Here is a 57,671-nt window from a genome sequence, read left to right as displayed (position 1 = left end):
GCCGTTCAACTACACGGGCGTGGGACAAAGCGAAGACTACGTGCTGCCGAAGATCGCCGGGCATCATGCGCGGCGAGAAGCGCGCATATCGCTCGGCAACCTTGCTGTGAGCCGCGACTTCTCCGATGTGCGCGATGTCGTCGCCGTCTATGCGCGCTTGCTGGAGGCCGCGCCGGTCGGCGAGACGTTCAACATCTGCTCGGGCCACGGTCATTCGCTTGGCGACGCGCTGCGCATGCTCGCGCACATCGCCGGATATGAGATCGATGTGTTCGTCGATCCGAAGTTCATGCGGCGCAATGAGATTGCGCGGCTGGTCGGGTCCAATGGCAAGCTGCGGCGTGTGATCGGCAATGTACCGCATACGCCGCTTGCCGATACGCTCGCGTGGATGCACGAAGCTATGCGCTCGCGTTGAGGTATTCGCGCGACGAACAACGCCGCGCGAATACCGCATCGACTCGTCTCAGTGCACCGGCCCGACCTGAATGGCTTCCTCATAAACCGCCGCGACGCGCTTCGCAATGACCGAGCGATCGAAGTTCTCCCACGCATAGCGTCTGCACGCGGCTTCATCCGGCAAGTCGAGCGTGCCATCGAATGCGGCGGTCAGGCCGTTCGCGATGGCATCCGCGCCCGTCGATTCAAGCACCAGATCTTCCGATAACCCGCGCACCGCTTCGGGTAATCCGCCGACCGGCGTCACGAGCACCGGCGTACCCGACGCGAGCGATTCCACGGTGATAAGGCCAAAGCCTTCGAGCGCCACGGTCGGCACGATGCTCACATCCGCCGCGCGATAAAGAGATGCAAGCTGTTCATCGGGAACGAAGCCGAGCAGACGCACGTTGTCGTCGAGACCGGCGGCGTCGATACGCGCCTGCAGCTCTTCGGCAATACGTCCCTTTCCCGCGATCAGCAACAACACATCCGGCACCTTCTGCTTGACGCGCTTGATCGCATCGATGAGCGACTCCAGCCCCATGCGCCGCACGAGCCTGCGAACCGCGAGCACGATCGGACGCCCGGCCGGCAATTGCAGACGCCGGCGCGCTTCGGTGCGCGTCATGTTGACATCGAACTGCGCGACATCGACGCAACCCGGCACCACGCGAATACGTTCTTCCGGCACGCCATAACGCGCATGCAGGATCTGCCCGAACGCCTCCGACAAGACGATCAGACGCGCCGAGCGCGCATACACGCGCCGCTCCAGCATGAACTTCGCGCGCTGGCCGAGCGAATCCGCGCCTTCCACATGACTCTCGTCGGCCCACGGCCCCTGAAAATGCGAGACCTGCGCGATGCCGCGCGTCACATCGAGACCGGGAAACGTATAGAGCGCGAAATGCGACGACACGACGTCGGGCCGTTCGGCACGCAGCGTGTCGCGCAATGCACTGCGCGCGTTCATCAGACGACGCGGCAGCGAATGCGCCGCAGGGCCGAAGCCGCGAATCGCGCCGCCGGTGTCCGCCGCCACTTGCGGCGAGCCCGCGACCACCCCGCGCACTTCCACGCCCGCATCCGGCAGCGCGCCGACCAGCGTGTAATACATGCGGTCGAGGCCGCCCGCGCGCTCGGGAAACCAGTGCATTCCGATTTGCAGCGACTTGATGGATGGCGTGCTCATAGGCGTGTGTCCTGATGGTAGTTTTGTTCAGCGCTTCATGCGCGGGATTGCGCCGCAGCCGTATTCAAAGGCGCAGCAGAGCCGTTACGCTCGCGCTTCGCGAAGCTGCGATAGAGGTCGAGATAGCGCCGCGCCATGCGCGCCCAATTGAAGTTCGAAGCAAGCTCGCGCGCCGCCTCGCCCATGCGCGCACGACGCGCAGGCGACGCCGCCAGTTCACCGATCGCATGCGCGAGCGCGCTTGCGTCGTCGGGATCTTCGAGCACGATGCCGCATTCCTCGCCGATGATCTCCGCGCCACCCGCCGTACGCGCCGTGATGACAGGCAAGCCAGCCGCGAGCGCTTCGAGCAGCGAGAGGCTCATCGCTTCATAGCGCGAAGGAAACACGAAGGCGTCGACGGAATGCATGAGTGTCGGCATGTCCTTCACGAGCCCCAGAAAATGCACGCGATCCGCGATGCCGAGCGCGCGCGCCTGATCCGGATAAGGACTGCCGGGCAGATAACCCGCCACGACGAGCTGAACGTTCGCAGGCAAGGACACGAGCGCTTTCAGCACGGTCTGCAGGTTCTTGCGCGGCGTGCGCAGGTCGCCGACGAAAAGCAGAAGACACGCATCGTCGCGCAGGCCGAATTGCGCCCGATTCGTAGTCGCCGTGCTGAAGGCTTTCGTATCGACGCCGTTATAGACGACTTCGACGCGCGCTCTTTCGATTCCGCCCGCGCGAATCTCCTCCGCCACTTTCTCCGACACCGCCGCCACCACGCGCGAACGACGATACGCCCAGCCTTCGAGCCACGCGTTGCTGCGGCTATAGATGACCTGATACGCGGACCACGCGCCGCCCGTCACGCGGAACGGGTAGTAGGGACTTTTCAGCCAGCCGCCATGCACGAAATGCGCGGTGTTCACATCGGCGCACGACCAGGTGATGAAGCCATTCACGTGCAGCACGTCATATTCATCGTGATGCGTGCGCAGCCAAAGCGCGCTCTTCATCGCGAAGACCTGCTGCTTGACGAGGCGCGTCGGCCACGCACGCGACGCGCTCACGCGCACCCAGCGCAGACGTTCATGCTCCAGCAACTCGGGCGCGACCTGCGACGCGACGAGAATCACCTCGTGCCCCTCGGCGAGCGCCGCGCGCGCGATCTCATGGTTGACGCGGCCTTGTCCGTCGTTATGTCGCACGACGTGCGTGACGATCGCGATTCTCATTGGTTTGCCCTTGAGTGAGAGAGAAGAATGCAGTGCGGCGACGAACAAGCTTCGCGTGATGGCGCGCGGCGATGATCGAGCACAGCCCCGTGAACAGCAGCGAACCGCCGGTGCCCACAAAAGTATTCGCGAACACGAGAATGCCGATCATCGAGAAGGAGAGGCTCACGGCGGCCTGCGCGAACTTGTCGTCGCGCAGCGAGAACGACGCGCGCAGCGCGCGCACCAGCAACAACGCGACGCCCGCCATGTACAGGAGGCCGCCCGGCCAGCCGAGCACGAACGGCACGTTCATCACGCCGCTGTCGAAGCTGCCGTATTTGCCGAGATCGCCGTTCGCGCTCGCGAGCTTGGTGGACGTGCCCGTCGCGCCGAAGCCCTCGCCGGTGACATCGGTGAAGGCCGTCACCATGAAGTTCGCGTAGAACTCGTTGCGCGCCGCGTAGCTGTTGTCGTCGCTCAGGTTGGTCATGGTTTGCAGGCGCGTGCCGAGACGATCCGCGATCGGACCGATGGTCATCAACGGCACCGACAGCGTGACCAGCACGATCGCGCCGAGCAGTATGCGCAGGCGCACACGATTGCTCGCCTTGATGAGCTGCAGCACCATCGAGATGATCCAGCCGCCCCATGCCGAGCGCACCAGCGACAGCCCGAACGACACGAAGCCCAGACCGCCCGCGAGCCACTTCGCGCGCTGCGTGCCGGCCATCACGAAGGTGAGTCCGGCCATCGCGACTAGCGCGAACGGGCCGGACGAATTCATCGTGCTGAATACTCGCACGCCGAGCGGCACCGGCTCGCCTTGCGAGGCCATCTGTGAGCCGATCATCCAGAGCGAATCCCACGGCGGCATGATGAAGAACTGCACGATGCCGTACGCGCCCATCACGAGCAGGCCGTAAATGAAGGTATCGAGCAGCACCTTGCGATACTTCGGATACTCATGGGCGTTCACCATGATGTGAAAGCCGATCAGCACCGGATACAGCCAGTTCGCGAGATCGTAGGTCGCGGCCATCGGTCCGCTCGACGCGACGCCGATCAGATATGCATAGGCGATGCCGAGCAGCATCAGAAGCACGGGCAGCCCGCGCCGTTGCGCGAGCACGCGATACTGACGCAACAGCGTGATGCCGCTGATCATCGTCACGACGAGCGGCGCGATCTGGATCAGGCTCGTCGGCGTGAACGAGCCCTTGCCCCAGTCCGCGAGACGGCGCACTTCCGGGCTCAGAAACCAGATCCACCACATGAAGCCGATGTAGCGCGCCGGGCTCTTGAAATACAGCCACAAGGCCGCGAGCGTCGACATGAGCGGGAACGCGAGCGTGAGCACCGTGCCCTGGCGCGCGAGCACGAGCAGCGCCGTCAGCCCCCAGACGACCGCCTGCGCGGTCCACTCGGGAGGGCCTTTGCGCGCAGCCTTCATCGTGCCGATGCGGGCAGCGAGATCGCGTGGCGCGCGCGGCAGGGACGATGCGTTCATTGCGTGAGCTCGTGCGATGCGAACACGGCGGGCTCGCTCGCGCTTTGATTGACGCCCTGCGCACGCCCGAGCGCCTCGCGCGTGAGGCGCACGTGTTGCAGCGCGAATTCGCGTGTCGTGTAATCGCGCGCGATGAAATGCCTGAGCGCGGCCTGCGCCCGTGCGAGCGCAAGCGATGGGTTCGCGCGCAATTCGTCTACCGCGCGTTTGAGCGCCGCGCGATCGTGCGCGGGCACATATGAAACGTGCCCCGTGCCGAAGTAGTCGCGCAAGCCGCCCACATCCGTGACGATCACGGGCTTGCCCAGCGCCACCGATTCCAGCAGCACCGTCAGGCCCGATGCGTGCGTGTTCGCGCGCAGTGGCACGACGATCACATCGGCCCAGTCGTAAAGTTTGCGCGCCGCGTTCAGGCCGATGGCCGGCGCGATCTCCACATTCGACGCACGCAACGAAGGACTCACGCACCGCCGCGTCGCGATCCGCACGTGGTAGCGCTCATCGTCGCGAAACGCGGAAGCGAGCGTCGTCCAGTCGCGATCGCGATCGTTGCCGATCGCACCGACGCGCAACGGCGCGTGCGGCGTCCACGCGCGCGGCTCCCTGAGCGCGAAGTCCCGCGTGTTGAGGCCATAGAAAACTTGTGTCGCATCGCGGCCGAAATACTCGCGCACCAGCGCCGCGTTGACGCTCGAATGCGTCGTGAGAATATCCGCGCGCGCGATCAGCTTGCGATACGCCCAGCGCCGCAACGCGCCATATTCAGGCCACTTGTCGAGCAGCCAGATCGATTGCGCGAGAAGGAGCGGCTTGTTTCGCGTGCGCCCCTTGAGCAGCAGAAGCAGCGCGGCGGAAAGATATTCCTGCTCGGTATGCGTCCACACCGCGTCGCAGGAAAGGAGCGCATCGCGATTGCGCCACGTATGAATGAAGTCGAAACCGAGCGCCGTTTTCAGCGCGCGCCGCATCAGGCGCATCGGGCGGCTTTCCGCTTTATCGCGCGAATACGAAAGCGCGAACTCCGACGACTCCGCATGATGATAGCCATACAGACAGCCGATGTCGTCGCCCTTGCGATAGCTCCGCGGGTCCGCGCCGTAAAAGAGATGGACATGCACGTGCGTCATAGCGTCCTCGCGGCGGGAAGCGTCTGCGTCGATGTTTCGTTCGCGCGGCGCGCCTGCCATGCGCCACGGCGCACCGCGCGCCAGCGTTCCCATGCGTGCGCCACGCCGCCGCGCATCGCGAGCAGCGCATGCAGCACGCCGGGATAGACACGCGTGCCGATCAACGCATGCCAGAGCCACGCGATCTCGCGATCGAACGATTCCAGCTCTTCGCTCAGAATCAGATGGAAGTTGTACGCGGCGTCCGTCAACGCGCCGAGCGTCTGCGCGTCGCGGCGATCATCGTCGAAACGCTCGGCGGGGAAATGATCGACCGCGATCAGCGGATCGTAGATCACGGTCCAGCCCGCGCGCCGCACGCTCATGCTGAACGCCATGTCGTTGTGGACCTGCGCGCCCGCGCCTCGCAGACGCGTATCGAAACGCAACGACGCGATCGCCGCGCGCCGGTAGCTCATGTTCGCGCCCTTCAGCATGCGCACGGCGCGCGCCGGACCCACGCCGAGATGATGATTGCCGACCACGCGCCCGCTCTTGCGAATCACGCCGATCTCATGGCGCGAGCCGTCGAGCACGCGGCCCTTCTCGTGCACCCAGTCACGTCCGCCGATCGCGCCCAGGCGATCGTTGGCTTCGAACGCATGCGCGATGCGCTCGATCCAGTCGGGGCGCGGCGCGGCGTCGTCGTCGGTGATCGCGATGATGTCGCCCGCCGCCGACTCCAGGCCGCGATTGAGCGCGGCGACCTGACCGCCCGCGCCCGTATCGATCACGCGCAGCACGAAGCCGTTCGCGCTCTTCAGTTCGATGGCAAGACGGCGCGCTGTCGCATCGTCCTCGGGACGCGCGATCACCAGCACTTCGTCGGGACAGCGCGTCTGCACGCGCAGCGCCGCAAGGCAGCGCTTCAGATCCGCCGGCCTTCGATACGTCGGCACCACCACGGAGACTTTCATCGTCATCGCTCGCTCTCTTTTATCGTGTGATCAGCTACCCACGTATTCCTCGACCGCCGCGTATTGCGCGCGCCCATAACCGCGCGCGCGTTGCGGCGTGCCGTTGAGGATCGCGCCCAGTACCGCAATGCCCGCCGTGCGCAGGCGGCGCGATGCCTCGGTGATTTCCGCCTCGTTGTGCGCGCCCGAGCGCAGCACGAGGAAGTTCGTGCCCGCGAGCTTGCCGACGATCAGCGCGTCGGTCACGGCGAGCACGGGCGGCGTGTCGATGAGAATCACGTCGTAGCTCCGGCCGAGCGCATCGAAATACTGCTGAAGGCGCGGTGACATCAACAGCTCCGACGGATTCTCGGGACGCTTGCCCGCCGCGATGAAATCGAGCGAGGGAACGCGCGTCGTGCGGATCGCTTCTTCGAGGCTCACGCTTCCCGCGAGCAGTTCCGCGAGACCCGGCGCCCGCTTGCCGTCGAACGAACGCTCGAGCTTGCCGCGGCGCATGTCGCCGTCGATCAGCAGAACCTTCTTGCCCGTCGCCGCGAGCAGCACGGCAAGGTTCAGGCTAAGAAAGCTCTTGCCCACGCCCGATGCCGGCCCCGTCATCATCACCACGCGGTTGCGCGCTTCCATCAGCGAGAACTGGATCGACGTGCGCAGGCTGCGCATGATCTCGACGCACATGTCGTTGGGGCGCATCGTCACGAGAATAGGGGCTTCGTGAACGGGCTCGCGGCGGCGCTTCGCGTCGGTATCGAACTTGGTCTGCTCGACGCTCTGTGGCACGAGACCGAAGATCGGCAAGGCCGAGACGCGCTCCAGACGCTCCGGATCGTCGATGCCCTTGAAGATCGCGCGGCGCGCGAACACGAAGCCGGTGCCGAGAATCAGGCCGAGAATCACCGCCGCCGACATGATGAGCACCTTCTTGGGCTTCACCGGATCGCCGGGGCGCAACGCGGCATCGACGATATGCACGTTCCCGCCCGTGCCCGCGCGCTGCACTGATAGCTCCTGCACGCGATTGAGCAGCAGCACGTAGATGTCTTCGGCCACCTTGGCGTCGCGCTGCAACGCGACCGCCTTCACTTCCGATTGCGGCAGATCGCGAAAGCGCGATGCATAGCGTTCGCGCTGCGCTTCGAGTTGCGCGAGTTGCTGACGCGCCGTGGCGAGCGACGGATGCAGATCGCCGTAGCGCTGCTCCAGCGTCGAAATCTGCAGGCGCAGCGAGGAAATCTGCGCCTCGTAGTTGATGCTGCCTTCGAGATAGACCTTCGCTTCGTCGCTCGCGTTGATCACGCCCGCCTCGCGCTGATACTCGGTGAGCGCGGCTTCCGCGTGTTGCAGATCGGCCTTGAGGCGCGGCTCCTCGGTCTTCAGGAATTCGAGCATCTTGCTGGCGTCGGCCTGCTTGGTCTCGACATGCTGACGCACATACGACTGAGCCAGCGCATTCGCGATTTCCGCCGCGTGCTCGGGATTCGGATTCTCCAGCGAGATTTGAATGACGCCCGTCTGCTTGCCCTGCTCCGTCACCGTGATGCGCGACTGGAAGCTCGCGATAGCCGAAAGGTCGTTCGCGCGCGTCACCTTGAAGCGCGTGCCGGGGCGCGCGACGAGTTTCGACACGAGCAGATTCACGCCATTGCCGCTCGCCGATTCGCCTGCCTTGCCCTGCAAGAGCACGCGCCCTTGCTTGTCCGCCAGCGTGTAGCGCGAGTCGCCGAGCGCCGTCAGTGTCAGGCCCTGGCCTTCCCATTGCGGCTCGACTTCCATGGAATCGACCTCCGCGATCTCGCCGCCCCACGCATACGAGCTCATGCCGAACCACGGCTTCGCGGGCACGCCCGGCGTCGCGAAACGCGCGGCGATGCTGCCGAGCAGCGGCATCGTCACCGGGGCAACGGAGAAGTTGAGCTTGCATTGCGCGACCACGGGCGCAACCACGCCGCGGCTCTTGATGATCTCGATCTCCGCGTCGGTCGGCAGCGCGCTCGAACCGGCGTTGATGGTCTGGCCGGTTTGCGTCTGCGTGAGCGCCTGCGACGTGTTGTCGTTGGTCTCGACGCGCACGTGCGCGTCGGCGGAATACACCGGCTTCGCGATCGCGCAATACACGGCGGCGGACAGAATCACGAACGCCGCGACGCCGATGAGCCACCAGATGTCGTCGAGCACCGCCTGGATGAGATTGCCGAGGACGACGTCCTCTTCGTCCGGCTTCGGCAAATAGGGATGATCTTGCATGTTCACGATACGGCTCCCCTCAGCGCGTCAGCTGCTTCATGTAGAAAAGCGTCTGCAAGGTCGGCAACACCTGATTGACCAGACGGTTGAACTGCACCGCGCCCGCCGTACCCACATAGACCACATCCTGCGGATGCAGCTGGAACTGCGTGGACAGCAGCAGCGAATCGGGTTGCGACATGTCGAGCCGATAGATGTCGGGCCGCGCCGGATTGCTGCGCGCGCCGCGCACGACATAGATCTGCCGCACGTTGGCATCGGTGTCGAGCACGCCGCCGGCGAGCGTCAGCGCGTCCGCGATAGAGGCGCGGCCGCGCACCATGTTCACCGGCATCGGCACCTTCACTTCGCCCATCACGAAGATGCGGCTGTCGTAACGGTCCGGAATGTTGATAATGTCGCCCGCCTGGAGCATCACGTTCTGCGTGTCGTCGCCGCGATCGAGCACGGCGTTCGCATCGAGCACGTAAAGCTTGCCGTTGCGCGTCAGGCGCACGCGCTGCAGATCGGCTTCGGGCGTCGTGCCGCCGGAACGCACGATGGCGTCGACGAGCGTGAGCGGCACGTCGCTCATCGCGAGCGGGCCGGGGAGCTTCACTTCGCCCGTCATCGCAATCTTCTGGCTGCGATACGCGAGCACGCGCACGTCGAGCTGCGGATTCTTTATGTACGGCGCGAGCGCGGCCGCCATTTCGTCGCGGACCTCGCCCGTGGTCTTGCCCGCCACGCGCACCTTGCCGATGAACGGAAAGTAGATCGTGCCGTTCGGGGCCACGGTCTGGCCGTAGGGGTCGGCCTGACCCGGCAACGCCTGCGTATAGGGCTGCTGCAACACGCCCGCGATGGTCTGCGTGGTGTTGCCGCCGGTCGAAAGCGTGCTGCCTTGCGGCGTCGTCAGCTCGGGGTGATCCCACAGCGTCACGCCGAGAATGTCCTGCGGCGCGATGCGATAGACGTACTGCGCCGGATCGGCGAAACGCGCGGGCGGCAGCGGCTGCGCGGCTTCGGGCGTCGCCTGTTCCTGCGCGATGACACCCGCCGTGATGAGATGGACCGGATAGGTCGCGGTCGGCGTCGGGTCCTTGTCTTCGAGTCGGGAGGTATCGAGGTAATTGCCCGGCGCCGTGCTGCACGCGGACAGAAGCGCCGACATAAAGATCGCCGGCAAAAGAACACGGGAAGTCAGCATATTTTGTCGAGCCATCCGAGCACCAGCCGTTCGATAAGTCCAAAGCTCTCGCGATACGCGGCTTCATGGCCGCCATACGGGTCCGTCACTTCCGCGTCTTCCCACTTGCCCAGCAGATGCACCTTGCCGTGCGTGGTCGGCGCGAGGCGGCGGATCGCGTCGATCTGCTTGCGCTCGGGCACGAGGATCAGATCGGCGTCGCGCGCCATGCGCCGGTCCAGCCGACGCGAACGATGCCCCGACGAATCCAGTCCCTGCTCGGCGAGCAGGGACTGCATCGTCGGGTCGATGTCGTCGCCGTCCTGCGCATAGAGACCCGCCGAGCGGAATTCCATCGGCGTGGCTCCACGTTTCGCGAGATGCGCGCGAAACAGCATTTCCGCCGCCGGACTGCGGCAGATGTTCGCGTGGCAAACGATGAGAACAGTTCCGAACATGGGATCGCTTCAGGAAACGCTCGCCGCGATGTCCGCATCGACATGCCGCACGCCGCGCCCGATCGCGTGATACTCGATGCCCATTTCGCTCATGGTTTCCGGCTCGTAGAGATTGCGGCCGTCGAAGATCACGGGCGTCTTGAGGCGGCGCCTGATCGTGTCGAAGTCCGGGCTCTTGAAGACCTTCCATTCGGTGACGATGACGAGCGCATCCGCGCCATCGAGCGCGTCCTTGTGATTGGCCGCATACGAAAGACGCGCGCGCGCTTCCGGCTCGCCTTGCAGATCGATCGCGAACACGCGGCGCGCTTCATCGACGGCGACCGGGTCGTAGGCAACGATCTTCGCGCCGCGCGAGAGCAGCGCGGCGGCGAGCACGCGACTCGGCGCATCGCGCATATCGTCCGTGTTGGGCTTGAACGCCAGGCCCCACAGCGCGAACGTGCGGCCCGAAAGGTCGTCGCCGAAGCGCTCGACGATCTTGTGCGTCAGCTTGTCCTTCTGCGTTTCGTTCACGTCCGAGACCGCCTTGAGAATGCTCATCTCGTGGCCGAATTCGGAAGCCGTCTGGATCAGCGAGCGCACGTCCTTCGGAAAGCACGAGCCGCCATAACCGCAGCCCGCGTAGAGAAAGTCATGGCCGATGCGCGGGTCCGAGCCGATGCCGCGCCGCACCGCTTCGATATCCGCGCCCACGCGATCCGCGAAATTCGCGAGTTCGTTCATGAACGAAATGCGCGTTGCGAGCATCGCGTTGGCCGCGTATTTCGTGAACTCGGCCGATTGCACGTCCATGTAAAGCGTGCGTTCGTGATTGCGGTTGAACGGCGCGTAGAGGCGCTTCATGCGTTCGCGCGCGCGCTCGCCGGGCACGTCGTCGTCGCAGCCGATCACGATGCGGTCAGGCCGCGTGAAGTCCTCGATCGCCGCGCCTTCCTTCAGGAACTCGGGGTTCGACACGACCGAGAACATGTGGCTCGCGCCGCGCGCGTCCAGTTCGCGCTGAATTGTGTCCTTCACGCGGCGCGCGGTGCCGACCGGCACGGTGGACTTGTCGACGATGGTCCTAAAGCCGTTCATATAGCGGCCGATATCGCGCGCGGCCGCGAGCACATATTGCAGATCCGCCGAGCCGTCTTCATCGGAAGGCGTGCCCACTGCGATGAACAGCATCTCGCCATGCTCGATCGCCTCCGCCACGTTCGACGTGAAACCGAGCCGTCCTGCATCGCGATTGCGGTCGATCACCTCCTGCAGGCCCGGCTCGTGAATCGGAATGCCGCCGCCGTTGAGAATGGCGATCTTGCGTTCGTCGACATCGAGGCACACGACGTCGTTGCCGATATCCGCGAGGCATGCGCCCGTCACGAGTCCAACGTAGCCGCTGCCGATGATCGTCAGTTTCATGATCCAACTCCCGGTGTTGTTTGCCTGATTCGTTTAGTAAGCGTTTGCGCCCGCGAAGCCCTTCCACAGCGTCATTGCGACGATCTTCATGTCGAGACCGAAGGTCCAGTGCTGCATGTAGTAGAGATCGAGCTTCACGCGGCCCGACATCTTTTCGATGCGATCCGTCTCGCCGCGATAGCCATTGACCTGCGCCCAGCCCGTGATGCCCGGCTTGATGCGATAGCGGTGCATGTAGCCCTTCACGAGGTCCTTGTAGATGTCGTCGTGTTCGAGCGCATGCGGACGCGGGCCGACCACGGACATCTCGCCCTTGAGCACGTTGATGAATTGCGGCAGCTCGTCGAGGCTCGTACGGCGCAGGAACGCACCGACCTTCGTCACGCGCTTGTCGCCGCGGCGCGCCTGGGTGATCTGTCCGGCGACTTCGTGATGCACTTTCATCGAACGGAACTTGTAGATTTCGAACTCGTGTCCGTCGATGCCCTTGCGCTTCTGCCTGAAGAACACCGGCCCCGGCGACGAGAGCTTCACGAGCACGGCGATCACTGCGAGCAGCGGCGACATGCCGAGCAGCACGCAGGCGGCGAACACGCGATCGAACACGAGCTTGGGCAGCACCTTGATGTCCGTGATCGGCGACGCGGCGAGATTGATCGCGGGAACGCCCAGCAGATCGACGACCGCATGGCCGAAGAACGACAGGCTGCGCACATCGGGAATGAAGCGCACGTTGACGAAGTCGTCGCGGAACTCGGTCACGATGCGGTGCATCGTTTGCTCTTGCGAGATGGGCAAGGCGAGCCACAGTTCGCGGATCGCGCGCTCGCGCACCTGATTCACGAGCTGATCGAATTCGCGTTCGATAGGCACGTTGCCGAGCATGTCGCCTTCGAGCGCGGAACTCTTCACTTGAAGCTCGTCACCGAGATCGAACACGCAGACGGGGCTGAAACCGGCATCGGGACGACCGCGCATCTGCTCGATAAGAAACTGCGCATAAGGCGCCGAGCCGATGATCGCGACCGTCTTCTGATTGAAGCCTTCGCGGCGCAGGAGCTTGAGCGTGGTATGGATCAGCGCCTTCGAAACGATCAGCAGGCCGACCGTGCACGCGGCCCAGTACATGAGCCACAGCCGCGACAGCGAGTCCGCGCGATGAATGCTGAAGGTGAGCAGCACGCCCGCGCTCTCGACCAGCATCCACGCGGCCGTTGCGCGCAACAGCAGATCGTAGACAGGCTTGCCGCGCCACGACTGGTAAATACCGAACGACGGGAACGTCATGATCATCAGCACGCAGGAGAAGCCGAGCATGGTGCGTTCTACATCGTCGAGCCATACGAAAGCATTCGCATCGAGCGATGCGCCGAGTAACGCGCCGAATACCGCCATGGCTATGTCGACGACTCTCGATATCACGCTCAGCATCGAATTCACCTCGGAAGAAGAATGCAGGAGCAGTTCCGTTTCGCTCTCTGCGTAGCGGTATGGAATAGGAATAAATATGTCGCTGCAACCGCGAAAATATCTCTCCGCGCTCGGTCCGATTTTTTTCTTTTTTTATCTGGAGCGAGCAATGTCCACCGCGATTGCGCATGGCGTCGAGAAATAATTCTTTAGGCTCCAGCGCCGGTTCTCGGGAAATTTCGCTAAAAAATGAGCGCAATTTTTTAGCGATTTTTCTTTTATCGTCGCTTTTGCTCCGTGCTAAAAATTGCCGCGTCCGCTTATGCGTTTCTTGTGCCAGGAGCCCTTCATGAATGCATCAGACACCGCGCTTTCGAGCGCATCCACGAGCGATGCCGCGAGCCGCGTGCGCCTCGGCATCCAGCCGGTCATACTCGCGGGCGGCTCGGGCACGCGACTGTGGCCCATGTCGCGCGAGCACTTTCCCAAGCAACTGATCGGACTGGTCGGCGAGCAATCTTTATTGCAGGCGACGGTCAACCGGCTCGACGGTCTGTCCGGTGCGTCGCAAGAACAACGGCGCATCGCCGATGCGATCGTCGTGTGCAATGAGGAACATCGCTTCACCACCGCCGAGCAACTGCGGCAACATGGCCGGCGCGCGCGTCTCGTGCTCGAGCCCGTGCCGCGCAACACCGCGCCCGCGCTGACCGCCGCCGCCATGCACGCGCTGCGCGAAGGCGAAGACAGCGTGCTCGTGGTGATGCCCGCGGATCATGTGGTCGCGGACAAGGACGCGTTTCATCGCGCGATCGCCGCGGGCGCGCAATGCGCGGAGGAAGGCGCGATCGTCACGCTGAGCGTCGTGCCCTCGCACGCGGAGACGGGTTATGGCTACATCAAGACCGGCGCGGCCATGTTAGGGAGCGGCGCGTTCAGGCTCGAACGTTTCGTCGAAAAGCCCCATCTCGAACTGGCGCAGCAATATCTCGGCTCGGGCGAATACGGCTGGAACGCGGGCATTTTCATCGTGCGCGCATCGACGTGGATGGCGGCGATCGAGCACTACCAGCCCGCCATTCACGCGTCGTGTCTGCTCGCGTTCGAGCGCGGCATGGACGACGGCGAGTTCTTCCGGCTCGACCGCGATGCGTTTGCCTCGTCGCCTTCCGATTCGATCGACTACGCGGTCATGGAACATCTCGCAAGCGAGCGCGGCGAGGACAGGTTCGCGGGCGCGGTCGTGCCGCTGGATGCCGGCTGGTCCGATGTCGGCTCGTGGGACGCGATCTGGAACATCATGCCGAAGGACGATGCGTCGAACGTCGCACGCGGCCGCGTGATGTTCGAAGGCGCGACCTCAACCTATGCGCATTCGGAAGGACGGCTGATCGCGTGCGTGGGCACGGAGAATCTCATCGTCGTCGAGACGGTGGACGCGATTCTCGTCGCGGATAAATCACGCGCGCAGGACGTGAAGGCGATCGTCGGGCGCATCAAGTCGGAGCGTGGCAGCGAGGCGGCCGATCATCGCAAGGTGCATCGGCCGTGGGGACATTACGATTCGGTCGATCAGGGCGACCGCTTTCAGGTCAAGCGAATCGTCGTGAAACCGGGCGCGCGACTGTCCTTGCAGATGCATCATCATCGCGCGGAACACTGGATCGTCGTGCGCGGCACGGCGCTCGTCACGCGCGGCGCCGACACGTTCATTCTCGCGGAGAACGAATCGACATACATCCCGATAGGCGTGCAGCATAGGCTCGAAAATCCGGGGAAGATGCCGCTCGAGATCATCGAGGTGCAATCGGGCACGTATCTCGGCGAGGACGACATCGTGCGTTTCGAAGATACCTACGGACGCAGTTGAAGTAACGCGCGAAACATCGCCCTCACGGAGGCGATGTTTCGCGCAGCAGGCTTTCAGCCCTGCACGGCCGCGCGCTCATCCGACATGACTTCGCGCGCTGCCATTACCACTTCGCCACGCGTCGCCTGAGCGGCGATCCAGCGTTTCGCCCATTCGAGCGCATATGTGCGCGCATCCTCCGCAGACATGAAGCGCGGACCAATGAGACCCGAGCGCTCCACGCGCAGTCCGTCCTTCACGATTTCCGCCCAGCCGCGAAACGTGCCGCCCGAAACCGGACGCGCGATCGGATAGACGCTGTAGCCGCGCGCATCGATGACGGGCGCGCACGCGGGTTCAAAGGGCATTGGCGTTTCGTACGGACGCACCGGACGCGCGATGCGTGCGTGAATCTGCTCCGGCATCGGCGCGTTGGCCTGCACGACATCGCGCGCATCGGGCAGGCGGCGCGGCGCGCTTGCGGCGCGATTGAACGGCTGCGCGTCCGGCGCCTGCCACGATTCGGGGTTCTGCCAGAACACGCCGCGCAGGCGATCGCAATCATAGACAGGCGCCTGCGGCCGCGGCGCCGCTTCGACCACCGGCTGACGCGGCACATAGGCGAAAGAACGCCCGGCGGCCGCGAGCACCTTCACGATTTCGATGAGCGTGCCGTTCGCCTGCCACTCGACGAAACGACGGCGGCAGGTCGGCACCGTCGGATAGTGACTCGGCAATCTGGACCAGGTTTCCCCGGTCGTGAGAATCCACAACACGGCATTGACGATGGTTCGCGGATGGGCTCGCGGACGCCCGCGACGGTGCTCCCGCACCTCGCTTTCGCCAATTAGCACCGAGACCATCACCCACTCTTCATTGCTGAGTTCGCTAAAAAACATCGCTTTGCTCCAAGCGGTCGACTTCGCTGCGGATATCGGACGGCGCGCTGAAAAACGCACGCCAAGCCTGAAAAGCCAGGCTTCTTGTACACCCCATCCAAGGCTCTCGAGGTACGCGCAAACGTTTGCTCAAACAACAAAATGGTGCATCGGGCTGGTTCGGCGTCGCCATTGGTGCAGCAATCGATCCAAATCAGCGCACGACGCGTTGGTCTCGTTCGTGTATGAAGATATGTGCACGAAGCATACCATTGCTATGGTTTGCCCGAATATGACAAGAAGCGACATTTAGCGCGACGCTTAGCAGTTTTTTTGCTAAGGCCGGCCGCTGGCGGGACGGCGCGACTGGCGGGACGCGGCGACTTCGCTTTTTCAGGCGAAGCGCCGGTAAGGGAGTGCTGAATTCAGCGGGGGATATCTATACCAGGAAGTCGTGTCGTGAACGTGTCAGATAACATCACGCCTGCGCTTCGTACAAGCAAAGCGCAGGCGCGGCTTCTTAATTCACGCCCTTGCCCCTGCCGGTCCAGTACGGCGCGCGCAACTCGCGTTTGAGTATCTTTCCGGCGCCCGACAGCGGCAACTGCGCGCGAAACTCCACGCTTTTCGGGCACTTGTAGCGGGCGATGAACGCGCGGCAATGCTCGCGTATCTCTTCTTCCGTCACGCGGGTGTCCGGCTTCGTCACGATGACCGCGTGCACCGTCTCGCCCCATTCGTCGCTCGGAACGCCGATCACCGCGCACATCGCGACGGCGGGATGACGCCCGATCGCGTTCTCAACTTCCGAAGAGTAGACGTTCTCGCCGCCGCTCACGATCATGTCCTTCATGCGGTCGACGATGAACACGTGTCCTTGCGCGTCCATCCACGCGCCGTCGCCGGTGTAGAGCCAGCCGTCGCGGATCGCCTGCGCCGTTTCCGCGGGCTTGTTCCAGTAGCCGCGCGTGATGCTCGGCCCGCGCAGCACGATTTCGCCGACGGCCCCACGCGGCACCTCGACGCCGCGCTCGTCGACGATCTTCAGCAGCGTGCCGAGTCCGGCGCGCCCGACGGACAGCGACAGCCCGCTCCTGCGCGCCTCGGCGCGATGATTCTCCGGCGGGTTCGTGGTGACGACCATCGCTTCGGTGAGCCCGTACGACTGGTAGAAGTCGACGCCCGGAAAGCGCTCCATCGTGCGCTCCAGCACCGACGAGACGATCGGCGACGCGCCGTACACGAGCCGCTTCACGCTCGACAAATCACGCGTCCCGAAATCGGGATGATCGATGAGCGCCTGGATCATGGTCGGCACAAGGCCCACTTCGGTCACGCGTTCACGCTCGATGGTCGCAAGCACTTCCTGCGCATTGAATGCGGGCACGATTACGTGCGTTTCGCCCGCGATGAACTGGTTGAGCGCGCGCGACAACGCCGCCGCATGAAAGAGCGGCGCGGCGTGCAGACTTCTTCCACCCTTGAGCGGCGGCGCTTCCGCCACACGCGACATGCAGCCCGCCCACACATTTCGATGGCTCTGCATCACGCCCTTCGGGAAGCCGGTCGTGCCGCCCGTGTACATGATGATCGCGAGGTCCTCGTAGCCACGCCAGGCGTCATCGACCGGCGCGTTCTGCTCGATCAGCATTTCATACGGCAGCATGCCGTCGGGCGTCACGCCCTCCCCGGCATGGATGAAAAGAGGCGTGCGCTTCGCCGACTGCGCGATGCCCGCAGCCATCGGCATGAACTGATCGTCGATGAAAAGCATGCCGGTGTCGCAGTCGTCGAGCGAATAGACGACTTCGGGCACGCTCCAGCGAATGTTCACCGGATTGAGCACGCCGCCGCCCCACCACACGGCCATGACGATTTCGAGGAAGCGGTCGGAGTTGAGCGCAAGCACGCCGACGCGATCGTTCTCCTTCATGCCCGCGGCCTTCAGTGCGCCGGCGAGACGTGCGACGCGGTCATGGAATTCGTCGTAACGACGCTGCCGGCCACGGAAGATCGTGGCGATCTTCTCCGGGCTTTGCTGCAGGCAGCGGTGCAGGCTGTTCGTGAGATACAACGTCGTCTCCTGATATTCGTTCTGTTATTTTGCGTTCGATGCGACACGCGCGCGGCGCTTCACTGGCTCAATTGCTCATGGCGGCGCAATACTGCTCCACATGGTAGTCCGTGTCGCCGAGCAGGACATCCACCATCGTCAGATGCTTGAAGTAGTCGCCCACGTTCAGCTCATCGGTCAAGCCCATTCCGCCGTGCAACTGCACCGCCTGCTGCCCGACGAAGCGCGCCGCGCGCGCCACCACCACTTTCGCGCCCGACAGCATGCGGCGGCGCGCGGCGGGATCGGGTTCGTCGAGCGCCCTCGCTGCGACATAAGCCATGGAGAGCGCGCACTCCTTCTGCACGAGCATGTCCGCCAGCCGATGCTGCAGAACCTGAAACGCCGCAAGCGGCTTGCCGAACTGCTTGCGCGTGTCGAGGTAATCGCGCGTGATCTCGATCAGCCGCTCCATCGCCCCGGACGCATACGCGCATTGCGCGGCGATGCCGTGGGCAAGCCCGTGCTCCAGCGCATCCAGCCCGTTTGAAGCGCTGCCGACGAGCGCGTCCGCTGGCAGCTTCACGTGAGCGAACCTAAGGTCGGCGCCGTGCTGGCCGTCCATGGCCGGATATCGCGTGATGGTGACGCCGGCCGTGTCGCGCGGCACGATAAAGAGCGCGACCGACGCGCCCACGCGCGCGCTCACGAGCCAGCCATCGGCGGCATGGCCGTGCCAGACGACGCACTTGCGGCCTTCGAGCACGTAGCCCTCGTGCTGGCGCGTAGCCGTGCACTGCGCCGTCTCGGGACGGTAACGCGAAGCCGGCTCCAGATACGCCAGAGCGAGCATGCGCTCGCCCGCCGCGAGCGCCGGCAGCCACGCATCCTTCTGCGCTTCGCTGGCATGGGCGGCCAGCACGGCGGCGCTCATCACCGCACCGGCGATGACCGGCTCGACCACCAGCCCGCGCCCCAGCTCACGCTGCACGACGAGCTGGCTCGCCGCGCTTTCGCCGAAGCCGCCGAACGCGGCCGGAATCGTGAGGCCGGGCACGCCCATCTCGGCGAGCGCGCGCCAGATGTCGCGATCGCAGCCCGCCTCTGCTCGCGAGATCCGGCGGCGATCGTCGAAGGTGTATTGCGTATCGATGAAACGGCGCAGGCTGTCCGCCAGCATCCGCTGCTCTTCGCTGAGTTCGAAATCCATATGTGTCTGCCCCCGCGATTCAAGACTGCATCATCATGCGAGCGATGATGTCTCGCTGCACTTCGTTGGCGCCGCCGTAGATAGAGATCTTGCGCATGTCGAGATAACTCGCGCACGCGGGCGCGGCCCAGGACGGCACGCCATCGGGAGGCGCCGTGCCCGCATCGAGCCAGTCGGTGTCGAACGGCCACGCGTGCGGCCCGGCCACTTCCATTTGCAGCATCGCGATGTCCTGCTGAATCTCGGCGCCGCGAATCTTGACGATCGACGCCTCCGGTCCCGGCTGGCCGCCGCTCTGCGCAGCCACGCGCAGCAGCAGCATTTCCAGCGCCATCAGGTCCATCTCGACGCGCGCGATCTTCTCGCGCATGCGCGCGTCATCGATCAGCACGCCGCCGCGCCCGTCCGCCGCCGCGCCCGCGAGACGCTTGAGCCGCGCGATCTCGCGATGACACTGCCCGATGCCCGCGATACCCGTGCGCTCGTGCCCGAGCAGGTATTTCGCATAGGTCCAGCCGCGGTTCTCCTCGCCGACGAGATTCGCCACCGGCACTTCCACTTCTTCGAGCCAGGTTTCGTTGATGTCGCGCCCGCCGTCGAGCGTCACGATCGGCCGCACGGTCACGCCCGGACTCTTCATGTCGATGAGCAGCATCGAGATGCCTTCCTGCGGCTTCACGTCCGGATTCGTGCGCACGAGGCAGAAGATCCAGTCGGCGTACTGCGCATAGGTCGTCCAGGTTTTTTGCCCGTTGACGATGTAGCGGTCGCCCCGGCGCACCGCGCGCGTTTTCAGCGACGAAAGATCGGAGCCCGCTCCCGGTTCGGAATAGCCCTGACACCAGAAGTCTTCCATGCCAGGAATGCGCGGCAGGAAACGCGCCTGCATCTCGGGGCTCGCGTATTTCATGAGTACCGGGCCGATCATCGAAAGGCCGAACGGGATCAGGCGCGGCGCGCCCGCGCCGATCGTCTCGATCTCGAAGATCACGCGCTGCAACGGACTCCAGCCCGTGCCGCCGTGCTCCTTGGGCCAGGCCGGCGCGCCCCAGCCCTGCGCATGCAGGATGCGGTGCCAGCGCACGTAGTCGTCCTTGCCCAGGCGGCGCTGTTGCCCGACTTTCTCGCGGATGTCATCCGGCAGATGAATTCGCAGGAAGGCGCGAACTTCCTCCCGGAAGCGCTCGTCGTCCGCGGTGAAGCGCAGATCCATCGGTGTCTCCTTGTGCTGCTGATCGTGGCAACGAGCGTAAATCGCGGCCATGCAGCGCTGCCCACCGGTTTTGGGGGGCGTGCGAAGGCCGTGGCGGTGCGCCCCCCCATCGGCGGTGGGCAGCGGCGCATCGCCACGCCGGACCATCGTTGCTGTAAGGCCACCAGCGATTGCGCCAACCAGGAACCCGACATGCAGATTCAACGAAGCGTCTACCGCGAAGACCACGAGATGTTCCGCACCACCGTGCGCCGCTTTTTCGAGCGCGAATGCCTGCCGCGTCAGGCGCAATGGAACGAGGCCGGCATGGTCGACCGCGAAACGTGGCGAAAGGCCGGCCGCGAAGGTCTGCTGTGCGTCACGCTGCCGACGGAGTACGGCGGCGGCGGCGGCGACTACGGCCACAGCGCGGTCATGGCCGAGGAAGTGGCGCGCTGCGGCCTGTCCGGCGTCACCTTCAACATGCACTCGGACATCATCGCGCCGTATATCGCGCGAGTCGGCAACGCCGCGCAGAAGGACAAGTGGCTGCCGGGCGCGTGCTCGGGAGAGATCGTGCTCGGCATCGCGATGACCGAGCCCGGCACCGGCAGCGACCTCAAGGCCGTGCGCACGACCGCCGTGCGCGACGGCGACGAATACGTGATCAACGGCAGCAAGACTTTCATCAGCAACGGCATTTCGGGCGATCTGTTCATCGTCGTGTGCAAGACCGATCCGGCGGCGGGTGCGAAGGGCATCAGCCTGATCGTCGTGGAGGCGGATCGCGAAGGCTTCAGGCGCGGCCGCAAGCTCGACAAGGTCGGGCTGCACGCGCAGGACACCGCCGAGCTCTTCTTCGACAACGTGCGCGTGCCGGTTTCGAACCTGCTCGGCGAAGAAGGCATGGGCTTCAAATATCTGATGGCCGAACTGCCGCAGGAGCGCTTCTCTATCGCGCTCGCCGCCGCCGCGAGGCTCGAAACGGCGCTCGAACAGACGATCGCCTACGTGAAGGACCGCAAGGCTTTCGGACAAACCGTGTGGGATTTCCAGAACACACGCTTCAAGCTCGCGGATATCCAGACGCAGACCATCGCGGTGCGCCTCATGATCGATCACTACCTGGGCGAGCACATGCGCCGGCGGCTCTCGCTCGAAGAGTCGGCCGTAGCCAAGCTGTTCGCCACGGAAACCCTCGGCCGCGCGCTCGACGAGATGGTCCAGTTGCACGGCGGCTACGGCTACATGCTCGAGTACCCGGTCGCGCGCGCGTTCGTCGATGCGCGCGTGAACCGCATCTACGGCGGCACGAGCGAAGTCATGCGCGAGCTCATCTCGCGCGCGCTCTGAAACGCATTCCACCATCAACAGGAGAGAGACATGACACGTAAGGTATTTGTCGCGGGCGTCGGCATGATTCCGTTCGCTAAACCCGGCGCGAGCGCGCATTACGACGAGATGGGCGCTTTTGCGATCCGCGACGCGCTCGGCGATTCGGGCGTCGCGTTCGAGCACATTCAGCAGGCATTCGCGGGCTACGTCTACGGCGATTCGACCTGCGGGCAGACCGCGCTCTATCGCGTCGGCATGACGGGCATTCCCGTCGTCAACGTGAACAACAACTGCGCGACGGGCTCGTCCGCGCTGTTTCTCGCGCATCAGGCGGTGAAGAGCGGCATGGTCGATTGCGCGCTCGCCTTCGGCTTCGAGGAAATGCAGCCGGGCGCGCTGAAAAGTCATTGGGACGACCGTCCGCGCGCCATGGCGAAATTCATCGACATCGCCGATCGCCTCGTGCCGGACTCCGATCAGCCCGGCGCGATCCGCATGTTCGCGGGCGCGGGCCAGACCCACATGAAGAAATACGGCACGAAGCTCGAAACCTTCGCGAAGATTCGCGCGAAGGCGAGCCAGCATGCCGCGCGCAATCCGCTCGCGATCTTCCGCAAGGTCGTGACGCCCGAGGAAGTGCTCGCCTCGCCCACCGTCTGGGAAGGTGTGCTCACGCGCCTGATGGCCTGCCCGCCGACCTGCGGCGCGGCGGCCGCGATCGTCGTTTCCGAAGCGTTCGCGCGCAAGCACGGCCTGCGCGCCGATGTCGAAATCGCCGGGCAGGCGCTCACCACCGACGGCCCCGCGCTCTTCGACAACCCCGACATGATCGACCTGGTCGGCTTCGGCATGACGCAATCGGCGTCGCGCTCGGTCTACGAGCAGGCGGGCATCGGTCCTGAAGACATCGACGTGATCGAACTGCACGATTGCTTCGCGCAGAACGAACTCATCACCTACGAAGGGCTCGGCCTGTGCGGGCGCGGCGAAGCCGAGCGGCTCGTCGAGAACGGCGACAACACCTATGGCGGACGCTGGGTCGTGAATCCGTCGGGCGGGCTGCTTTCGAAGGGGCATCCGCTCGGCGCGACCGGCCTCGCGCAGTGCTTCGAGCTCGTGCATCAGATTCGCGGCACGGCGGGCGACCGTCAGGTCAAGGGCGCGAAGGTCGCGTTGCAGCACAACCTCGGACTGGGCGGCGCGTGCGTCGTCACGGCCTTCAAGAAAGCGGCCTGAGGAGCGCGCCATGCTCGACAAGTCATTCATCGGCAAGTCCCTGCCCTCTTTCTACGCGACCGCCGAAGCGGGCCAGCTCGCCCTCTTCGCGAAGGCGACCGGCGAAACGCGGCCCGAGTACAGCGAGGAATCCGCCGCGCGCGATGCCGGTCATCCCGGCCTGCCGCTGCCGCCCACGTTTCTGTTCTCGCTGGAACTCACGTATCCGTCGGCCGGATGGCGCGAAGCGATGGGCATTCAGGGCTCGCGCATCCTGCACGGGGAGCAGTCGTTCACCTATCACCGCATGGCGTACGCGGGCGAGAAGCTGCTGTTCGAAAGCCGCATCGCCGACATCTACGACAAGAAAGGCGGCTCGCTCAGCTTCGTCGTGCGCGAAACGCGCGTGACGAATCCGCGTGGCGAGCATGTCGCGGATCTGCGCAGCGTGCTCGTGCATCGCAATGGCTGACCAGCCGACCGGGAGACACATCATGGACATCAACACGCTCAAGGTAGGCGACACGCTGCCGGCGCTCACGCTCGCGCCGGTGAACCGCACGACGCTCGCGCTGTTCGCGGGCGCATCGAACGATCACAACCCGATTCATATCGACATCGATTACGCACGCCGCGCGCGCATGCCCGATGTCTTCGCGCACGGCATGTTGTCGATGGCCTGGCTCGGACGCCTGCTCACTCAATGGACCGACCAGCGCAAGCTGCGCGAATTCGGCGTGCGCTTCACCGGCATCACGCATCTCGGTCATGAAATCACGTGCACGGGAAAGGTCGTCGAAAAATTCGAGCACGACGGCGAAAAGCGCGTGCGGCTGGAGCTTCACACAACCAATCAGTATGGCGAAGCCAAGGTGCTCGGCGACGCGGTGATCGCAGTCTGAAGACATTCACAGGAACACGGACATGGGAAAACTGGAAGGAAAGGTCGCGCTCGTCACGGGCTCGGGGCGCGGCATCGGACAAGCCATTGCGATGAAGCTGGCAAGCGAGGGCGCGCGCATCGTCGTCAACGATCTCGACGCGGACCCCGCGCATGAAACGGTCGAAGCGCTGAAGAAGAGCGGCGCCGATGCAGTCGCGTGCGTGGGCAGCGTCGCCGCGCCGGACTTCGCGGAGCGCTTTGTGGGCACGGCCGTCAAGGCGTTCGGCGGCATCGACATCATCGTGAACAACGCAGGCTATACCTGGGACGACGTGGTCCAGCGCATGACCGACGAGCAGTGGTATGCGATTCTCGACTGCCATCTGACCGCGCCGTTCCGCATCCTGCGCGCGGCGTATCCGCATATCAAGGCGCAATGGCAGGCGGAAAACGCCGAGGGTCGCGAAGTGTTCCGCAAGATCGTCAACGTCTCGTCCGTGTCGGCGCTGAACGGCAACGCGGGCCAGTTGAACTACTCGTCGGCGAAGGCGGGCGTGATCGGCATGACGCGCGCGCTGTCGCGCGAATGGGGCCGCATGAAGGTGAACGTCAATGCCGTCGCTTTCGGGCTGATCCACACGCGCATGACCGACGCCGACGCCAAGGAAGGCGCCACGGTGAAGATCGAAGGACGCGACATCCGCGTGGGCATCAATCCCGAGTTGCTGAAAACGCATGCGCAGCGCAACCCGCTGGGCCGGGGCGGCACGCCCGAGGAAGCCGCGGGCGCGGTGTATCTGTTCTGCCTGCCCGAGTCGAACTACATCACGGGTCAGATCGTGGCCGTGGCGGGAGCGCCGCAGTGACCGCCGATCGATCCGTCTGAACCTTCGCCGCCGCATCGGCTTGCCGGTGCGGCGGGTCCATTTTCGCGCCAAGCCAAGCGAGAGTCGCCATGACAGCTTCGTCCGATTTCAGGCCCCGGTCCGCGTGGTCCATGACCATCCTTCTCACCGGGCTCGCGCTCATCAACTTTCTCGACAAGGTCGTGATCGGCGTCGTGGCCGTGCCGATGACGAAAGACCTGGGTCTCAGCCACGCCCAGTTCGGCCTTGTCGCGGGTTCGTTCTTCTGGTTGTTTTCCATATCGACGGTGCTGGTCGGCCTCGTGTCGAACCGCGTCCAGACGCGCTGGCTGCTGCTCGCGATGGGCGTTGCCTGGGCGGTGCTGCAGATTCCGCAAGCCCTGACGACGAGCGTGCTCGCGCTGCTGTTATGCCGCGTGCTGCTCGGCGCGGCCGAAGGCCCGTTCATGCCGACGACCGTGCATGCGCTCTACAAGTGGTTTCCGGATCGCAAGCGCAATCTGCCGGTGGCGATCGTGAGTCAGGGCGCGGGGCTCGGCTTGCTGATGGCCGGTCTCGTAATTCCGCTCATCACCGCGCGCCACGGCTGGCGCATGAACTTCGTGCTACTCGGCGCGATTGGGGTCGTGTGGAGCGTGCTGTGGTTGTTCCTCGGCCGCGAAGGCAATCTGGACACGCAAGCCAGGCCGCGCGCTACCGCAAAGCTCGCCACGAAGCGCAAGCCCCTTCGCAAGACGCTCGCTGATCCCTCGGTGCTGTGCGTGCTCCTGCTCGGCTTCGCGGCGTACTGGTCGCTGAGCCAGCTCTTCACGTGGCTGCCCACCTATCTCGAGAAAGGTCTCGGCTATCCGAACGTGCAGGCGGGACGCTGGTTCGCGCTGGTCATCATCACCGCGACGCCGATCAACATCGGCCTGTCGTGGCTTTCGCAATTTTTACTGGAGCGCGGCGTGTCGACCCGCGTCGCACGCGTGAAGCTGCTCGCCGCCGCGCTGATCGCGAGCGGCGCGATCTATGTCACACCGCTGTTCGTCGAGCTCACGCACTTGCAGAAGGTGCTGCTGCTCGCGATCGGCGCGGGCCTGCCGACCGTGTGCTTCGCGATCGGGCCCGCGCTGCTCGCGGAAGTGGTGCCGGACGATCAGCGTGGCGCGGCGCTGGCAATGTACACCGCCATCGGCAGCCTGGGCGGCGCGCTCTCGCCCGCACTCATGGGTGCGCTGGTGCAACGCGGCGGCTCGCTCGCGACCGCCTGCGAACAGGGCTTCGCCACGTGCGCGGCGCTGGTCGTCGTCGCCGCGCTGCTCGCGCTGCGCTGGCTGAATCCGGAGCGTTCGCGGGAAGTGCTCGCCACGCCCCTGGCTGCGCCCGATGCGCGCACGACCGCGCTCTAACACACGCAAGAAGGAATGCACATGAAAACGCTCAACCGCTTCTACATCGACGGAAAATGGGTCGCGCCTGCCCACGGCGCCACGTTCCACGAGATCGTCAATCCCGCCGATGAAACGCTCACCGGCACGCTCGCGATGGGCGCCGCCGCGGACGTCGACCACGCCGTCGCCGCAGCCCGCGCCGCGTTCCCCGCCTGGTCGCAAACCACGCGCGAGGAGCGCATCGCGTTGCTCGAACGCATCATCGAGCGATATCGCGCGCGCATGGACGATATCGCGCAGGCCGTGAGGCTCGAGATCGGCGCGCCCATTTCGCTTTGCAAGGGAATGCACGCGCCCGTCGGACTGACGCAGCTCGAAAACGCGCTGCGCACGCTGCGCGACTTCGTCTTCGAGCGCAAGCATGGCCAGCATTGCGTGCGGCGCGAGCCGATCGGCGTCGCCGCGCTCATCACGCCGTGGAACTGGCCGCTCAACCAGATCGCCGCGAAAGTCGCTCCGGCGATCGCGGCGGGCTGCACCGTCGTGCTGAAGCCCTCGGAGATCGCGCCGCTCGACGCGGTCCTGTTCGCCGAGATCATGCACGAAGCGGGCACGCCCGCCGGCGTGTTCAACATGATCTTCGGCGACGGTCGCATCGTGGGTTCGGCGCTGAGCGCCCATCCGGATGTCGATATGGTGTCGATCACCGGCTCCACGCGCGCGGGCGTGGAAGTGGCGCGCGACGCCGCCGCGACCGTCAAGCGCGTGACGCAGGAACTCGGCGGCAAGTCGCCGCTGCTGATCCTCGACGACGCCGACGTGCGCGCCGCGATGAAAAGCGCCGTCGTGCAATGCATGACCAACTCGGGGCAGACGTGCGTCGCGCCCACGCGCGTGCTGGTGCCGCGCGCGCATCTGGACGAAGCGGTCGCCGTGGCCGCGGCGGTTGCGGACCAGCTCACCGTGGGCGATCCCGCGGACCCCGCCACGCGCATCGGTCCGGTGTCGAATCGCGCGCAGTACGACAAGGTGCTGAGGATGATTCGGGTGGGCGTCGAAGAAGGCGCGCGTCTCGTGACCGGCGGACCTTCGCGCCCGGCCGGCATGTCGCGCGGCTTCCATATCCGGCCGACGATCTTCGCGGACGTGCACAACGACATGGCCATCGCGCGCGAGGAAATCTTCGGGCCGGTCCTCGCGATCATCGCCTACGACAGCGAGGAAGAAGCCGTGGAAATCGCCAACGACACGCCCTACGGCCTGGCCGCCTACGTCTATTCCGGCGATGCCGAACGCGCGCGCCGCGTCGCGAACCGGCTGCGCGCCGGCATGGTGCGCATCAACGGCGCGGCGGCGGATCTGTCGCTGCCCTTCGGCGGCTACAAGACCTCGGGCAATGGCCGCGAATACGGCGACGAAGGCTTCGCCGAATACCTCGAAATCAAATCCGTGATGTGCTGAAAAGCGCGCGCTCAATTCAAAGGAGACTGCAATGAACTTCGACGTGCCCGGCGAATGGGTCGATTTCGGAGACGCCCTGATCCGCTTCATCGATCGCGAAGTGGCGCCGCTCGAACACGAACATCGCGCGTTGCTGGAAAGCGAGCATCGCGCCTATCAGGAGGACGGGCGTTACCGTCCCGAAGTGCTGGCGCTGCGCCGGCAAGTACGCATGCGTTCGGCGGAACTCGGCTTCTATACCGCGCTTTCCGACGAGTCGCTCGGCGGCGGCGGCCTCGGCGCACAGGCGAGCGTGTATATCCAGGAGCGGCTCAACGCGCATTGCGGCCCGGCGCGTCATCTCGTCCATACGGTCGTGCTGCCCTCTCCTTTCACCAACGGGCTTTCGCCGGTGCTGCGCCATCTCGATCCGGCCGTGCTCGATACCTGCCGCGACGCCCTCGCCTCGGGCGACAAAACCCTCTGCTTCGGTCTCTCGGAACCGGACGCGGGTTCGGACGTCTTCGCGATGCGCTCGCGCGCCGTGCGCGATGGCGACCACTGGGTCATCAATGGCACGAAGCAGTGGATCACCAACGCGCCCTACGCGGATTACGCGATGATCTTCGCGGTCACCGACGAAGAGAAGGCGCGCGCGCATCGGGGCGGTGTGACGGGTTTCTTCCTGCCGACGAGCACGCCCGGCTTTTCCGTGCCGAGCGTGATACCCGTGATGGGCCATCACGGTTCGGAGACGGGCATCGTCGCGCTGGACAACGTGCGCGTGCCGGACAGCCATCGTCTGGGTCCGGTCGATAACGGCCTTGCCGTCGCGCTCGACGGCGTGAACGCCGGCCGTCTCTCCATGGCCGCGAGCTGCCTTGGGCTCGCGCAGTGGGCGCTCGCGCAGTCGGTGGACTATGCGAAAGTCCGCAAGACCTTCGGGCGTCCGATCGCGGATCATCAGGCGGTGCAGTTCATGCTCGCCGACTGCGCGATGGACATCTACGCCAGCAAGTCGATGCTGCGCCACTGCGCGTGGCTCATCGACCAGGGTCTGCCCGCGATGAAGGAAGTGTCGATCGTGAAGGCGTCGGCGACCGAGATGGTCGGCCGCGTGTTCGATCGCGCCATCCAGGTTCACGGCGCGATGGGCCTGACCAACGAACTGCGTCTGGAAAAGGGCTATCGCTACGCGCGCACCGTGCGCATTCCCGACGGGACCTCGGAGATTCAGCGACGCACCATCGCGCGCAAGCTGCTCGACGGGGACGTCACGTTCGCTTGATTCGGGTCGTTCGCGGAGATCGACAAAACAAAACGGGAGGCCATGGCCTCCCGTCTTCGTTTCAACTGAGCGAGTTGTTCAGAACTGCGACATCGTCAGCATGTTCTTCACCGACTTCACGCCCGGCACGCCTTCCGCCGCCCTGGCCGCGAGCGTCATCTGCGAAGCCTCCGGCACACCGCCTTCGAGAATCACGGCGCCGTCCTTCGCGCGCACGGTGATGCCCGCCGCGACGAGCCCCTTGGTGCGCGCCAGCACGCGAACGACGTCTTTGCGCAGCTTGCGGTCGGCGGCTTTCGCATCCTTCGCGCTCATGGCGGGAGCGTCGCTGCTCACGGCGCGCGCCGACGATTGCGCGTGCGCGCCGAGCGAGGCCACGGCGACCAGCGCGGCGAACGCCATCCGGTCGAGTTTCAGGTATTTCATGTTGGTTGTTCCTTGTCTGACAGAATCAGAAGCGATGCATCATGCCGACCGCGGCCATCGACTGCGACGTTTCCAGGTTCGAAACCGCGATGCCCGTCCAGCTCATCGTCGCCGTGCCGTGGTTCTTCATGTAGCCCGCGCGCGCGTAGACCGACGTGCGCTTCGACAGCGCGTGATCCCAGCCCACCTGATATCCGAACGTGAAGTCGTTCGCGCCCCGCACGTTGCGCTGCAAGCCGGCGATTTCGAAAGTGTCGTACGGCGTGGCCTGGATCGTCGCGCCTATCTGCGCGATGCTGTAGGAGTGGACCGCGTTGAGACGCGCGGCGACCGAGCCCGGCTGGGCGTCGTCCGGCTTCGTGTAGATGTAAAACGCCTGCAGATTCACGATGCCGATGCGATAAGCCAGCGCACCGGTGAAACGCTCGCTGGCGACCAGATTGAGCGGCGCCGCCAGCGACGGCACGGTCATTTGTCCCGGACGCTGGTTCTGGTAAGCCAGCGCGCCGTAGAACCCGAAGCCGTTGTACTGGAGCGCGACGTCCAACACGTTGCCGTTGGTGGTCGGCGTGGGCTGCGTGACGGTCGCGGAGAGACCATAGAGCGCCGACAGCTTGAAGCCGGCGATGGTCGGCGACATGTACTGGATCGCATTGCTCTGTCGGCCGTTGAGGTATTGCACCGCGTTCGTGCTGGCGCCGCGCGCGAGAACCGCCGACGGGCCAAGCCCGAGCGCTTCGTCGAGCCGGAACGGCTCCGAATAGTAGATGGCGAAGAAGCTCGGCGTGTACTGACGGCCGAACCTCAGCGAACCATACTTCTCCTTCGACAGCCCGACCCACGATTGCCGGTAGAACATGGCAGTGGAATCGGCGAGAAATGTGCCGTTGTTGATGTTGAAGCCGTTCTCGATGGTGAAATCGGCTTTCAGCCCGTCGCCGAGATCCTCGCTGCCCTTGAGGCCGAACAGCGAACCGACGTTGCCGCCGCTGCGCATGGCCACCGTGCTGGTGCCGCCGTTGTTGTTCCAGAACCCGAATACGTCGAGCACGCCGTACAAGGTCACGCTCGATTGTGCCGATGCCGCCTGCGCGGCGCACAACATCGCAGCCCCGCAGATACTTCGCCTGACTAAACGCATGAATGTCTCCTCCACTGTGCTTCCGCACCCGGCGAATGCGGACGAATGGTCACCGCACAGCCGTATGGTTGTTATCGGCGCTCCGGTGACGTATCGAGTGTGGGGAAGATTTCGCCTGCGCCGCCTACCCGAATAGTGGGGGCGGGATAACCCTCGGGCGTTCGATGCGCGCCCCCCATCGGCGGTGGGCTCCGGTTTCGTGCATGCGCATACCTTTCGCATAGGCTCATGGGCGTCGCGTTTCATCCACGCCTTTGCAGCAACCACCTTTCCAAGAGGGCTAACAATGAATACGCGTGACAACGTCCAGTCCGAGACGGACGACATCGACTTTCAGAATGCGCGGCGTGGCTTCATCGGCACGATTCCCGATGCCGAGATTCTCGACAGCCGGGGCAGGACCGTATGGAGTCTGCGCGATTACGCCTTTCTCGACGATCCGGCGCCCGCGCCGACGGTCCATCCGAATCTCTGGCGGCAGGCGCGCCTCAACATGGAACACGGGCTCTTCAAGGTGACGGAGCGCATCTATCAGGTGCGGGGTTTCGACATCGCGAATGTGAGCTTCATCGAGGGCGATACGGGCGTGATCGTGATCGATCCGCTGACCGTCGCCGAGACCGCGCAAGCGGCGCTCGAGCTATATCGCAAGCATCGCGGCGATCGCCCGGTGACGGCGATGATCTACACGCACAGTCATGCCGATCACTACGGCGGCGCGCGCGGCGCACTCGACGAAACCGATGCGCACGCGCGTAAGGTGCCGATCATCGCGCCGCGCGGCTTCATGTGGCACACGGTCTCGGAGAACGTGATCGCGGGCAATGCCATGCTTCGGCGCGGCATGTTCCAGGCGGGCATGAGTCTGCCGAAGCACGCGTGCGGACAGGTCGATTGCGGGATCGGCAAGGGCGGGCCGATGGGTACGGTCACGCTGATCCCGCCTAACATGAGCATCGAGGAAGAGGTTGAAACGCATGTCATCGACGGCGTGAAGATCATCTTCCATCTTGCGCTCGAGAGCGAGGCGCCCTCGGAGATGTTCATGCATTTTCCCGAGCTGCGCGCGCTGAACACGGCGGAGATCGGCGTGCAGACCATGCACAATCTGTGTCCGCTGCGCGGCGCCCAAGTGCGCGATGCGCGGCTGTGGTCGCGTTATCTCGACGAAGCGCTCGACCGTTACGCGCCCACGGCGGATGTCGTGTTCGCGCAGCATAACTGGCCGACGTGGGGCAACGAGCGCATCCGCACGTATTTGCGTCAGCAGCGCGATCTGTACAAGCATCTGCACGATCAGACCGTGCGGCTCATGAATCACGGACTGACTGCGATCGAAGTCGCCGAGGTCATGAAGCTGCCGGATTCGCTTGCTTCGACATGGGCAAACCGCGGGTTTTATGGCGCAATCTCGCACAATGTGAAGGCGATCGTGCAGCGTTATCTCGGCTGGTACGACGGCAATCCCGCGCATCTTCACGCGCTGCCGCCCGAGGCTGCCGGGCCGCGTTACGTCGAGTACATGGGTGGCGCAAAGGCGGTTCTGGAGAAGGCGCGTGAGGATTACGCGCGAGGGGAATATCGCTGGGTCGCGGAAGTGACGAATCATCTGGTGTTCGCCGATCCGTCGAATCAGGAGGCTCGCGCCCTGTGCGCAGATGCGCTCGAACAGCTTGGTTTTTCGGCGGAATCGTCGACCTGGCGCAATGCATATCTGCTCGGCGCGCAGGAGTTGCGCAAGGGGGCGCCGAAGCTGCGGCGTCGGCATGTGAGCCGCGATCTGGTTTCGGTGTTGCCATTGGAGCTGCTGCTCGATTACTTCGCGGTGCGGCTCGATGGGGCGAAGGCGCAGGGCGAATGCATGGATATCGAGTGGTCGAACCCGGACACCGGGGAATGCGTCGCGATGCGGCTGGAGAACGCGACGATGACTTATCTTCCGGGGGCGGTGCGCGGCGTGGCGACGGCGAAGGTAGTGCTTACGCGTGCTGGGCTCACGGCGCTGCAGACGGGCGATGGGGATATCGCGGATGTGTTCGTGCGGCTTGTTGGGAAGGGCGAGATCAAGGTCGAAGGGGATGGGGGTTGTGTCGTGCGGTTGCTAGGCATGCTCGATGAGTTCGATCCTATGTTTAATGTTGTGGAGCCTTGAGAGGTGGTGTGGAGCGCGCCTTTGGGGGCGCGCTTCTTTTGGGCCGTCGATGAGGGAGACAAAGCACTTGCCGGGCTTTGAAGAGGTAGCGGCACTCGCGTGCTATCAGTGCGCCCATACGACCCACTTCGGCCCTTCACCTCCTCGGGCTATCAACGACCACGCAGGATACAACGGTCACTCGAGTAACCGCCTTGGCACGATGCTGCCGATTTACATTCCTTCAGCGCCCCATGTGCGGTGCTCTCGCGGCTACTCCTGCACCAGCCGGGCATGATGGTACTTAATCACATCCATGACCGCAGCGGTCATCACCGAGGTTGAGACTCCGAACATAAGGATGCCGTTGGCAGCTTCGATCGGGCCAAGCATGCGCCACTGCTTGGACATGACAATGTCGCCGTAGCCCAGCGTGATGAAGTTGACCGCGGAGTGATACAGAGCAGTGGCGAAATCGGAGAACTCGCCTAAGAACATGAATAGCGCAGCCCAGATGGCCATTTGGGCGAAATTGCAGAGCAAGGTCAGCAGCATCACGGTTATCAATAGCAGGGCGTCCACCCATAGCAAGTCCTGATTCTTGACGCTACGCCGGAAGCGCGCGTACCGACGCAGGCAGACGGCTACCACCACGCCTTGCAGCAGCAGGCACAGGACCATGGCCGGAGCGGCCGCCAGTACATTGTGTAGCATGATTGACTCCGTCTTCAGGGGTAGCGAGCAGGCAAAGAAAGCCGCAGTCGAGACCAGGAGATCGCAAGTTCACAACTTGCAACCTCGGCCAATCATAGGACACATTGCGTCAACCGCGCCCAGCCTTGCTCCGCTCCAAATTGCCGAACAGTTTGGCCCAACTAAAACGAGGGAGTGCATTTCACTTGAGTAAATTGCTGTCCCCCGGCCGAAGGGTGGGCGCAGCTATCGGGAGCGTTATGCACGAGCACCCTTCCGTGGCACGAGGTCGCTTTGAATCAGACGCTGCATCTTTGGGAAGCCGGGATCGTTTCAACACTCCCGTGCGGACTACTCCAGCGCGCTACGCATTGCTTCGAAAATTTCAGCTGGCACGGATTGGTGGTTCCAGTATGGATTCCGTGGAACCCTGTGCTCGAAGAGTGCGCCCCTGTTCAATCTGAGTGCGGGAAGCCAGTACCACGCGCCGCGACCGATCAGAACCAGTGCACCACGAGCAATGGCGTTCTTCGCCTGTTCGACCGCGAGGGCCATCGATGGCAAAGCGAGTTGCTTCGGATCATCCAACGCGGCGCTTGCCCACGGATGAATCTGAAGCATCGCCAGGCGCCGCGACACGTGTTGTGCACCAAACTCGGCGATCAAGTCACGGAAACGCGGGACGCTGTAGTCGCGCATGCCGGCGGGAGCCTCGGGATGCAGTGACGCATAGGGCCAGCCGTCGCGCTGAAAACGGTGATCATCCGAGGTGCTAGTACCGCCGAAACCGGGGTTGTTCATCAACACGAGAACCCGTGCCGTCGCAACGTCGCCCTCATAGGGCTGCGGCCCAAGCTGAGTCTGCAAACGGTATTCAGGTTTCAGGAACGGCCTCGCATGATAGCGGACGATTGCACTGGCATCGAGGCTGGTGATGTGATCAGGGTCAAAATGCAGCATCTAACAACGCCCCATAGTTGAGCCGATGTACTCCCTTCCGCTAATCTTCGAGGACGGCGGTTGGTGCCGACTACTTGATGTCCAGCCGGCGATATTCAGGCGATATTCAGGGTCGTCCATCAACATGCATAAAAAAGGCGCCGCTTAAGGGCGCGAAATCCGAGACGACCGGCGCTATTAATTGCAGTTTGTGTACGTTTGATTGGCGTACTGTTGGGTCGTGCAGTTGCGCATCGAACTGTGGCCTTGGCCGTCGTAGTAGGTCTGATTAGTGTAGGTTGTGTTGCCGAAGTTCTGCGACGTGGAGTTCATCGACTGGCCATTCGGACCCGAATAATTACCGTAAGCCGTATTGCCGTAGTGTTGTTGCGAGCCGTACCACTGGGCGTGCGCGGCCAGCGGCAGGAAAACTGCCGCACATAGGATCACTTTCTTCATTTGGTTCCTCGTCTTGTTTGCAAAATCGCGCCCGTTAAAAGCGCTTCGTAGCATACCCAGATACATCGCCGTCCGCCCCCCTCGGCAGAGGAGGGTGGGTTAACCCGTTTCCCGTGTACGGTCGAACCACTAATCGCGATGTCGCAGGCTCGCGGATTGAACAGCCGCTTACTCATTGCGGAGTCGCCGTTTGAATGTCCGGGCAATTGAATAAGCGGATGACGGTTCATGGCCGATTGGTTGAGGTCGCCATCCAGTTCGAATGGCCAGGGTCTCGTCCGCCACGGCTCAATGGCCGGTTTCCGGCGAGCAAATTGCCGGTGGCACCGCCTTAACCCGGCCAAGAGGAGTCACGCGCTTTCCGCGGATGACTGTCTGTTCGCAGTCCCGTTTTCGGAATAGGAAGAACTCGTGAAGTCTAAAAATCCAGCTTCATTTGCACGTTGTCAGAGGTCTTGTGACGCGCAAGTTTGCACGGGCCTCGCATGAACTGAGCTGTCGCGTCGAACACGGCAGCCAGGCAATCAACCAGTGGATGGGGCCACTCAGCAACGTGCAGAGCTGGTCGAGCAGGAAAGAGGTACCAGCTCGATGCACGTGTCATCGCGTAGCTATCTGATTTTCAGTGGAGCGCCCGAGCAGGTGCGGCTATTGATTCCGTGCATACATGTATGCACGATTGAACGGATACCGATCTTGAGTGGTGTCGGCTCCGAAGGACAACTGAGCCGGCGGTTCAAGGCTGTCGTCGGCGCGTGAAACCAGAATCTGAAACAGCGATGTCCACCCCCGTTCAAATCCCATCGCCGAACCAGCCAAGTAGAGGCGGTACGCTCGGATGATCCTTTCTGCATCTTTGCCGAGCGTTCTACGGGCCTCTTCAAGATGTGCCTCAAGCGCATCGACCCAAAGCCATAGCGTACGCACATAGTGCGGTCGCAGACATTCGGCATCCACAGGTTCGAGATTCCCGCGGGCCATGGCATCCATCATCACGCTAACGTGCACCAGCTGGCCACCGGGGAAAATATACTTTTCTATGAAGTCTCCCATTCCGCCATCGAGCTGGGCGTTATTGACGCCGCCAGCGGTAATGCTGTGATTCATCATGAGGCCACCCGGTTTGAGCAGGTCGCGCATTTTTGCGAAATACACAGGCAGGTTTGGGCGGCCTACGTGCTCACACATGCCGACTGATGCAATTTTGTCGAAGGGCATGGACTCGTCGACATCGCGATAGTCCTGCAGGAGCATCTTGACCCGCCCCTGCAGGCCCTTCTGCTCGATGAGCCGGTTGACGTAGGCATGCTGATTCCTCGACAGGGTGATGCCCGTCGCTGACACACCATAGTTCTCTGCAGCCCAGAACAGCAGCGCACCCCAACCGGCGCCCACGTCCAGAAAGCGCTCACCGGAGCGCAACATCAGTTTCCTGCAGATGTGATCGAGCTTGGCTTGTTGCGCCTCAGCAAGCGACATGGAAGGCGCAGAAAAATACCCGCAGGAATAGACGCGCAATGGATCGAGCCAGAGAGCATAGAACTCGTCGGAAATGTCGTAGTGGTGCTGGATCTGAGCGGCATCTCGAGCCTGGCTATGGTGAGTGCGCTCCCATATGGCATGACGGCTGTGAGTGATCGAACTCATTAGTCGGCCGCGGGTTGCCTGGGTCGGGTCATGGTGGAGCAGTGCGGGTGCGGCCGACATCAGGTCATGCAGATCGCCCACGATATCGATCCTGCCCTCCACGTAGTCTTCCGCCAGCCGCCCAATCGCTCCCTGCGTCAGGTGCAGGAGCGCACGCATGTCGCGGAGGACGAACGACAACCGGGGCTGCGCCGCTCCGATGCGATGACCGTCAGGAAAGCAGACCGAACAGGGCAGCGGTAAGCTGGCCAGCTTCCGTTCGGCCGGTTGCCGTAAAAAGGTGGATAGAGTCATGGCGGTTGTCTCCAACTGGCGATCTTGGGGAGATTTGACTTTCAGGTCAGGTGATTTCTCTGACTTCGCTCACCTTTTATTGCTCCCGTCCAGAGCGACGAACTCAATCAGGAGGGTGAGTACTTCTCCCTGTGTTCGAAGCATCGTTCATACCCAGGACGGAAGTCTGATCGGGGTCGACTGGCCGAAAGCGCGGCGGTGCGAGCTCGCCGGCGTAAGCTCTATGCAAGCATGCCGCCAGCGATTTCATGAAGCGAGTACTTGAAGCTCCGCTCGTCGCTCCGACACGACTCTGATCATTTACCCGCACGGATTCGACGCGGCCTTCATCAGTGCCGCGCCGCGGTCGCCCGTCGATGCGTTTTAAGCCTTCCTTAAGCGGCGCGGCCTATTTTTTAAGCGTCAGTTTGAAGCCCACGCATTGTTCAAAGCGCCGATGCGATAAGCCAGGGGAAACTCGAGCGTCCGCGGCGGCAGTCAAGCGTTGGGCCGCATACCTGCAAGGAGGGAAAAGCCATGAAAAGGCATCAGGTTTTCGCTGTCACCTGCGCATTATTTACCGCCGCTGTTTGCGGCACGACCGTGCAGGCAGCTGAGTCTCCGCGGAACGTCGGGGCAGACATGGGCAAGGTCTCGGGGAAGGGAAACGAGGCGTTCCAGCAGATCGAACTCGCGCGCCTCGCGATCTTCAACGGTCAGGGGGCGAAGGCCGCCACGCTTGTGAAAGCCGCCCAGAAATCGCTGCTGCAAGCGCAGGCGGACAATACTGCGTTTACGGCCGCTGAAAAGGATCTGAAACTTCCGCCTTCGGCGTCCAGCGTGCCGCGCAATGAACCGGACGTCGCTCGCGTTTCGCGGACCATGGTGTGGCTTCCGGTGGGTGCGGACGTCACTATTACGGACAAGCTCGCTCAGCCTTCCGGGAAATCAAGAGCCGTGGCGTCAGCAAATGAGCACATCAAGCAAGGGCAGCGGGACCAGGCGCTTAACGCGTTGAAAGTCGCGAACATCAACGTCGCGTACACGATGGAACTCGTACCGCTCAAACTGGTGATGGCCGACGTCGACGATGCCGCGAGGCTGATCTCCAGGCACAAGTACTATGAAGCCAACGACGCTCTGCACGAGGCGCTCGCGAGCGTACGGTATGACTGGGTCGATCTCGACGCCGTTCCGCAGCCGGCCTCGACCGCGCAACTGGCCGCGAAAACCGCGGACCATCCCGCTTCATCCTCGAGCACGCGGTAAAGGCTCCAGAATGTGCGGTAGCTCCGGACTGCGCCCGCTGTCGAGTTGCGGGCCGGGATCCGGTCGACGAGTTGCCGCGCGCCTGTTCAGCGAACATAGCAGCCTTGGTCTGGCTGCCGCACGCTCGCCGCGAGCGGAGCGGGACATCCTTGACATGCGTCTCACCTGGAGCGGCAAATGCCGGCGGTAAATCCGCGCGAGTCCCGGCTGCAGGTATTTCCAACGACAGCCTTCGCGATGGTCATGGCGACGGGCATCGTCTCGATCGCCGCGCGCCTGCTGGGCTACGACATCATTGGGTGGGTTCTTCTCGGCATCAATGTGGTGAGCTGGCCTGCGTTGCTTGCCATCAATCTATGCCGTCTGTTGCTCTATCCCCGTGCGGTGCATGCCGACATCGTCGACCACGGCCGGGGACCGGGGTTTCTCACGCTCGTCGCAGCGACCGCCGTGCTCGGCAGTCAACTATCGGCGTATCGCGTCCTGCAACCCGCGGTGCCCTGGTTGCTCGGGCTCGCGGCCGCGATGTGGCTCGTGATTACCTATGCGTTTCTCAGCGGAATGACGATTGGGCAAAGAAAGCCCGGTCTGCATACCGGGCTCAACGGGACCTGGCTGCTGCTGGTCGTCGCGACCGAGTCGATTGCCGTTCTTGCGATCGCCGTGTCGCAGATGAAGGGCGACGCTACGCCACTGCTCGATTTGCTCGCGCTCGGCGCGTGGCTGCTCGGCGGTGTGCTGTACATGATCCTGATCACGCTGATTTTCTATCGATGGTGCTTCGTGCCGATGACGGCCGCCGACCTGACGGAGCCATGGTGGATCAATATGGGTGCGATGGCCATTACCACATTGGCGGGCAGCGACCTCATTCTGGCGGCGCATGACGTGGCGGGTTGGCCCGGCGACGACCGAGTGGTGCTGCGGATTCTGACGACCGCATGCTGGGTCATGGCGACGTTCTGGATTCCTCTTCTTGTTGCGCTTTACATAGAGAAGCACGTGATCGTTGCCGAGCCGGTTCGCTATTCGGCGGCTGAATGGTCTGTCGTCTTTCCACTCGGCATGTACTCCGCCGCGACCGATCTGTACGCGGAGGCCACCGGGCTTCACGTTCTCGGCTACGTGGCTCGGGTGGCCGTACTCGTTGCCTTCGTGGCTTGGGCGCTAGCGTCGATCGGACTGCTACGCTCGGCGCTGCGCTCGGTCACGGGGAAATGACGGCTTCTACGCAGATGCCTGGCAGTGATCTGAGGGTGGTTCGCTCAACGCCGGTTGAAGCCGCGATGGCAAACAATTCTGTCTGGCAAGTTTTTTCGGCGACGCTTCCCACGCGGATAACAAGGCTACAAGTCAATCCTCGATCCCCCGCGCGCCACTGCACGGATAGCCACGTTCATGCTGAAGATGCTGGTCGGCGCCAGTCTCGCGGGACAGCCCGTCCGCTACAACGACAAAGCCAAATCCACGCGTGATGCCTGGCTGGACCGATGGCGCGTCGAAGGCCGCCTCGTCACCGTTTGCCCGGAAGTGACGGCGGGCTTCCCGATGCGCACCATTCCCAAGTGCGAAAGTGCATCGTCATGATTCGCCAAACCGAGGCTTCCGGACAACTGCAATTACCAGTTCAAGATGACCGCGCTACGGCGCGTTAGCGACATTCGAACGTAGGTTTCAGCGGGCAACCAGATTGTCAAGTTCGAAATCCGCAAAACAAAAACCCCAATATCCGAATGGACATGGGGTTTTATCGTCCTCGCGCCACGCTTCACGGCGACGGGATGAAGTTGCGCGGCAAGGCAAGTGCCGCGCCTGACAGCAGCATCAGAACGACTTGCGAATCTTCAGCGAAACGGTCTGGTTCGTGAACTTCGAGCGCGCCTGCACATCGTAGCGGCCGACCACTTCCAGGCCCTTGGCGCCGTGATACGCAACACCGGCGCCGCCTCGCGCAACCAGATGCGACGGGCTCACACCTTCGGTGGCGAAAGCCGGGCCGCCGCCGGTGAAGGACGAGACGATCACCGCATTCTTCGCGAGCGCGTCGTAGCCAAGGCCCGCGTTCGCCGTCAACGAGAACGTCTCCGAGACCGAGTACAGCAGCTTGGCGTCGCCGCCCAGCACCAGTTCCTGTGCGCGTTGGCTATCCACGTTCAGGTCCAGCGCGCCAGCGCCGGTTTCGGTGTAGGCACTGTTCTTGACGGTGGTGTAGTCGAGGCGCAGCGAAGGCGTCAGGCTGACCGCCGAGCTGAGATCGAAGATATGTCCGATACCCGCACCGACATGCGCGTTCCAGCCGCCATAGCTACTTGCCGCAGTCGCATTACCGCCCGTGAACGTGATCGTGCGGCTGCCGTTCGTGCTGTTGTAGCCAGCGCCGGCCTGCCAGCTGATATCGGTGCGCGGTTCGAGGCTGTGGCTTCCGTACACGATTGCCTGATACGAATCGGTGCGTGCGGACTGCGGCGCGGCGCTGTCGCTGCTGTTCTGGTTCAGGTGTGCGTAAGCGAACGCGCCGCCGACACGGTCACGCGCCGACACCGATCCGTCGCCGCCCACCACCACACCGGCAGTCGTCGCGGTAAAGCCCGCCGCGCCATTGTCGTCGTCCTGATGCGCCCAGGAACCAAACGGCTTGAACCAGAGATGCCGGTCCGCCGCGTATCCATCGCCCGCGGACAGGCCGCGACTCTCTTCCTGGCGCGCCTGCACCACACGGCTCACGTCGTTCATGGTGCTCGTCACACCCGCGGCGGTCGCGCCTGTCAGCACCGGCAGGGTCTGTTTGACCGCATCGGAAACCTGACGGCTCGTCGTCATGCTGCCCAGCGCGCCGAGGACCTGATTCATCGCGCCCGAAGCGCCGTTCGCGAGCAGATAGTCGAACGTGCGCGCCGCGCCGCCGCCAGCGAAGTTGCTGTTCGCGTTTGTCTGCTGCAGGACGGTTTGCGCGTTGATCACGTTCAGGTCGACGTTGTTGCCATCCACGACACCCTTGAAGTTGAACAGCACGCTGTTGTCGGTCACGTTGAAGGTCGACGCACTCAGCGAGTCCGCCGCAATCACGCCCTTCAGCACGCCATTCGGAACGAGCGTCGACGTACCCGAGACATCGACGTCGATGTTCGTGTTCGCCGCAAGATTCGCCGCGCCGTTCACGGTGAGACGGCTATACGCGCTTGGGCTCGACGCCTGCATGGCGTACGTGCCGCCCGCAGCCTGCGTGTAGTCGCCGTGCACCGTCACCGGCGTCGCCGCGCGCACCGCGAGCGTGCCCGTGTTGGTGACGCCGCGGCTCGCCGTCAGATCGTGTTGATCGACCAGGCTCGCGCCCGAGGCGATGTTGATTGCGCCGACATCGAACGTGTTCGCCGTGCTGAAGTTGCCATTCACGTTGATGGTCGACGAAGCCGTGCCCGTTACCGCGCCCGCCACCTGCGACGACGCGCCGTTCAGGTTCAGCGTGCCCGCGCCCAGTTGCACGGCGCCCGCGAGCGATCCGGAGTTGTCGATCGTCACCGGCGTGTTCGCCTTCGACAGGTCTATCGCCGTCGCGCCGCTGATCGTGCCGCTGTTATCGATCGTGCCGCCGAGCGTGGCATTGACCACACTGATACCGACCGCGTTCGCCGCGTCGCCGATGGTGCCGCTATTGACGAGACCGCCGAGCTTCGCGCCGTTCGTCAGAGAAACAGGACCGCCGATCCTGCCGCTGTTCTGCAGTGTGCCCGCTACCGTGGATGCGTCGACGGAGACGCCGGCGATTACGCCGCCATTCGCGATCGAGCCGCCGATTTTCGCGCCCTGCTGCAAGACGAGTCCCGCCGCGCCGATGACGCCGGTGTTCTGCACATTGTCCTGCACCGTGGATGCGTTGAGCGTCACGCCGCCAATCGAGCCGCTATTGGTCAGATTGCCACCGAGCGTCGACTTGCTGGTCAGCGAGACGAGCCCATCGATCTTGCTGGTGTTCTGCAGCGAGCCCGTCACCGTGGAAGCGTCGATGGAAACGCCGGCGATCGCGCCACCGTTGGTGATCGAGCCGCCGATTTTCGCGCCCTGCTGCAAGACGAGTCCCGCCGCGCCGATCGTGCCAGCGTTCTGGACGTTGCCCTGCACCGTCGAAGCGTCGAGCGTCACGCCGCTGATCGAGCCACTGTTTGTGAGGTTGCCGCCGACTTTGGAGCCGCTCGTCAGCACGACGCCCATCGCGCCGTCGATGGAACCGGAATTGACGAGCGATCCGTTCACGGCCGACCCCGCCAGGATAACGCCCGCGCCTTGCGTCGAGCCGCTGATGTCGCCCGCATTGGCGATGCCGCCGCCGATCTTCGAATTGCTTATCGCGATGCCCAGACCGCCCGTGCCCGTGATCGTGCCGCCGGCGTGGTTGGTCAGCGAGCCGCCATTCGACACGTCGTTCAGATAGATGCCATAGGTGCCCGAGAGCGTGCCCGCGTTGTCGATTCCGTTCGTCACGGTCGTATTGCTTGCGCGGATCGCGCTGCCGCCGGTTGCGATGATCTTGCCGCCCGCGGCGTTGGCGATCGAGCCGACGTGTGCCGAGCCTTCGCCGCCGTCGAGCAAGATTCCCGAACCGCCGGTAGCCTTGATCGTGCCGCTGTTCGCGATCTGGCCGCCGATCGACGCGCCGGCGGCGAGAATCGCGTTGCCTTGCGTCGCGGTGATCGTGCCGCTGTTGGTCAGATTGCCGGTGACGATCGAGTCGTACATCACGACGCCCTGCTGGCCCCCGATCGCGCCGCTGTTGACGACGTTGCCGTGAACCGTGCTCGCCGGATCGAGCTGGAGTCCTGAATAGCCCCCGCTCAGATGACCGGCGTTGTTGATGTCGCCCGTCACGCTGCTGGCGAAGCCGACCAGCACGGCCGTCGCCGCACCGGATATCGTGCCCGTCGAGGTGTTGCTGATACCGCCCGCGGAGATCGTGGCGGCGTCGAGGCGCACGCCGTCGCCCGTCGAGCCGACGATCGAGCCCGCGTTGGTGAGACCGCGCGCCAGCGACACGTTGCTCAGCGCGATGCCGTCTGTTGCGCCCTGGATCGTGCCGTTCGACTGGTTGGCGATCGCGCCGACCGAACCGCCGCCTTCGCCACCGTCGATCGCGATGCCGCGCGCGTCGGTCGACACGATTGCGCCGCTGTTCTTGATCGTGCCCGCGAGCGTCGAACCGAACGCCGACAGCGCGTCGCCCGTCGTGCCCTTGATGGTGCCGCTGTTGGTCACGTCGCCCGACACGTTCGCGTCGATCAGCGCGATGCCGTTCGTGCCGCCCGTCAGCGTGCCCGTGTTGGTCACGCCGCCGATCGCGCTGTCGGCCACCAGGAGGCCCGTCGCCGTACCCGTCACCGAACCGTTGTTGACGAACTTGCCGCTTACCGTGGACGCGCCCTCGATATCGACGCCGATAGCCGCGCCGGTGATCGTGCCGGTCGAGGCGTTGCTGATGTTGCCGGTCACCGCAGCCGATTCGAACGCCATGCCGCCGTTGACGATGCCCTGATTCGACACGTCGCCGTTGACCGCCGCGCCCCCGACCAGCAGGCCTGCATACGAACCGTCGAGCCGGCCGCCCACACCGTTCTGAATGCCGCCGTTGACCGTCGCTCCGTCGACGACCGCGATCGCCGCGCCGCTGGCGTTCGGACCCGTGGCCGTAATCGTGCCCGTGTTCGTGATGCCGCCGTTCACCGTCGAGCCGTATTCGACCACGATGCCCGCCGAGCTGCCTTCGCCGCCGTCGAGCGTGGCGTCGATGATGCCGGTGTTGCTCACGCCGCCACTGACCGTCGAGCCGTTGCGCACGACGATGCCGGCGCTGGAATACGAATCCTGCTGGGCCGCGAAAATGGCGCCGGTGTTGCTGATGCCGCCCGCCACCGTCGAACCGTTGTTCACGTCGATGCCATCGAACGCCGCGCTGATCGTGCCGCTGTTCGTGATCCCGCCTGCAAGCACCTTGCTGCCCGAGCCTTCGCCGCCATCGAGATTGTTCAGGACGATGCCGTTATCGGCCGTGATTTGGCCGCTGTTCGAGATGCCTGCGCCAACCGTCGAATTCGTCACCAGCACGCCGGTGCCGCCCTGCGCGATGATCGAACCGGAGATCGTGTTGGAGATGGAGCCCGTGACCGAGCTCGCGGATTGCACGTTGATGCCCGCCTGATTGCCCTCGCCGCCGTCGATCGACATCGTGTTGATTGCGATCGACGAGGTGTTGATGAGGTTGCCGCCGACGCTCGATCCATTGGCGACGTCGATGCCGCTGCCGTTCTGGCCGACCGAGACCGAGCCCGTATTGATGAGGTTGCCGCTGAGATGACTGGCGTTGTAGAGGCCGATGCCGTCGGCGTCGTTGCTATTGATGGTTCCGCTGTTCGACACGGATGCGGCCGATGCGCCGTTCGCCAGTTCGATTCCCGGACCATACCCGGTCGTCAACGTGCCCTGGTTCGTTACGTTGGTCCGCACCGACGATTGATCGACGAGAATGGCCGCGCCGTTGGACGTGATCGTCGCGTTCGGGCTGTTGGTGATCGAGCCGACCTGCGAATTGCCCGTCACGCTGATGCCGCTCGCCGCGGCCTGCAGCGAGTTCGAATTCGTGATGCTGCCCGTGACGGTGCTGCCTTGCACGTGGATCGCATCCGAGCCGCCGCCGATCATCATGGCGGGCATGATGCCGGAGCCGGTGTCGATCGAACCGGTATTGGTGATCGATCCGGTGATCGTGCTGCCGGATACATTGATGCCGCTGAAATTGCCTTCGATCGAGCCGCTATTCTTCACCGATCCCGTGACGGTGCTGTCGGAAATATCGATGCCTTGAAATCCGTTGATCGAACCGCCATTGGTTACCGAACCCGTGATCGTGCTGTCCGATACCTCGATTCCGTACTCCCCGCTGATCGAACCGGTATTGGACACGCCAGAGCCGATATGGCTGCCGTTCTGCACGGCGATGCCGTTGGCGCCCGTCGTGATCGAACCGGAGTTCGAGACCGCGCCGGTTACCGTGCTGCCATCAATCGTCACGCCCGTACCGCCAATGGTATTGATCGTGCCGGAGTTCGACACGCTGCCGTTGACCTGGCTGCCGTTGGACACGGTGATGCCGTCGCCCTGCGGGCCTGTGTACGTGTAGGTTTCTTCACCATTGTCATACGTACTGGTGACCGTCTGGCTCTGCAGCGTTCCGTTGTTGCCGATGGAGCCGGTCGTCGAGCCGTTCACCAAAATGCCCGTGCCCGAAGCCGTAATGTTGCCGGAGTTGTAGATGCCGCCATTCACCGTGGCGCTGTTGTCCAGCGCGATGCCGTTACCCACTGGCGCGTCGTTGTAGGCCGAGATGCCGTTGCCCGCCACGATCGTGCCGGCGTTCGAGACCCATCCAGCCGAGCCGCCGCTCACATGAATGGCATCGAGTCCGGTGGTAATCGTGGGAATCGGGGCGCCGATGGAGTCTGCATACACGTTGCCTACTGCGCCGGTCACAGTCCCATTCACGACGATACCGTCGCCCGAATTGCTGGAGAGAGAGCCGTTATTCGTCACGCTCGAAGCCGTCGTCGACGGCGAGACCGAGACGGCGGGTGTGCCGTCGGATGTCGTGACGCTTGCTCCCTGGGCGACCACGAAGTCGGCGGCGCTCGAGACCGAACACGTGCCACTCTGGCTGCCCGTCACCGGCGACGAGCAATCCGCCATGGCGGCAGTCGACGCCATCGTCAGGCACGCGACCGAGACGAGAATGGCGATATTTTTCCTGCGAAAATCAAATTCTTTTTTCATTGAAGGCTTTTAATTGCTTTCGGAGCGGGCACGATACGTCGCGACGCGGCTATGCCATGCGTCGAGAGCGATACGGCTTCGGGCGATGAAACAACGGGAATGGATTACGGCGATCCCTGATTACACGTCGGATCGTTCGTTTCAAGCGGGATACGGCAATTTCTGGTCTGGCTGTAGGTCTTCTTCGTCCCTCTCCGTTCTGTAAACACGACGCGCTGGCTTCTCGTGGCACTATCGCTCGCAATGAGCGCCCTACGCGTCGGAATCAACGAGTCGACATGTCCCGCTCATTAACGGTGCACTTACAATGTTCTTTAGTGCTTTCGAGATTTTATTTCCGGCCTTTACTGGCTACCACGCTGAACCGGAATTTTTTCCCGCAATCCAATCAATAGTAAGTATTTAATCGCACATGCGTGCACGCCCATGCTCCGATTTGAACGGTTGTTTTGCTTCTATTCGCGCCGTTGATGCGACCGAATGAAATGCTCGTCCGGCTGAGCGTCTCACTCGTCTTCCTGAGTGTCGCCATGTTCATTGCCGGCTGCGCTGCGCCGTCCCCGCAGACGCGCCTTGATAACGCTCGCGCACTCGCCGGACGGGCTGGCTGGGACGCCGTCGACTTTCCCGGGCGTCGCTTTACGTTATCCGGCTTCCAGCCGGCGGGCCCGCCGCGGCCAACGAAGATCGTCGCGGTTTACTTCGAAGGCGATGGCGTTGCATGGCAGTCGCCGGATACCCCGTCCGACGATCCGACGCCGATCCATCCGGTCGCGCTCGAACTCGCGCTCGCGCATCCGGGCGGCACAGTCGCCTATGTGGCGCGGCCCTGCCAGTTCCGCCCGCAGACCGGGCAGCCCTGCGATCAGCGCTACTGGACCAACGCGCGTTATGCGCCGGAAGTGGTGGAGGACATGGACCATGCCGTCGACATGATCGAGCGCCGCACCGGCGCGTCGCAAGTCGTGCTGGTGGGCTATTCGGGCGGCGGTGCGCTTGCGGCGCTCGTCGCCGCGCGCCGTCATGATGTCGCATTGCTCGTCACCGTTGCCGCGAACACGGACATTGCTGCGTGGACGCGAATCCAGCGTTTGCGGCCATTGAATGAATCGCTCGATCCCGCCAATTTCGCCGCTTCGCTGAAGGCGGTGCCTCAGGTTCATTTCGTCGGCTCCGACGACACAGTAGTGCCGCCTTCGATTGCGCGTGCGTTCGCCGCGCATTTTCCGGCCTCCGCGCCGGTGCGCACGATCGAGATTGACGGCTTCGATCACACCTGCTGCTGGGTGCAGCGCTGGCCTGCGCTGATCGCGCCGCTGTTGCCGCGCTGACGAGGCAGCGTCATTGCCGTGGCCTCGCGCATCATGCGACGAGGCTCATGAACTCCTCGAACTTGCCGGTGCGGCCGAGCGGGATGCGCTGCGCGTAGTAGCTGAACGTCAACTGGAACGGATGCTCCAGCGCTTCAAGAATGATGTCTCCGAGTTCGTGTTCCTGTGCACGCGTTAGCGGCGCGCACACAAGCCGCACCTCGATCGTCTCCGGGGTGGTCTGCACGATCTGATACTGTTCGATCGCGGCCACTTCGCGATATCGGTGCGCGTTGAGGCTCGGCCAGCGACGCGAGCCGTCAATCACGATCATGTTGCGCTTGCGTCCCATGATGCGACTGAGCGTAGGCAGGCCGCGCGGCCCGCGGCCCGCTGCGCCGGGTTGCGCGTAGTCGCCCGTTTCATAACGCACGAGCGGCATCGCGTAGTTGTGCAGGTCCGTGACGATCACGCGGCCGGTCTGGCCTTGCGCGCAGGGTTCGCCCGCGTCATCGAGAACTTCGACGATGTAGTTCTCCGCCATCACGTGATAAAGCTCATCCGATGCCGCCTGAATGGCGATGGTCCCGAACTCCTGCGAACTATACGTATCTGCGACCGGCACGCCGAGCACCGCGCGTACGCGCTCACGCAAGGCATCGGTCACCGTCTCGCCGATCGTGCGTATCTGCTCGAGACTATCGAGTCCGCGGCCGCGCGCTTCCCATCGGTCCAGTAGTTCCGACAGATTGGTCGGGTACGTCAGCAGGTAGCGCGGCTCGATGCTCTCGAGCCAGGCGATCTGATCGTCGACGGAACGGTTACTGGCCATGGCGAACCCCGGTCCGGTGCGATAGAGCAGATTGAGCGGCGCGCCCCAGTCCTCGACCCTCACGCCTTCGGACGGCAAATCCGCGCGGATCGCCGCAAAACGCGCGCTGATATCGCGTTCCTGCCAGCGATGTTCCCGTACCGTGAACGCATTCCAGAATAGTTGCGTGATGCCCGTTCGCTTGACGATAACAGGCTGCCCGAGCGATCCCGACGTGCCGGTCTCGTGCACCGGACCGTGCGATTCGGGCACCAGCGTGCAGGCCAGCGTTGCGCCGTTCGACTGCACCTCCTGTCGCGTCATGACCGGCAGCGCGCGGAGCGAGTCGAGGTGGCACAGATCGTCGGCCTTCAGACCGCAACGCCTCAATCGCTCAAGAAAATAGCCCGAGTGCTGGCTGGCATGACGCGCGAGCGCCTGTAATTGCCGCCCTTGCGCGGCGGCAAATTCATCGTCATTCAGCGAAGGCGTGCGGCCGAGTTCGGTCAGCAGCGCGAAGAGCGATGCGGCGTCGCGTGTCAAAACCGGTGGCCATTCGATATCTGCCACTGAACTACGGGGTGAATGGGGAAGCAGAGCGTCGGGCATAGCTTTCAATTCGTGCACCCTTTCTTAGCGAAATGTATCTTGCAGACGGAGCCTTCCGTCCTCGGTATGGCCTTTTCTCTCGTAGCCGAAATTGCAGCTTCGCGGTTACGGCGGAAGGTCTGTCGTAGGTCGCCAGTCTAACGCCTGAACGTCGCGGTACGCAGCGCGCAATTTGCTCTTCCCGCGCAGAACTCCACGGACTCTCGCCCTTGCCGGAAAGCACTTGAAAATTAGAATGATCAAAAACACCGCCTGCAAAATCTCACATCGTGAAGCCTGCCCTGCCCTCAGCGCCCGCGCTGCAGCCTGCACCGCGGGAAACGCTCGTCATTCCGTCCGAGATGGACGGCAGCACGGGGTCGCTATGTAAACCTATTCAAAGCGACCCAAATGGACCATTCCGACTCGACAGTCGAATGGCGGCTTTCCGCGCAGCATCTCTTCTCGCTGTGACGGCCTGTCAGCGCAGAGCTACTGTTTCGCACGCGGGAGTGACACGGAGAAGGTGGTCTCCGTCTCACCGGACCGCGTTTCGATGGCACCGTGGTGTGCCTTGGCGATCTCACTTGCGATATACAAACCCAGTCCGAGGCTGGCCGCCTTCTCGTCTTGAGTTTGACGGTCTTGTCCTCGCTCCAGCGGGCCGAAGATGCGGGCGAGCGTTGTGGGTTCGATGGCGGCGCTGCAGTTGTTGCGGACGTCAATCCGGACATGAGTTTCATCGCCCGTCACCATCACGCGCACAGGTGTCTCCTGCGCTCCGTACTTGATGGCGTTGATCACAAGATTCCCCAGCAATTGCTGCAGGCGCAGGCTGTCCCAAACTCCCTGCAGATCACCAGTCACTTGCAACTCAATCTGTCTGTCCGGATGAATAGCACGCAACTCGTCCAACTCCTCAGCAACCACGTCCGCCAGATTGACTTGCGAAGGTGAAACGTTGATGCCCAAGCCTAGTTTCGTCCTATTGAATGCCGTCAAATCATTAAGCAATGCCTGCATCCGAGCCCCACTGCGTATCAGGCGGCCGGCGGCCTTGGACACATTTTCACCAGCATTCAGTGCTGCCAGATACGTTGAAGTCATCTGAATCGCCTGGAGGGGGCTGCGCATATCGTGCCCCAGCATCCCGAGCAGAAGATTGCGGTTCTGCTCGACCTGTAAATTGAACGAAGTGACCGACTCGGCAAGCGCCTGATCGATCGCCTCATTGAAACGAATCATGTCGTCGAGGTCAGGCACTTCCAGCGCGCACTGTTCCATCCACAGACGAAGCACACTGGCGCGCAACGCGCGATATTCGGCGGCGAGTTGGTTGACAGTGAAACCGGCCCGAGCCCGCAGAAAGCCGTGCGTTCGAGCGGCTGATTCGGATGTCCCGACCGGCGTGGGGCCTTGGTTTAACGATTTTTTGCGTTGGGCTTCTCTGGTCTGCGGGGTTCGCAAGTCCGCGGCTACGGCGAGCAACATTTGCTCCGCCTCTTCGCGTAACTCCACCGAGCCCATATCTGCCGACGCCGGCCCGAGCGTGGTTGCGAATGCCTCCCACGACGCCAGAATCGCCTCCATTTCTTGCAAGATAAAGTCTGCAAGCCGCATGTCCGCCTCTCTACACGTCATTGGGCTACTGCCGGGGCAATCAGCGCATCTATGTTACGCGCACATTGGTCACGGCTTTCAATCGAAGGAGTCTCCTACTCCGGAGTGAAAAAGTGAATGCCTATTTGTCTGCGGTATGCCACAAACTCCCGGGTGGTGCCAATCGAAAGCGGTCGTTCGAGTTTCGCGATCGAACGTCTCAAGGTGGCCGGGAGCGGCGCTGCATGCCTCCCGCGCAATGAAGAGCGCGGACGTTTAAGGCCAGCGGCAGGCCAGAGGGCGATCGAGCGAATGTTCGAATTCCCGAACCTCTCCGAGGTAATTGCGTGCTAACAGAGAGACGTTGTGAGTATCGATTTAGAAAGAAAGTCCAGCACGTCCGTTGCTTTCAACCGCGTCATCGGCAGTGTGAGCGGCAACGCAATCGGCTGCTCCTTAAGCTGCGCGGAAGCGTCCCCCGTCCGTGACCACCGGGCTTGCATTCCGCTTCGTAGCGGGCGTTGCATGTTTCAATCTCTCTCGAGCGCATCATCACCCTCAAGTTCTCACGAGCCGATGCCGATAAACTAGCCGCCGCGCGATGAAACGGTGCCGCGCACCTAACCCCGTTTAACGCACAACGTGCCCCCTCGATACATTCGCATGCCCGCGTTCGATCTGCGTACCATCCTCTTAATGTCGGCCGTGATGCCCGGACTGGTAGCGCTCGTGATGTCCTCGATGAGGAGGAATTTTCCTCGCAATATTCGCGGCGTCGGACTTTGGGCACTCGGCGCGCTACTCGAGTCTCTAGCGGTCATCGTGCTGTCGCTGCGTGGCAGCGTACCTGACTGGCTTTCGATCATCGCAGGCAACGTCTTCCTCATCGGTGGCATCGGAATATGGCTGGCCGGAAGCCAGCGCTTCTACGGCCTTCGCCCGTCGTGGCGTCTTATTGCTTTGCTGCTCGTCATCGACGCGTCAGGGCTCGCAATCATGACGTGGATATATCCGACGGGTGCCGGCCGATCACTTTGTTCGAACGTCATACTCGCCTATCTATACGGTCGTCATGCACATGTCATGCTCGGGTTTGGGCGCAAGGACAAGCACGCGCTATTTGTCGGCGCGATGTTTCTGATTCAGACGATTGTGACAGTCATGCGCATATGGACGTCGCTTCAAGCCTCGAAATCGGCCGGTGGACTGCTTGCGACCGATCTCATGCAGAAGATCTATCTAGGATGCGGCGCGTTCATGGGACTCGCCGTAACGGTGGGATTCATGCTCGTGGCGATGAATCGCCTGCGGATCGAGTTTGAAAAGCAGTCGCTCGTCGATCCGCTAACCGGTTTGCTAAATCGTCGTGCGTTTGTCCGAGAGCATGCCGATGCCCTGCAGATTGCATCGCGCAAAGGTGGGTTTCTCTCGCTCTTGTTGATCGACATCGACCACTTCAAGCATGTTAACGACACGTATGGTCATTCCATTGGGGATGATGTACTTGTCGACTTTGCAACCCGTGCCGCTGCCGTCCTTCCACACGGGGCGCAACTGGCTCGTTGGGGCGGAGAAGAATTCGCCGCCCTGCTTCCGGGCTACGTCCTGCACGATGCATTGGTACTGGCCGATTCTGTCCGATTGCAGGTCTCTTCGCAAACAAACACCGAACTACCCGACTACACATGCAGCATTGGCGTGGCTAGTCTGCAGGGGGAGGCGGCGAGCATTAAGGAACTGGTGCGGCGTGCGGATGGTGCGCTCTACCGCGCGAAACACGGCGGACGCAACCGCGTCTCGCCGGCGGAGGAAATGGCTATCGCGTCAGCGGTTGCAAGCTTCTCCTAGCATTGACGTTTGTTCACTGCTGGGCTGCACGAGTGCGACCAACGCCCTTATCTGCCTTTACCGATGTTCATCGATCCGCGCTCGGACGGCTGTTGAACGAAGGAAACCGGCCATTCATATCGCCGCCGCGTTGAACGCCAGCCACCCTCAATGCGAATAGGCGAGTTCGACCCTGAGCCGCCTCTCGACCTCATCCAAACCGACTGGCGGTTGTCGAGTGCGAAGCTGACCTTGGACGTCTGAGGCGCAGCCGACGAATGATACTTAGTCGCTGACCGCGGCGCATGATGGCCGGAAAACGCGCGTGCGCCAGAGCGTGGATTTGTCACCGTCTACTTCTTTTCCGCGCGAGACGAGTCTCCAACACCCCTAGACCAGTTGTGCGAGCCTCCGCATCCCTACACCCTTGAGGTCGAATTCCCCGCGCGGCGCAAAAGAAAGATCGGATCCCTCCACGAGGCCCTCAACGAGTTCGGTGGCGAGCACCTCATTGGCGCCTGCTTGCGCCGCTACTCGCGCGGCTATGCTGATACAGATTCCAAACCGCTCGCCGCCGGCTTCGTAGAGTTCGCCTGCATGTAGACCTGCGCGGATAGAAATATTTTGCTCGCGAGCCGCAGCGACAATCAGGCGAGCCGCTCGAAGCGATTCGCCCGCAGCCGGGAACTCGGCCATCACACCATCTCCCTCGTCGGCGACTACATGCCCTCCAAACTGGCCCACTAGCCGACGCGTCGTCGCCTCGTACGCTTCCAGCGTGGCGCGCCACTCCCGATCCCCACGTGCGCGCTGCTGCTCGGTCGGATTCACGATGTCTGTGAACCAAAGCGTCGCGAAACGCCGTTCTGCGGTGTGGTGAATACCGCCAGTGAGGAACTCCTCGAAAGCGGCGACCATCTGGTCGCAGATCTGACGCAAACCCGAGAGTGAACGCTTCAAAGTCTTCCTGCATCAGCCCAAAAAACTGCTGCCAATGCTCAAGCTTGTTGGTGTCGGTCATCGGAAGATACGGATCGCATGCGCCGCAACAGACACCATCGACCAAAATGAGATGAGTCACGCGCTCCGGAAACTCCAACGTGTAAAGGATCGCCACGGCGGCGCCTTGCGAAAGCCCCAGGAGCGCCAGTCGTTCGGCACCTGCTGAGCAAACGTCGGCGGCGAGGCACTCCGGTCGGAAAGACCGGTTCCGCGCTTGTCGAACCGGGCCGGACGACAGAACCGCGACATCTGCTCTATGTAACGAACGCGGTTCGGAATCGTCTGCTCGAGGGCAAGATTCGAGATGGCGCCCGGAATGTGGAGTAATGTCGGCCCAGTCTCGCCCGAAATTCGATAGGCAATCGATACGCCGTCAGACTTCACGTACGTTGTGGCCTGCATAATTTTTCCGCGCCTGAGCACGGTTTCCATGCTCCCTGCGCCTCTCACAGTCTGGCGCGGGATTCCGGCTACGCGGCTCCAACCGGGGATCTATGATTGAATATCTGACCATAGTTGGTGACCGACACCTGCGACCCAGAGAGCAACAGGGCTTGCCAGAGCGAGACCTGGTTCGCGGTAAGAATGGGTATTCCGAGAGCTTCCTCGAGGGCCTTGATAATCCCGACAGCGCGGAATCCGTTGCCGCCGATAAAGACAGCTTGGGCGCTCGTGGGCGTATGGGTGCGGACCCATTCGAATAGATCGCTGGGTTGAATCGCCTGCTGATCAGATAACAGCGCTGCAGGCTCATTGTGCACTACGTCGAATCCGGAAACCTGAAAGTACCGGGCACCCTGCTGGTCCATTTCTGCCGAGAACCATGGTGGGCTGACCAATGCGAGCTTCGTCGCATTAAGGACTTTCAGCGCCGCGACCGCGGCTGCACTCGAAATAACCACTGGAATGCCTCGTGTGCGGGTCTCGAGACGTTGTTTCAGGTTGACGTCATCGGCGCGGCCGCGGACGTAGCTACTACTAGTGAACGCGTAGACGATTGCGTGAAGAGGCGCTGATGCGAGCAGCTCGGCAGCATCGTCGACAAAGGGTGGATCGGCGAACGCGCGTACAGGATCATCGGCAATAGTCCGCTCCATAACCCCGCCAGGCTTATACACCGTCAAGGGTACGCGCGCGGCGTGAATCGAGATCCCTGCCGGCGCCATCGCGTTAAATTCGGACTCTGGATTTACGTCGGCGTGCGGCGTAAGAACGCCAATCCGCGTTCCACCCCAACCATCAGGCTGCCACATAGGTCTTATCCTCCGTCCCAGAATCGCTTCCTGTAAATCTCACAGGCGGCTTTGCAGGCTTGTCCTCAATAAAGATAGGCCATCCGGGACGGATTGCGTGTCCTGATCCAACTTCGAAAGCCTGACTACTTCATCGCCCTCATGGATACGCTGAAGCAAGACGGCCGCGCTCCGGTGCGCTTGAAACGATGCAGGGTGACGCGATTTCTCCACCGCCTTAAATAACGCACGAATGGTTGCGCTTTCCCCATTCTCGATTGCAAATCCGGCGAGAAAAATGGAAACGCAAAGGGGCGCGCGCGGGACAGCCCGCGTAGGCCATCAATTCGGCGTTGCAGGCGTCGCGAAGTCTTGCGGGGGGTGTCACGCTGAAGGATCGAATATTTCGATGGTTGCTAGCCAAGTCCCGATCGGCGAGGCTCTTGCTTATGTCAAAGCCGCCCTAGGCAGCCGTTCGCGATGCGCCGATGCTGGCGAACGACGTCGGTCAGTACCGTCGTTCGAGATTCGGTTGTTCTCAGGCGGCTGTGTTTCGCCTTCCGTTCTGGCTTCGCCGGCTCCGAATGAGCCGAGTGCGTTTGCCTACGCTGGCGTCGCCATTCACTTTCAAGTGCCACGCCTTCGTGGACGAAACCCGTGGCACTTCACCCGCAATCTTACTTGGCCGCTGCGTCGGCGCCCGCCCAATTAAGCTCGGGCGTTCGGTCCGCGCTCTTCGCCAGCAGGCACACCACGCCGGCCGCGATGATATCGAATACAGCCAGCACCACGAACAGCGGGCTATAGCCGACCTGGGTCACGAGCACACCAAAGAGCGCCGTGAACGCCGCTGCGCCGAGATAGCCCGCCATGCCGCCCATCCCGGTTGCCGTCGCGACTTCGTTCTTGCCGAACATGTCGGAGGTAATCGCGTAAAGCGCACCCGACAACGTCTGGTGAGCGAAGCCTCCGACGCAGAGCAATGCAATCGCCGCATAGGGGCTTGCGACCAGACCGACACATGCCGGTCCGATCATGCAAAGTGCGCCGACCACGAACACCATCTTGCGCGACGTGAACAACGAGACCTTCGCGTACTTGTGGAACAGCGGGCTGAGATAACCGCCGAGCACGCAGCCAATATCCGCGGCGAGGAATGGCATCCAGGCGAACATCGCCACTTCCTTCAGGTTCATGTGCCGCTCGGTCATCATGTAGAGCGGAATCCACGCGTTGAAGGTCTGCCAGGCCGGTTCCGAGAGAATGCGCGGAATGCCGATCGCCCAGAAATCACGGCTGCCCAGCATCGCGAACCAACTGCGCCTGGTGGCGGCGCTTGCGTCACTGTGCATGGCCTCTTGCCCGCTCAGGATGTAATCGCGCTCCGCGTCGCCCAGCAGTTTCTGCTTGCGCGGATGCTTGTAAAGCGCCATCCACAGCACGCACCACACGATGCCTGCCGCGCCGACCAGCACGAACGCCAGTTGCCACTCTCCGTGCATCAGCGCCCACACGACGAGCGGCGGGGCCAGCAGCGCGCCGATCGACGAGCCGATGTTGAACCAGCCGATTGCGACCGAGCGCTCCTTCGCCGGGAACCATTCGCTCGTCGCCTTCACGCCGGCCGGAATGCCCGCCGCCTCCGCCACGCCGAGCAGGCCGCGGAAGAAAGCGAGGCTGCGCCAGCCCGTCGACCACGCCGCGGCTGCGCATGCGAGCGACCATGCGAGCGCGAACGCCACGAATCCGATCTTGGTGCCGACGGTGTCGAGCAGGTAGCCGGCCACCGGCTGCATGAACGCATAGCAGAGCTGCCACGCCACGACGACGTGCGCGTACTGCTCCGTCGTGATGCCGAGATCCTTCATCAGGCTCGGCGCGGCCACGGACAGCGTGTTTCGCGCCAGATAGTTGATGATGAGGCCGGCTGCGACCAGGCTGACCATCCACCAGCGGATGCCTTTGATTTTCATGCTACGTCTCCTCGTAAGTCCACTACTGTTCAGGCCCGCTTCGCCGCCGAGGCGGCCCGGTCGTCCGCGCCGGCATCGTCGCGCGAATAATCGATGCCGACAAAGCCGCCGCCCTGGAAACGCTGACCCAGCGCGTCGAGCGGATTCGGACCCGCGAGGATTTCCTCGGCGTAGTCCTCGGCGTTTTGTGTCGGCTGATAACCCAGACGCGCGGCGCCGCTGTTGTCCCACCAGCTGCGTGCGTTGGCCGAAACGCCCCAGACGGTCAGGAAGCCCACGTCATCCGCCTCGATGCAGCGATCGAGGAAATGCATCAGATCGCGATGACCGAACCAGGTGCTGAGATGCCGCGGCTCGGTGGGCCGCTCGAGACAACTGCCGATGCGTACGCAAATGCTCTCGATGCCGTGCTTGTCCCAATACATTCTTGCCAGCGCCTCACCCCAAACCTTGCTCAACCCATAGAAGCCGTCCGGGCGCAGTTCGCAGTCGAGTTCGAGACGCTCGGTGACGGGATACATGCCGATCGCATGATTCGAGCTCGCAAATATGATGCGCTTCACGCCTTGCCGGCGCGCGCCTTCGTACACTTCGACCAGGCCGCGCAAGTTGTTTTCGATGATCTCGGGCAGCGGACGCTCGACGCTCGTCCCGGCGAAGTGGATCAACACATCGACGCCTGCGAGCAGACGATCCACTACTGCAGGATCGCGCAGATCGCCGTGCATCACATCCTCGCCTTCGATGAGAGGCGTCAGCGCCTTCGAGCCTGCGGCCGAACGCAGCGGCGTACCACGCGCGACGAACGCAGCGCGGACGACCGAACCGAGTTGGCCACCGGCGCCGCTGAGGGCGATCTTCTTCATAGGATTTCCTTTCGAGCTTGCACGGGAGCGGGCTAGCGGGCGATGTGGGCCAACAGCGCCGCTGGTATCGGCGTACGCGCAATCAGTTAAACGTTGTACGATGACGTACTATCTCACGACTCCTTGGTGGACCTCAACCAAGTGTTAACCCTTTATTAAAGGGGTGCATCGCAGCAAAGAGAGATAGGAAAAGGTTTTCCAAAACAGCCATCTCTCATACGATGTCTTATGTGTATTACAGACAGCTTAACGACGCTTTCAGTCACCGAATATCGCGTGGGCAAGAGCGGGGGATTCTGAAAAGCCCCAAAAAACGGGGATGGCTGCAGTCGCTTCTTGCGTTGCTCGTCGTTTGCATTGGCGTGGGGTTTGTGTCCGGCACGACACCGCCAAGTCTCGTCAAACATGATCAGCGAAGCGGACGAAATTATTGGTATCGAACGAACGCGAGAGCGGTGCGGTCCTTCTGGACCATTGCGTGGCGGCGTTCCTCGCGTCGCTGACGGTGCGAATGCGCGAGCGCGATCCGCTAGATTGCGCGGTGGCACATGGGCCGACGATCGACCTACAACGGCCCGTCAATTCGGCGCAATGTCACTGGCCGCTAGCAAAGGCACAACGGCCATTCGCGTATGAGAGGACGACATTCCTGCCCGTCATGGGCAGGTCTCCGCCCCACGCGATCCGCAACGCCAATTGGAGCGCGACATCATGGAAAACGGGACAAGCTGCGGTTTCATTCTGCGCATTATTTTTATCGCACTGTCCTCGATGGGAACATCCGTTTTTCTATGCCCTACGAGTAGTCGCGCACAATCACCAGAGTCCGTCAAGCAAGCCATGGCCTTGCTTTAAGCGCTCGCTGATGGGTGAGATACCTTCGACGGATTATAAGGCTCGGCGGCCTCAAATCTGAAGTGCAACACCTGTTTCGTATAAGGTGTTGCGATGCACGAAAGAACTCAGTATCAACAGC

45 protein-coding genes and 1 pseudogene (1 of these 46 running past the window's edge) are annotated in these 57,671 nt (G+C 63.1%); 17 read left to right on the top strand and 29 right to left on the bottom strand.

Going from position 1 to position 57,671, the window contains the following annotated elements:
* Positions 1–418 carry the 3' end of a GDP-mannose 4,6-dehydratase gene (locus AWB79_RS09025; protein WP_061167075.1) on the top strand. The gene continues 491 nt to the left of window position 1, outside the view, so 418 of the gene's 909 nt are visible here — the last part of the coding sequence; the start codon falls outside the window, past its left edge; its stop codon occupies positions 416–418.
* A 48-nt stretch (positions 419–466) separates the two neighbouring features.
* Here AWB79_RS09025 and AWB79_RS09020 read toward each other — a convergent pair whose 3' ends face one another.
* The 10 genes from AWB79_RS09020 to AWB79_RS08975 are packed head-to-tail and all read right to left on the bottom strand — an operon-like array spanning position 467 to position 13,133.
* Positions 467–1,633, bottom strand: coding sequence for a glycosyltransferase family 4 protein (locus tag AWB79_RS09020; protein ID WP_061167074.1), 1,167 nt, complete (start codon positions 1,631–1,633; stop codon positions 467–469).
* 35 nt (positions 1,634–1,668) lie between these two features.
* Positions 1,669–2,853 (bottom strand): glycosyltransferase family 4 protein, encoded by a 1,185-nt coding sequence (locus AWB79_RS09015; RefSeq protein ID WP_061167073.1) that lies wholly within the window; start codon positions 2,851–2,853, stop codon positions 1,669–1,671.
* A complete protein-coding gene (locus AWB79_RS09010; RefSeq protein ID WP_061167072.1) occupies positions 2,816–4,342 on the bottom strand; it encodes a glucose-6-phosphate isomerase in 1,527 nt (508 codons plus the stop codon). The genes AWB79_RS09015 and AWB79_RS09010 overlap by 38 nt, the downstream gene beginning before the upstream one ends.
* On the bottom strand, positions 4,339–5,469 hold the full coding sequence (locus tag AWB79_RS09005; RefSeq protein ID WP_061167071.1) for a glycosyltransferase: 1,131 nt from the start codon (positions 5,467–5,469) through the stop codon (positions 4,339–4,341). The genes AWB79_RS09010 and AWB79_RS09005 overlap by 4 nt, the downstream gene beginning before the upstream one ends.
* Positions 5,466–6,425 carry a glycosyltransferase family 2 protein gene (locus AWB79_RS09000; RefSeq protein WP_061167341.1) on the bottom strand — a complete coding sequence of 320 codons (960 nt, stop codon included), beginning with the start codon at positions 6,423–6,425 and terminating at the stop codon, positions 5,466–5,468. The genes AWB79_RS09005 and AWB79_RS09000 overlap by 4 nt, the downstream gene beginning before the upstream one ends.
* A 30-nt stretch (positions 6,426–6,455) precedes the next feature.
* Positions 6,456–8,678 (bottom strand): polysaccharide biosynthesis tyrosine autokinase, encoded by a 2,223-nt coding sequence (locus AWB79_RS08995; protein ID WP_061167070.1) that lies wholly within the window; start codon positions 8,676–8,678, stop codon positions 6,456–6,458.
* 10 nt (positions 8,679–8,688) lie between these two features.
* Positions 8,689–9,858 carry a polysaccharide biosynthesis/export family protein gene (locus AWB79_RS08990; RefSeq protein WP_061167069.1) on the bottom strand — a complete coding sequence of 390 codons (1,170 nt, stop codon included), beginning with the start codon at positions 9,856–9,858 and terminating at the stop codon, positions 8,689–8,691.
* Positions 9,852–10,295 carry a low molecular weight protein-tyrosine-phosphatase gene (locus AWB79_RS08985; protein WP_061167068.1) on the bottom strand — a complete coding sequence of 148 codons (444 nt, stop codon included), beginning with the start codon at positions 10,293–10,295 and terminating at the stop codon, positions 9,852–9,854. Before AWB79_RS08985 ends, AWB79_RS08990 begins: the two co-directional genes overlap by 7 nt.
* A gap of 9 nt (positions 10,296–10,304) precedes the next feature.
* Positions 10,305–11,702 carry a UDP-glucose dehydrogenase family protein gene (locus tag AWB79_RS08980; protein WP_061167067.1) on the bottom strand — a complete coding sequence of 466 codons (1,398 nt, stop codon included), beginning with the start codon at positions 11,700–11,702 and terminating at the stop codon, positions 10,305–10,307.
* 33 nt (positions 11,703–11,735) lie between these two features.
* Complete coding sequence (locus tag AWB79_RS08975) at positions 11,736–13,133, bottom strand: undecaprenyl-phosphate glucose phosphotransferase (RefSeq protein ID WP_061167066.1); 1,398 nt, start codon at positions 13,131–13,133, stop codon at positions 11,736–11,738.
* 328 nt (positions 13,134–13,461) lie between these two features.
* Here AWB79_RS08975 and AWB79_RS08970 point away from each other — a divergent pair, with 328 nt between their 5' ends.
* Entirely contained in the window at positions 13,462–14,982 is a 1,521-nt protein-coding gene (locus AWB79_RS08970; RefSeq protein WP_061167340.1) for a mannose-1-phosphate guanylyltransferase/mannose-6-phosphate isomerase, read from the top strand.
* A gap of 53 nt (positions 14,983–15,035) precedes the next feature.
* Here the strand turns inward: AWB79_RS08970 and AWB79_RS08965 are convergent, their stop codons facing one another.
* From AWB79_RS08965 to AWB79_RS08950, 4 genes are all read right to left on the bottom strand, one after another.
* Positions 15,036–15,860 carry a DUF6566 family protein gene (locus AWB79_RS08965; RefSeq protein WP_061167065.1) on the bottom strand — a complete coding sequence of 275 codons (825 nt, stop codon included), beginning with the start codon at positions 15,858–15,860 and terminating at the stop codon, positions 15,036–15,038.
* Positions 15,861–16,359: 499 nt separating this feature from the next.
* On the bottom strand, positions 16,360–17,913 hold the full coding sequence (locus AWB79_RS08960) for an acyl-CoA synthetase (RefSeq protein ID WP_061167064.1): 1,554 nt from the start codon (positions 17,911–17,913) through the stop codon (positions 16,360–16,362).
* Between the two features lie 67 nt (positions 17,914–17,980).
* Positions 17,981–19,102: an acyl-CoA dehydrogenase family protein gene (locus AWB79_RS08955; protein ID WP_061167063.1), complete on the bottom strand. Its 1,122-nt coding sequence runs from the start codon at positions 19,100–19,102 to the stop codon at positions 17,981–17,983.
* A gap of 19 nt (positions 19,103–19,121) precedes the next feature.
* Positions 19,122–20,315 carry an acyl-CoA dehydrogenase family protein gene (locus tag AWB79_RS08950; protein ID WP_061167339.1) on the bottom strand — a complete coding sequence of 398 codons (1,194 nt, stop codon included), beginning with the start codon at positions 20,313–20,315 and terminating at the stop codon, positions 19,122–19,124.
* A gap of 192 nt (positions 20,316–20,507) precedes the next feature.
* On the opposite strand from AWB79_RS08950, the gene AWB79_RS08945 reads away from it, so the two are divergent.
* The 8 genes from AWB79_RS08945 to AWB79_RS08910 all read left to right on the top strand — a co-directional run bounded on the left by AWB79_RS08945 (position 20,508) and on the right by AWB79_RS08910 (position 28,697).
* Positions 20,508–21,647 carry an acyl-CoA dehydrogenase family protein gene (locus AWB79_RS08945; RefSeq protein WP_061167062.1) on the top strand — a complete coding sequence of 380 codons (1,140 nt, stop codon included), beginning with the start codon at positions 20,508–20,510 and terminating at the stop codon, positions 21,645–21,647.
* 30 nt (positions 21,648–21,677) lie between these two features.
* Entirely contained in the window at positions 21,678–22,865 is a 1,188-nt protein-coding gene (locus AWB79_RS08940; protein ID WP_061167061.1) for a lipid-transfer protein, read from the top strand.
* Between the two features lie 10 nt (positions 22,866–22,875).
* Positions 22,876–23,316, top strand: a complete 441-nt coding sequence (locus AWB79_RS08935; RefSeq protein WP_061167060.1) for a MaoC family dehydratase N-terminal domain-containing protein — start codon at positions 22,876–22,878, stop codon at positions 23,314–23,316.
* Positions 23,317–23,338: 22 nt separating this feature from the next.
* Entirely contained in the window at positions 23,339–23,746 is a 408-nt protein-coding gene (locus AWB79_RS08930; RefSeq protein WP_061167059.1) for a MaoC family dehydratase, read from the top strand.
* Between the two features lie 22 nt (positions 23,747–23,768).
* Positions 23,769–24,593 (top strand): SDR family NAD(P)-dependent oxidoreductase, encoded by an 825-nt coding sequence (locus AWB79_RS08925; protein ID WP_061167058.1) that lies wholly within the window; start codon positions 23,769–23,771, stop codon positions 24,591–24,593.
* Between the two features lie 131 nt (positions 24,594–24,724).
* A complete protein-coding gene (locus tag AWB79_RS08920; RefSeq protein WP_232470854.1) occupies positions 24,725–25,987 on the top strand; it encodes an MFS transporter in 1,263 nt (420 codons plus the stop codon).
* Between the two features lie 21 nt (positions 25,988–26,008).
* Positions 26,009–27,430 (top strand): aldehyde dehydrogenase family protein, encoded by a 1,422-nt coding sequence (locus AWB79_RS08915; protein WP_061167338.1) that lies wholly within the window; start codon positions 26,009–26,011, stop codon positions 27,428–27,430.
* Positions 27,431–27,461: 31 nt separating this feature from the next.
* Complete coding sequence (locus tag AWB79_RS08910; protein WP_061167056.1) at positions 27,462–28,697, top strand: acyl-CoA dehydrogenase family protein; 1,236 nt, start codon at positions 27,462–27,464, stop codon at positions 28,695–28,697.
* 78 nt (positions 28,698–28,775) lie between these two features.
* Here the strand turns inward: AWB79_RS08910 and AWB79_RS08905 are convergent, their stop codons facing one another.
* Positions 28,776–29,123 carry a BON domain-containing protein gene (locus tag AWB79_RS08905; protein WP_061167055.1) on the bottom strand — a complete coding sequence of 116 codons (348 nt, stop codon included), beginning with the start codon at positions 29,121–29,123 and terminating at the stop codon, positions 28,776–28,778.
* Between the two features lie 25 nt (positions 29,124–29,148).
* Positions 29,149–30,264, bottom strand: a complete 1,116-nt coding sequence (locus AWB79_RS08900) for a porin (RefSeq protein ID WP_061167054.1) — start codon at positions 30,262–30,264, stop codon at positions 29,149–29,151.
* A gap of 286 nt (positions 30,265–30,550) precedes the next feature.
* On the opposite strand from AWB79_RS08900, the gene AWB79_RS08895 reads away from it, so the two are divergent.
* On the top strand, positions 30,551–32,416 hold the full coding sequence (locus AWB79_RS08895; RefSeq protein ID WP_061167053.1) for an alkyl/aryl-sulfatase: 1,866 nt from the start codon (positions 30,551–30,553) through the stop codon (positions 32,414–32,416).
* Between the two features lie 252 nt (positions 32,417–32,668).
* Here the strand turns inward: AWB79_RS08895 and AWB79_RS08890 are convergent, their stop codons facing one another.
* The 4 genes from AWB79_RS08890 to AWB79_RS08875 form a co-directional block, all read right to left on the bottom strand.
* Positions 32,669–33,109: a potassium channel family protein gene (locus tag AWB79_RS08890; RefSeq protein ID WP_061167052.1), complete on the bottom strand. Its 441-nt coding sequence runs from the start codon at positions 33,107–33,109 to the stop codon at positions 32,669–32,671.
* Between the two features lie 330 nt (positions 33,110–33,439).
* The gene (locus AWB79_RS08885; protein ID WP_061167051.1) at positions 33,440–34,048 is read right to left on the bottom strand and encodes a hypothetical protein; all 609 of its coding nucleotides are present in this window, start codon (positions 34,046–34,048) and stop codon (positions 33,440–33,442) included.
* A gap of 177 nt (positions 34,049–34,225) precedes the next feature.
* Positions 34,226–34,486: a hypothetical protein gene (locus AWB79_RS08880; RefSeq protein ID WP_061167050.1), complete on the bottom strand. Its 261-nt coding sequence runs from the start codon at positions 34,484–34,486 to the stop codon at positions 34,226–34,228.
* Between the two features lie 648 nt (positions 34,487–35,134).
* Positions 35,135–36,427: a class I SAM-dependent methyltransferase gene (locus tag AWB79_RS08875; protein ID WP_061167049.1), complete on the bottom strand. Its 1,293-nt coding sequence runs from the start codon at positions 36,425–36,427 to the stop codon at positions 35,135–35,137.
* Positions 36,428–36,943: 516 nt separating this feature from the next.
* Between AWB79_RS08875 and AWB79_RS08870 the strand changes: the two genes are divergently transcribed.
* The 3 genes from AWB79_RS08870 to AWB79_RS08860 all read left to right on the top strand — a co-directional run bounded on the left by AWB79_RS08870 (position 36,944) and on the right by AWB79_RS08860 (position 39,262).
* Entirely contained in the window at positions 36,944–37,675 is a 732-nt protein-coding gene (locus tag AWB79_RS08870; RefSeq protein ID WP_082862303.1) for a YfdX family protein, read from the top strand.
* Between the two features lie 177 nt (positions 37,676–37,852).
* A complete protein-coding gene (locus tag AWB79_RS08865; RefSeq protein WP_063963462.1) occupies positions 37,853–38,896 on the top strand; it encodes a tellurite resistance/C4-dicarboxylate transporter family protein in 1,044 nt (347 codons plus the stop codon).
* Positions 38,897–39,073: 177 nt separating this feature from the next.
* The gene (locus tag AWB79_RS08860) at positions 39,074–39,262 is read left to right on the top strand and encodes a 2-thiouracil desulfurase family protein (protein WP_061167046.1); all 189 of its coding nucleotides are present in this window, start codon (positions 39,074–39,076) and stop codon (positions 39,260–39,262) included.
* Between the two features lie 237 nt (positions 39,263–39,499).
* Here the strand turns inward: AWB79_RS08860 and AWB79_RS08855 are convergent, their stop codons facing one another.
* On the bottom strand, positions 39,500–45,487 hold the full coding sequence (locus AWB79_RS08855; RefSeq protein ID WP_157695719.1) for a hypothetical protein: 5,988 nt from the start codon (positions 45,485–45,487) through the stop codon (positions 39,500–39,502).
* A gap of 470 nt (positions 45,488–45,957) precedes the next feature.
* Between AWB79_RS08855 and AWB79_RS08845 the strand changes: the two genes are divergently transcribed.
* Positions 45,958–46,818, top strand: a complete 861-nt coding sequence (locus tag AWB79_RS08845) for an alpha/beta fold hydrolase (RefSeq protein WP_061167043.1) — start codon at positions 45,958–45,960, stop codon at positions 46,816–46,818.
* A gap of 31 nt (positions 46,819–46,849) precedes the next feature.
* Here AWB79_RS08845 and AWB79_RS08840 read toward each other — a convergent pair whose 3' ends face one another.
* Both AWB79_RS08840 and AWB79_RS08835 read right to left on the bottom strand, forming a co-directional pair.
* On the bottom strand, positions 46,850–48,151 hold the full coding sequence (locus AWB79_RS08840) for a phenylacetate--CoA ligase family protein (protein ID WP_061167042.1): 1,302 nt from the start codon (positions 48,149–48,151) through the stop codon (positions 46,850–46,852).
* A 537-nt stretch (positions 48,152–48,688) separates the two neighbouring features.
* A complete protein-coding gene (locus AWB79_RS08835; RefSeq protein WP_061167337.1) occupies positions 48,689–49,816 on the bottom strand; it encodes a sensor histidine kinase in 1,128 nt (375 codons plus the stop codon).
* Between the two features lie 642 nt (positions 49,817–50,458).
* Between AWB79_RS08835 and AWB79_RS08830 the strand changes: the two genes are divergently transcribed.
* On the top strand, positions 50,459–51,643 hold the full coding sequence (locus tag AWB79_RS08830) for a GGDEF domain-containing protein (protein ID WP_061167041.1): 1,185 nt from the start codon (positions 50,459–50,461) through the stop codon (positions 51,641–51,643).
* Between the two features lie 369 nt (positions 51,644–52,012).
* Here AWB79_RS08830 and AWB79_RS08825 read toward each other — a convergent pair whose 3' ends face one another.
* From AWB79_RS08825 to AWB79_RS08810, 6 genes and pseudogenes are all read right to left on the bottom strand, one after another.
* A complete protein-coding gene (locus tag AWB79_RS08825; RefSeq protein ID WP_157695717.1) occupies positions 52,013–52,582 on the bottom strand; it encodes an adenylate/guanylate cyclase domain-containing protein in 570 nt (189 codons plus the stop codon).
* Between the two features lie 43 nt (positions 52,583–52,625).
* A pseudogene (locus tag AWB79_RS41010) lies at positions 52,626–52,739 on the bottom strand (hypothetical protein); the annotation flags it as partial.
* Entirely contained in the window at positions 52,700–53,056 is a 357-nt protein-coding gene (locus tag AWB79_RS39395) for an alpha/beta fold hydrolase (protein ID WP_157695716.1), read from the bottom strand. The gene AWB79_RS39395 and the pseudogene AWB79_RS41010, both read right to left, overlap by 40 nt.
* Before the next feature lie 38 nt (positions 53,057–53,094).
* Entirely contained in the window at positions 53,095–53,877 is a 783-nt protein-coding gene (locus AWB79_RS08820; protein ID WP_061167039.1) for a maleate cis-trans isomerase family protein, read from the bottom strand.
* A gap of 656 nt (positions 53,878–54,533) precedes the next feature.
* Positions 54,534–55,829 (bottom strand): MFS transporter, encoded by a 1,296-nt coding sequence (locus AWB79_RS08815; protein WP_061167038.1) that lies wholly within the window; start codon positions 55,827–55,829, stop codon positions 54,534–54,536.
* A 29-nt stretch (positions 55,830–55,858) separates the two neighbouring features.
* On the bottom strand, positions 55,859–56,695 hold the full coding sequence (locus AWB79_RS08810; protein WP_061167037.1) for an NAD-dependent epimerase/dehydratase family protein: 837 nt from the start codon (positions 56,693–56,695) through the stop codon (positions 55,859–55,861).
* A gap of 110 nt (positions 56,696–56,805) precedes the next feature.
* Here AWB79_RS08810 and AWB79_RS41005 point away from each other — a divergent pair, with 110 nt between their 5' ends.
* The gene (locus AWB79_RS41005) at positions 56,806–57,198 is read left to right on the top strand and encodes a histone H1/H5 family protein (protein ID WP_082862302.1); all 393 of its coding nucleotides are present in this window, start codon (positions 56,806–56,808) and stop codon (positions 57,196–57,198) included.
* The last annotated feature ends 473 nt before the right edge of the window (positions 57,199–57,671 follow it).

It is taken from the genome of Caballeronia hypogeia (assembly GCF_001544875.2).
GTDB classification, from domain to species: Bacteria; Pseudomonadota; Gammaproteobacteria; order Burkholderiales; family Burkholderiaceae; genus Caballeronia; species Caballeronia hypogeia.
The sequence above is the reverse complement of the archived record's forward strand: the minus strand, read 5'-3'. Positions and strand labels throughout refer to the sequence as shown.

Bases quoted from the DNA above. Each gene is read 5' to 3' on its own strand.
- AWB79_RS09020 (WP_061167074.1), bottom strand. From the start codon at position 1,633: ATGAGCACGCCATCCATCAAGTCGCTGCAAATCGGAATGCACTGGTTT.
- AWB79_RS09015 (WP_061167073.1), bottom strand. From the start codon at position 2,853: ATGAGAATCGCGATCGTCACGCACGTCGTGCGACATAACGACGGACAA.
- AWB79_RS09010 (WP_061167072.1), bottom strand. From the start codon at position 4,342: ATGAACGCATCGTCCCTGCCGCGCGCGCCACGCGATCTCGCTGCCCGC.
- AWB79_RS09005 (WP_061167071.1), bottom strand. From the start codon at position 5,469: ATGACGCACGTGCATGTCCATCTCTTTTACGGCGCGGACCCGCGGAGC.
- AWB79_RS09000 (WP_061167341.1), bottom strand. From the start codon at position 6,425: ATGAAAGTCTCCGTGGTGGTGCCGACGTATCGAAGGCCGGCGGATCTG.
- AWB79_RS08990 (WP_061167069.1), bottom strand. From the start codon at position 9,858: ATGCTGACTTCCCGTGTTCTTTTGCCGGCGATCTTTATGTCGGCGCTT.
- AWB79_RS08985 (WP_061167068.1), bottom strand. From the start codon at position 10,295: ATGTTCGGAACTGTTCTCATCGTTTGCCACGCGAACATCTGCCGCAGT.
- AWB79_RS08980 (WP_061167067.1), bottom strand. From the start codon at position 11,702: ATGAAACTGACGATCATCGGCAGCGGCTACGTTGGACTCGTGACGGGC.
- AWB79_RS08975 (WP_061167066.1), bottom strand. From the start codon at position 13,133: ATGCTGAGCGTGATATCGAGAGTCGTCGACATAGCCATGGCGGTATTC.
- AWB79_RS08970 (WP_061167340.1), top strand. From the start codon at position 13,462: ATGAATGCATCAGACACCGCGCTTTCGAGCGCATCCACGAGCGATGCC.
- AWB79_RS08965 (WP_061167065.1), bottom strand. From the start codon at position 15,860: ATGTTTTTTAGCGAACTCAGCAATGAAGAGTGGGTGATGGTCTCGGTG.
- AWB79_RS08955 (WP_061167063.1), bottom strand. From the start codon at position 19,102: ATGGATTTCGAACTCAGCGAAGAGCAGCGGATGCTGGCGGACAGCCTG.
- AWB79_RS08950 (WP_061167339.1), bottom strand. From the start codon at position 20,315: ATGGATCTGCGCTTCACCGCGGACGACGAGCGCTTCCGGGAGGAAGTT.
- AWB79_RS08945 (WP_061167062.1), top strand. From the start codon at position 20,508: ATGCAGATTCAACGAAGCGTCTACCGCGAAGACCACGAGATGTTCCGC.
- AWB79_RS08940 (WP_061167061.1), top strand. From the start codon at position 21,678: ATGACACGTAAGGTATTTGTCGCGGGCGTCGGCATGATTCCGTTCGCT.
- AWB79_RS08935 (WP_061167060.1), top strand. From the start codon at position 22,876: ATGCTCGACAAGTCATTCATCGGCAAGTCCCTGCCCTCTTTCTACGCG.
- AWB79_RS08930 (WP_061167059.1), top strand. From the start codon at position 23,339: ATGGACATCAACACGCTCAAGGTAGGCGACACGCTGCCGGCGCTCACG.
- AWB79_RS08925 (WP_061167058.1), top strand. From the start codon at position 23,769: ATGGGAAAACTGGAAGGAAAGGTCGCGCTCGTCACGGGCTCGGGGCGC.
- AWB79_RS08920 (WP_232470854.1), top strand. From the start codon at position 24,725: ATGACCATCCTTCTCACCGGGCTCGCGCTCATCAACTTTCTCGACAAG.
- AWB79_RS08915 (WP_061167338.1), top strand. From the start codon at position 26,009: ATGAAAACGCTCAACCGCTTCTACATCGACGGAAAATGGGTCGCGCCT.
- AWB79_RS08910 (WP_061167056.1), top strand. From the start codon at position 27,462: ATGAACTTCGACGTGCCCGGCGAATGGGTCGATTTCGGAGACGCCCTG.
- AWB79_RS08905 (WP_061167055.1), bottom strand. From the start codon at position 29,123: ATGAAATACCTGAAACTCGACCGGATGGCGTTCGCCGCGCTGGTCGCC.
- AWB79_RS08900 (WP_061167054.1), bottom strand. From the start codon at position 30,264: ATGCGTTTAGTCAGGCGAAGTATCTGCGGGGCTGCGATGTTGTGCGCC.
- AWB79_RS08895 (WP_061167053.1), top strand. From the start codon at position 30,551: ATGAATACGCGTGACAACGTCCAGTCCGAGACGGACGACATCGACTTT.
- AWB79_RS08890 (WP_061167052.1), bottom strand. From the start codon at position 33,109: ATGCTACACAATGTACTGGCGGCCGCTCCGGCCATGGTCCTGTGCCTG.
- AWB79_RS08885 (WP_061167051.1), bottom strand. From the start codon at position 34,048: ATGCTGCATTTTGACCCTGATCACATCACCAGCCTCGATGCCAGTGCA.
- AWB79_RS08880 (WP_061167050.1), bottom strand. From the start codon at position 34,486: ATGAAGAAAGTGATCCTATGTGCGGCAGTTTTCCTGCCGCTGGCCGCG.
- AWB79_RS08875 (WP_061167049.1), bottom strand. From the start codon at position 36,427: ATGACTCTATCCACCTTTTTACGGCAACCGGCCGAACGGAAGCTGGCC.
- AWB79_RS08870 (WP_082862303.1), top strand. From the start codon at position 36,944: ATGAAAAGGCATCAGGTTTTCGCTGTCACCTGCGCATTATTTACCGCC.
- AWB79_RS08865 (WP_063963462.1), top strand. From the start codon at position 37,853: ATGCCGGCGGTAAATCCGCGCGAGTCCCGGCTGCAGGTATTTCCAACG.
- AWB79_RS08860 (WP_061167046.1), top strand. From the start codon at position 39,074: ATGCTGAAGATGCTGGTCGGCGCCAGTCTCGCGGGACAGCCCGTCCGC.
- AWB79_RS08855 (WP_157695719.1), bottom strand. From the start codon at position 45,487: ATGAAAAAAGAATTTGATTTTCGCAGGAAAAATATCGCCATTCTCGTC.
- AWB79_RS08845 (WP_061167043.1), top strand. From the start codon at position 45,958: ATGCGACCGAATGAAATGCTCGTCCGGCTGAGCGTCTCACTCGTCTTC.
- AWB79_RS08835 (WP_061167337.1), bottom strand. From the start codon at position 49,816: ATGCGGCTTGCAGACTTTATCTTGCAAGAAATGGAGGCGATTCTGGCG.
- AWB79_RS08830 (WP_061167041.1), top strand. From the start codon at position 50,459: ATGCCCGCGTTCGATCTGCGTACCATCCTCTTAATGTCGGCCGTGATG.
- AWB79_RS39395 (WP_157695716.1), bottom strand. From the start codon at position 53,056: ATGGAAACCGTGCTCAGGCGCGGAAAAATTATGCAGGCCACAACGTAC.
- AWB79_RS08820 (WP_061167039.1), bottom strand. From the start codon at position 53,877: ATGTGGCAGCCTGATGGTTGGGGTGGAACGCGGATTGGCGTTCTTACG.
- AWB79_RS08815 (WP_061167038.1), bottom strand. From the start codon at position 55,829: ATGAAAATCAAAGGCATCCGCTGGTGGATGGTCAGCCTGGTCGCAGCC.
- AWB79_RS08810 (WP_061167037.1), bottom strand. From the start codon at position 56,695: ATGAAGAAGATCGCCCTCAGCGGCGCCGGTGGCCAACTCGGTTCGGTC.